Source organism: Micromonospora parathelypteridis, assembly GCF_014201145.1.
Lineage (GTDB): Bacteria > Actinomycetota > Actinomycetes > Mycobacteriales > Micromonosporaceae > Micromonospora > Micromonospora parathelypteridis.
Genome location: NZ_JACHDP010000001.1, coordinates 6,064,800 through 6,121,391, shown reverse-complemented (window position 1 = coordinate 6,121,391; position 56,592 = coordinate 6,064,800). Strand labels below are relative to the sequence as shown.

General features: G+C 69.8%; 52 protein-coding genes (2 of these 52 running past the window's edge). 17 read left to right on the top strand and 35 right to left on the bottom strand.

Annotated elements, in window-relative coordinates; genetic code table 11:
* Positions 1-851, bottom strand: partial view of an aldo/keto reductase gene (locus HNR20_RS27555; protein WP_184185633.1) — the 5' portion only. 169 nt of this gene lie to the left of the window's left edge; 851 of the gene's 1,020 nt are visible here — the first part of the coding sequence; it begins with the start codon at positions 849-851; the stop codon falls past the left edge of the window.
* A 134-nt stretch (positions 852-985) separates the two neighbouring features.
* On the opposite strand from HNR20_RS27555, the gene HNR20_RS27550 reads away from it, so the two are divergent.
* From HNR20_RS27550 to HNR20_RS27540, 3 genes are all read left to right on the top strand, one after another.
* Positions 986-1,837: a helix-turn-helix domain-containing protein gene (locus HNR20_RS27550; protein WP_184185630.1), complete on the top strand. Its 852-nt coding sequence runs from the start codon at positions 986-988 to the stop codon at positions 1,835-1,837.
* A gap of 41 nt (positions 1,838-1,878) precedes the next feature.
* Positions 1,879-2,742, top strand: coding sequence for a TIGR03620 family F420-dependent LLM class oxidoreductase (locus HNR20_RS27545; RefSeq protein ID WP_184185627.1), 864 nt, complete (start codon positions 1,879-1,881; stop codon positions 2,740-2,742).
* 85 nt (positions 2,743-2,827) lie between these two features.
* Positions 2,828-3,073, top strand: a complete 246-nt coding sequence (locus HNR20_RS27540) for a hypothetical protein (RefSeq protein WP_184185624.1) — start codon at positions 2,828-2,830, stop codon at positions 3,071-3,073.
* A 92-nt stretch (positions 3,074-3,165) separates the two neighbouring features.
* Here the strand turns inward: HNR20_RS27540 and HNR20_RS27535 are convergent, their stop codons facing one another.
* The 6 genes from HNR20_RS27535 to HNR20_RS27510 form a co-directional block, all read right to left on the bottom strand.
* Complete coding sequence (locus tag HNR20_RS27535; RefSeq protein ID WP_221309942.1) at positions 3,166-4,035, bottom strand: ABC transporter ATP-binding protein; 870 nt, start codon at positions 4,033-4,035, stop codon at positions 3,166-3,168.
* Complete coding sequence (locus HNR20_RS27530; RefSeq protein ID WP_184185620.1) at positions 4,032-5,135, bottom strand: FecCD family ABC transporter permease; 1,104 nt, start codon at positions 5,133-5,135, stop codon at positions 4,032-4,034. The genes HNR20_RS27535 and HNR20_RS27530 overlap by 4 nt, the downstream gene beginning before the upstream one ends.
* Positions 5,132-5,920, bottom strand: coding sequence for a class I SAM-dependent methyltransferase (locus HNR20_RS27525; RefSeq protein WP_184185617.1), 789 nt, complete (start codon positions 5,918-5,920; stop codon positions 5,132-5,134). Before HNR20_RS27525 ends, HNR20_RS27530 begins: the two co-directional genes overlap by 4 nt.
* Positions 5,917-6,927 (bottom strand): ABC transporter substrate-binding protein, encoded by a 1,011-nt coding sequence (locus HNR20_RS27520; RefSeq protein WP_184185614.1) that lies wholly within the window; start codon positions 6,925-6,927, stop codon positions 5,917-5,919. The genes HNR20_RS27525 and HNR20_RS27520 overlap by 4 nt, the downstream gene beginning before the upstream one ends.
* Before the next feature lie 212 nt (positions 6,928-7,139).
* Positions 7,140-7,553, bottom strand: a complete 414-nt coding sequence (locus tag HNR20_RS27515; RefSeq protein ID WP_184185611.1) for a VOC family protein — start codon at positions 7,551-7,553, stop codon at positions 7,140-7,142.
* A 160-nt stretch (positions 7,554-7,713) separates the two neighbouring features.
* Positions 7,714-8,016, bottom strand: coding sequence for a hypothetical protein (locus HNR20_RS27510; RefSeq protein WP_184185608.1), 303 nt, complete (start codon positions 8,014-8,016; stop codon positions 7,714-7,716).
* 297 nt (positions 8,017-8,313) lie between these two features.
* Between HNR20_RS27510 and HNR20_RS27505 the strand changes: the two genes are divergently transcribed.
* Positions 8,314-9,498, top strand: a complete 1,185-nt coding sequence (locus HNR20_RS27505) for an amidohydrolase family protein (RefSeq protein ID WP_184185605.1) — start codon at positions 8,314-8,316, stop codon at positions 9,496-9,498.
* Positions 9,499-9,558: 60 nt separating this feature from the next.
* Positions 9,559-9,996 (top strand): ribosomal maturation YjgA family protein, encoded by a 438-nt coding sequence (locus HNR20_RS27500; RefSeq protein WP_184185602.1) that lies wholly within the window; start codon positions 9,559-9,561, stop codon positions 9,994-9,996.
* A gap of 61 nt (positions 9,997-10,057) precedes the next feature.
* Here the strand turns inward: HNR20_RS27500 and HNR20_RS27495 are convergent, their stop codons facing one another.
* The 6 genes from HNR20_RS27495 to HNR20_RS27470 form a co-directional block, all read right to left on the bottom strand.
* Positions 10,058-10,492: a glutaredoxin domain-containing protein gene (locus HNR20_RS27495; RefSeq protein ID WP_184185600.1), complete on the bottom strand. Its 435-nt coding sequence runs from the start codon at positions 10,490-10,492 to the stop codon at positions 10,058-10,060.
* Between the two features lie 132 nt (positions 10,493-10,624).
* Positions 10,625-11,314, bottom strand: a complete 690-nt coding sequence (locus HNR20_RS27490) for a hypothetical protein (RefSeq protein WP_184185597.1) — start codon at positions 11,312-11,314, stop codon at positions 10,625-10,627.
* Complete coding sequence (locus tag HNR20_RS27485; protein WP_184185594.1) at positions 11,311-12,912, bottom strand: hypothetical protein; 1,602 nt, start codon at positions 12,910-12,912, stop codon at positions 11,311-11,313. The genes HNR20_RS27490 and HNR20_RS27485 overlap by 4 nt, the downstream gene beginning before the upstream one ends.
* Positions 12,909-13,781, bottom strand: a complete 873-nt coding sequence (locus tag HNR20_RS27480; RefSeq protein WP_184185591.1) for an ABC transporter ATP-binding protein — start codon at positions 13,779-13,781, stop codon at positions 12,909-12,911. Before HNR20_RS27480 ends, HNR20_RS27485 begins: the two co-directional genes overlap by 4 nt.
* A complete protein-coding gene (locus tag HNR20_RS27475) occupies positions 13,778-14,605 on the bottom strand; it encodes a cupin domain-containing protein (protein ID WP_184185588.1) in 828 nt (275 codons plus the stop codon). The genes HNR20_RS27480 and HNR20_RS27475 overlap by 4 nt, the downstream gene beginning before the upstream one ends.
* Positions 14,602-15,144 carry an RNA polymerase sigma factor gene (locus HNR20_RS27470; RefSeq protein WP_184185585.1) on the bottom strand — a complete coding sequence of 181 codons (543 nt, stop codon included), beginning with the start codon at positions 15,142-15,144 and terminating at the stop codon, positions 14,602-14,604. Before HNR20_RS27470 ends, HNR20_RS27475 begins: the two co-directional genes overlap by 4 nt.
* A 287-nt stretch (positions 15,145-15,431) precedes the next feature.
* On the opposite strand from HNR20_RS27470, the gene HNR20_RS27465 reads away from it, so the two are divergent.
* The 3 genes from HNR20_RS27465 (at position 15,432) to HNR20_RS27455 (ending at position 18,013) form a co-directional block, all read left to right on the top strand.
* Positions 15,432-16,571: a sensor histidine kinase gene (locus tag HNR20_RS27465; protein WP_184185582.1), complete on the top strand. Its 1,140-nt coding sequence runs from the start codon at positions 15,432-15,434 to the stop codon at positions 16,569-16,571.
* The gene (locus HNR20_RS27460) at positions 16,568-17,230 is read left to right on the top strand and encodes a response regulator (protein WP_184185579.1); all 663 of its coding nucleotides are present in this window, start codon (positions 16,568-16,570) and stop codon (positions 17,228-17,230) included. Before HNR20_RS27465 ends, HNR20_RS27460 begins: the two co-directional genes overlap by 4 nt.
* A gap of 126 nt (positions 17,231-17,356) precedes the next feature.
* Positions 17,357-18,013 (top strand): DUF2306 domain-containing protein, encoded by a 657-nt coding sequence (locus HNR20_RS27455; protein WP_184185576.1) that lies wholly within the window; start codon positions 17,357-17,359, stop codon positions 18,011-18,013.
* A 79-nt stretch (positions 18,014-18,092) separates the two neighbouring features.
* Here the strand turns inward: HNR20_RS27455 and HNR20_RS27450 are convergent, their stop codons facing one another.
* The 3 genes from HNR20_RS27450 to HNR20_RS27440 all read right to left on the bottom strand — a co-directional run bounded on the left by HNR20_RS27450 (position 18,093) and on the right by HNR20_RS27440 (position 19,555).
* Entirely contained in the window at positions 18,093-18,422 is a 330-nt protein-coding gene (locus HNR20_RS27450) for a TraR/DksA family transcriptional regulator (RefSeq protein WP_184185573.1), read from the bottom strand.
* A 322-nt stretch (positions 18,423-18,744) separates the two neighbouring features.
* Positions 18,745-19,116, bottom strand: a complete 372-nt coding sequence (locus HNR20_RS27445) for a DUF302 domain-containing protein (RefSeq protein ID WP_221309941.1) — start codon at positions 19,114-19,116, stop codon at positions 18,745-18,747.
* A gap of 166 nt (positions 19,117-19,282) precedes the next feature.
* A complete protein-coding gene (locus tag HNR20_RS27440) occupies positions 19,283-19,555 on the bottom strand; it encodes a hypothetical protein (RefSeq protein WP_184185570.1) in 273 nt (90 codons plus the stop codon).
* A 187-nt stretch (positions 19,556-19,742) separates the two neighbouring features.
* On the opposite strand from HNR20_RS27440, the gene HNR20_RS27435 reads away from it, so the two are divergent.
* Positions 19,743-21,899 carry an amylo-alpha-1,6-glucosidase gene (locus HNR20_RS27435; RefSeq protein ID WP_229687272.1) on the top strand — a complete coding sequence of 719 codons (2,157 nt, stop codon included), beginning with the start codon at positions 19,743-19,745 and terminating at the stop codon, positions 21,897-21,899.
* Between the two features lie 139 nt (positions 21,900-22,038).
* Here the strand turns inward: HNR20_RS27435 and HNR20_RS27430 are convergent, their stop codons facing one another.
* The 5 genes from HNR20_RS27430 to HNR20_RS27410 all read right to left on the bottom strand — a co-directional run bounded on the left by HNR20_RS27430 (position 22,039) and on the right by HNR20_RS27410 (position 30,807).
* Entirely contained in the window at positions 22,039-23,724 is a 1,686-nt protein-coding gene (locus HNR20_RS27430; RefSeq protein WP_184185563.1) for a glycoside hydrolase family protein, read from the bottom strand.
* A gap of 118 nt (positions 23,725-23,842) precedes the next feature.
* Positions 23,843-24,847, bottom strand: coding sequence for a substrate-binding domain-containing protein (locus tag HNR20_RS27425; protein ID WP_184185560.1), 1,005 nt, complete (start codon positions 24,845-24,847; stop codon positions 23,843-23,845).
* Positions 24,848-24,870: 23 nt separating this feature from the next.
* Positions 24,871-25,935 (bottom strand): ABC transporter permease, encoded by a 1,065-nt coding sequence (locus HNR20_RS27420; RefSeq protein WP_184185557.1) that lies wholly within the window; start codon positions 25,933-25,935, stop codon positions 24,871-24,873.
* The gene (locus HNR20_RS27415; protein ID WP_184185554.1) at positions 25,932-27,470 is read right to left on the bottom strand and encodes a sugar ABC transporter ATP-binding protein; all 1,539 of its coding nucleotides are present in this window, start codon (positions 27,468-27,470) and stop codon (positions 25,932-25,934) included. The genes HNR20_RS27420 and HNR20_RS27415 overlap by 4 nt, the downstream gene beginning before the upstream one ends.
* A gap of 82 nt (positions 27,471-27,552) precedes the next feature.
* Positions 27,553-30,807, bottom strand: a complete 3,255-nt coding sequence (locus HNR20_RS27410; protein ID WP_184185552.1) for a DUF2961 domain-containing protein — start codon at positions 30,805-30,807, stop codon at positions 27,553-27,555.
* A gap of 584 nt (positions 30,808-31,391) precedes the next feature.
* Between HNR20_RS27410 and HNR20_RS27405 the strand changes: the two genes are divergently transcribed.
* Entirely contained in the window at positions 31,392-32,390 is a 999-nt protein-coding gene (locus HNR20_RS27405; protein WP_184185549.1) for a LacI family DNA-binding transcriptional regulator, read from the top strand.
* A 197-nt stretch (positions 32,391-32,587) separates the two neighbouring features.
* Here HNR20_RS27405 and HNR20_RS27400 read toward each other — a convergent pair whose 3' ends face one another.
* From HNR20_RS27400 to HNR20_RS27390, 3 genes are all read right to left on the bottom strand, one after another.
* The gene (locus tag HNR20_RS27400) at positions 32,588-34,222 is read right to left on the bottom strand and encodes a fucose isomerase (protein ID WP_184185546.1); all 1,635 of its coding nucleotides are present in this window, start codon (positions 34,220-34,222) and stop codon (positions 32,588-32,590) included.
* Positions 34,219-35,757, bottom strand: coding sequence for an FGGY-family carbohydrate kinase (locus HNR20_RS27395; protein ID WP_184185543.1), 1,539 nt, complete (start codon positions 35,755-35,757; stop codon positions 34,219-34,221). The genes HNR20_RS27400 and HNR20_RS27395 overlap by 4 nt, the downstream gene beginning before the upstream one ends.
* 165 nt (positions 35,758-35,922) lie before the next feature.
* Positions 35,923-36,891, bottom strand: coding sequence for a helix-turn-helix transcriptional regulator (locus tag HNR20_RS27390; protein WP_184185540.1), 969 nt, complete (start codon positions 36,889-36,891; stop codon positions 35,923-35,925).
* A 30-nt stretch (positions 36,892-36,921) separates the two neighbouring features.
* On the opposite strand from HNR20_RS27390, the gene HNR20_RS27385 reads away from it, so the two are divergent.
* Positions 36,922-37,476, top strand: coding sequence for a VOC family protein (locus HNR20_RS27385; RefSeq protein WP_229687274.1), 555 nt, complete (start codon positions 36,922-36,924; stop codon positions 37,474-37,476).
* Positions 37,477-37,540: 64 nt separating this feature from the next.
* On the opposite strand, the gene HNR20_RS27380 is transcribed toward HNR20_RS27385, so the two are convergent.
* Genes HNR20_RS27380 through HNR20_RS27370 form a run of 3 tightly spaced genes read right to left on the bottom strand, consistent with a single transcriptional unit; the run spans position 37,541 to position 39,839 of the window.
* Positions 37,541-38,194, bottom strand: coding sequence for an RraA family protein (locus tag HNR20_RS27380; RefSeq protein ID WP_221309940.1), 654 nt, complete (start codon positions 38,192-38,194; stop codon positions 37,541-37,543).
* Positions 38,191-38,907: a PIG-L deacetylase family protein gene (locus tag HNR20_RS27375; RefSeq protein WP_184185537.1), complete on the bottom strand. Its 717-nt coding sequence runs from the start codon at positions 38,905-38,907 to the stop codon at positions 38,191-38,193. Before HNR20_RS27375 ends, HNR20_RS27380 begins: the two co-directional genes overlap by 4 nt.
* On the bottom strand, positions 38,904-39,839 hold the full coding sequence (locus tag HNR20_RS27370; protein ID WP_184185534.1) for a DUF6282 family protein: 936 nt from the start codon (positions 39,837-39,839) through the stop codon (positions 38,904-38,906). Before HNR20_RS27370 ends, HNR20_RS27375 begins: the two co-directional genes overlap by 4 nt.
* A gap of 250 nt (positions 39,840-40,089) precedes the next feature.
* Between HNR20_RS27370 and HNR20_RS27365 the strand changes: the two genes are divergently transcribed.
* From HNR20_RS27365 to HNR20_RS27355, 3 genes are all read left to right on the top strand, one after another.
* Positions 40,090-41,106, top strand: a complete 1,017-nt coding sequence (locus HNR20_RS27365) for an ABC transporter substrate-binding protein (RefSeq protein ID WP_184185531.1) — start codon at positions 40,090-40,092, stop codon at positions 41,104-41,106.
* Between the two features lie 50 nt (positions 41,107-41,156).
* On the top strand, positions 41,157-41,936 hold the full coding sequence (locus tag HNR20_RS27360) for an ABC transporter permease (protein ID WP_184185529.1): 780 nt from the start codon (positions 41,157-41,159) through the stop codon (positions 41,934-41,936).
* Between the two features lie 105 nt (positions 41,937-42,041).
* On the top strand, positions 42,042-42,998 hold the full coding sequence (locus HNR20_RS27355; RefSeq protein WP_184185526.1) for a cyclase family protein: 957 nt from the start codon (positions 42,042-42,044) through the stop codon (positions 42,996-42,998).
* Positions 42,999-43,026: 28 nt separating this feature from the next.
* Here the strand turns inward: HNR20_RS27355 and HNR20_RS27350 are convergent, their stop codons facing one another.
* From HNR20_RS27350 to HNR20_RS27330, 5 genes are all read right to left on the bottom strand, one after another.
* Positions 43,027-44,397, bottom strand: a complete 1,371-nt coding sequence (locus HNR20_RS27350) for a serine hydrolase domain-containing protein (RefSeq protein WP_184185523.1) — start codon at positions 44,395-44,397, stop codon at positions 43,027-43,029.
* A gap of 122 nt (positions 44,398-44,519) precedes the next feature.
* Complete coding sequence (locus tag HNR20_RS27345) at positions 44,520-46,844, bottom strand: beta-xylosidase/alpha-l-arabinosidase (protein ID WP_184185520.1); 2,325 nt, start codon at positions 46,842-46,844, stop codon at positions 44,520-44,522.
* 39 nt (positions 46,845-46,883) lie between these two features.
* The gene (locus HNR20_RS27340; protein ID WP_229687275.1) at positions 46,884-47,750 is read right to left on the bottom strand and encodes a carbohydrate ABC transporter permease; all 867 of its coding nucleotides are present in this window, start codon (positions 47,748-47,750) and stop codon (positions 46,884-46,886) included.
* Positions 47,747-48,745, bottom strand: a complete 999-nt coding sequence (locus HNR20_RS27335) for a carbohydrate ABC transporter permease (protein ID WP_184185514.1) — start codon at positions 48,743-48,745, stop codon at positions 47,747-47,749. The genes HNR20_RS27340 and HNR20_RS27335 overlap by 4 nt, the downstream gene beginning before the upstream one ends.
* On the bottom strand, positions 48,742-50,049 hold the full coding sequence (locus HNR20_RS27330) for an ABC transporter substrate-binding protein (RefSeq protein WP_184185511.1): 1,308 nt from the start codon (positions 50,047-50,049) through the stop codon (positions 48,742-48,744). Before HNR20_RS27330 ends, HNR20_RS27335 begins: the two co-directional genes overlap by 4 nt.
* 140 nt (positions 50,050-50,189) lie before the next feature.
* Between HNR20_RS27330 and HNR20_RS27325 the strand changes: the two genes are divergently transcribed.
* Complete coding sequence (locus HNR20_RS27325; RefSeq protein WP_229687276.1) at positions 50,190-51,194, top strand: LacI family DNA-binding transcriptional regulator; 1,005 nt, start codon at positions 50,190-50,192, stop codon at positions 51,192-51,194.
* Between the two features lie 91 nt (positions 51,195-51,285).
* On the opposite strand, the gene HNR20_RS27320 is transcribed toward HNR20_RS27325, so the two are convergent.
* The gene (locus tag HNR20_RS27320) at positions 51,286-52,569 is read right to left on the bottom strand and encodes a serine hydrolase domain-containing protein (protein WP_221309939.1); all 1,284 of its coding nucleotides are present in this window, start codon (positions 52,567-52,569) and stop codon (positions 51,286-51,288) included.
* Between the two features lie 190 nt (positions 52,570-52,759).
* On the bottom strand, positions 52,760-53,869 hold the full coding sequence (locus HNR20_RS27315) for a pyridoxal phosphate-dependent aminotransferase (protein ID WP_184185509.1): 1,110 nt from the start codon (positions 53,867-53,869) through the stop codon (positions 52,760-52,762).
* Positions 53,870-53,934: 65 nt separating this feature from the next.
* Between HNR20_RS27315 and HNR20_RS27310 the strand changes: the two genes are divergently transcribed.
* The gene (locus HNR20_RS27310) at positions 53,935-55,359 is read left to right on the top strand and encodes an aminotransferase-like domain-containing protein (RefSeq protein ID WP_184185506.1); all 1,425 of its coding nucleotides are present in this window, start codon (positions 53,935-53,937) and stop codon (positions 55,357-55,359) included.
* Here HNR20_RS27310 and HNR20_RS27305 read toward each other — a convergent pair.
* A complete protein-coding gene (locus HNR20_RS27305) occupies positions 55,356-55,931 on the bottom strand; it encodes a GNAT family N-acetyltransferase (RefSeq protein ID WP_184185503.1) in 576 nt (191 codons plus the stop codon). The genes HNR20_RS27310 and HNR20_RS27305 overlap by 4 nt on opposite strands.
* 323 nt (positions 55,932-56,254) lie before the next feature.
* On the opposite strand from HNR20_RS27305, the gene HNR20_RS27300 reads away from it, so the two are divergent.
* Positions 56,255-56,592: the 5' portion of a nucleotidyltransferase domain-containing protein gene (locus tag HNR20_RS27300; RefSeq protein ID WP_221309937.1), read on the top strand. Its footprint extends 184 nt past the window's final position; the window shows 338 of its 522 coding nt (coding positions 1-338); its start codon is at positions 56,255-56,257; its stop codon lies beyond the right edge, outside the window.

Below are 56,592 nucleotides of genomic sequence, written 5' to 3'. Positions count from 1 at the left end.
GTCCGAGGACCGATGAGCACCGAGGTGATCGCCGGGTGGGTCAGCACAAAGGCGACGGCCAGATGGGACATCTTCAGGCCCGCTTCGGCCGCCAACTCGGTGAGCTTCCCGACGGCCTCCACCTTCAACTGGTTGCCCGGCTCGGTCTGGTCGAACAGCCGCGTGGCGGGTCCCGCGTTACGGTGACCCGCTGTCGGGTCGGCCCGACCGGAGAGCCAGCCGGAGCCGAGCGGGCCGAAGGTCAGTACACCCATGCCGTACCGCTTGGCGGTGGGCAGTGTCGTGGCCTCGATGCCGCGCAGCAGGATGTTGTACGGCGGCTGCTCGGACCGGAAGCGATGGTGGTTGCGCCGCTCGGCGACCCACTGCGCCTCGACGATCTGCTCCGGGTGGAACAGTGACGAGCCGATCGTGCGCACCTTGCCGGCCCGGATCAGGTCCGAGAGCGCCGAAAGTGTCTCATCGGGGTCGGTGTCCGGATCCCACCGGTGCATCTGGTAAAGGTCGATGTAGTCGGTACCGAGGCGGCGCAAACTTCCTTCCACCGCCTGCGTAATCCACCTACGGGAGCCGCCGCGGTGGTTGGTGTCCGATCCCATCGGCAGCGCGAACTTGGTAGCGAGGACGACCTCGTCACGCCGCCCCTTCAGCGCCTTGCCGACGATTTCCTCGCTCTCGCCGGCGGAGTAGACGTCCGCGGTGTCGATGAAGTTGATGCCGGCATCCAGCGCGGTATGAATCAAACCGACTGATTCGTCGTGATCGGTGTTACCCATCGCGCCGAGCATCATGGTGCCGAGCGCGAACTCGCTTACGGACATGCCCGTGCCGCCGAGGATTCTGCGTTTCATGGTGTGCTCTCCACTGCTCTCGAGGCCTCGGCCCAGTCAAGCACCGCAACGGATCCATTTCACGGAATGCGGGAGGTGCCAGTGGACCCCCTCACGACGGGTTGCGGGGACCCGGGCGGAATAGTCTGGAGGTCATGAGCGGTGGCAATGCGGAGCTTCGGGCGTTTCTGTGGGCACGGCGGGCGCGGCTCGCCCCGGAGCAGGCGGGACTGCCCGCGCGGCCGGGCACCCGGCGAGTGCCAGGGCTCCGCCGTGAGGAGGTGGCCCGCCTTGCCGGGGTGAGCACCGACTACTACATCCAGCTGGAGCGCGGTCATAACCTGAACGTCTCCGAGTCGGTGCTCAAGGCCTTGGCCCGCGCTCTGCAACTGGACGAGACCGAACGCAGCCACCTCCTCGCGCTGGCGAGATTTCGACGGTCGCCAGCGGGGCATCAACTGATGCCGGCGCAGCGTGTGCGACCCAGCCTGCGGCATACCCTCGACGCACTCGACGTGCCGGCGCTCGTGATCGGGCGCCGCTGCGACGTATTGGCCACCAACGCGCTCGGCCGTGCCCTTTTCACCGACTTCGAGGCGCTACCGCGCCGAGGTCGCAATCTCGCCCGGTTCCTCTTCCTGGACGACGCGGCGCGGCAGCTCTACCTCGACTGGCCGGAAGTCGCCCGCGGCGCCGTCGCCAGCCTGCATCTCTACGCTGGGCGCAATCCGGACGACGCCCAACTCGGCGAGCTGGTCGACGAGTTGTCGGAACGTGACCCGGATTTCCGCCGTTGGTGGGCCGACCACGATGTACATCAGTACACCTACGGGGCCCACCGCTTCCGCCACCCGGTCGTCGGTGAGCTGATTCTCAACTACGAGGCATTCGCCCACGCCGCCGATCCGGAGCAGGTCCTCGGGCTGTACACCGCCGAAGGCGGATCCCCCTCTGAGCAGGCCCTGCGCCTCCTGGTGGACCACTCGGCCATCCCGACGACAGTCTGACCTCCGGCCCGGCAGGAGCCGTCGGGTCGTAGTGTTCCCCTATGGCACAACGACTCGTCAGCGTATGGCAACCGTTCTTCCTCAGCAGCGAGAGTCAGGGCGCGGCCGTCGATGCCGCGACCGAGTTGGAGGAACTTGGCTACTCACGGCTCTGGTTCTCGGGCGGTTTCGGGGAGAACGTCGCCCCCCGCTTCCGGGAGATCCTGGACGGAACCAAGCACATCGGCGTCGCGTCGGGGATTGTGAGCATCTGGCACTCGTCGCCCCCTGAGGTGACGGCGTTCGCACAGGACGCGGAGCGGGCGCATCCCGGCCGGTTCCTGCTCGGCCTCGGCGCCAGCCACGCTGTGCTGCTGGAAGGCAGCGGCACCGACTACCGCAAGCCGTACTCGAAGATGGTGGAGTATCTGAACGGCCTCGACGCGGCCGGCCTTCCTTCCGAGCGGCGGGTCCTGGCCGCACTCGGCCCGCGGATGCTCGAGCTCTCCCGCGACCGTTCGGCCGGGGCGCACCCGTACTTCGTCCCTGCCGAGCACACCGCCGAGGCCCGTGCGGCGATCGGGCCGGACCGGCTGCTCGCGCCCGAGGTCGCGGTGGTCCTCGACGCAGACGCCGCCACCGCGCGCGCTACCGCGCGGCAGTACACGAGCGGATACCTGGCACTGCCGAACTACACCAACAACCTGCGGCGATTCGGCTGGACCGACGAGGACTTCGCCGCGGGCGGCAGCGACCGGCTCGTCGACGCCCTGATCCCCTGGGGCACGGTCGAGAAGGTCGCCGCCGGGCTGGAGGAGCACTATCAGGCCGGCGCGGACGAGGTGGCGATCCAGGTTCTCAACGGCGGCGACGCCACGACCTTCCCCGCCGACGCGTTCCGCGCTCTCGCCGCGGCCTTGATCTGACGTCCTGAAAGCCAGGCCCTCGTCGTGGCGCACCACGACGAGGGCCTGATCCCATGCCGCGTCGATTATCGGAGACACTTTCCCCGTGCGAGACGACCTTGAGCAGATCGAAGCGGCTTTCGTCGGTACACCACTGGCCGGCCTGCCGATCGGGCACGGCCCGGCGGGCACCGTCCTCGTCCAGGTGGGCCGTCGCCCGACGCCAGGTGACGAGGCGTGGACCGTGGCCGGTCAGCTCAAGGCGCTCGCCCCGAACCTCGAACTGAGCCAGTGGGAGGTCGCCGTTGCCCTGCCCGCCGGTGACGCGTGGTTCGTGCACAACCGACCCTGACAAACCTCAGCAGCATTTTTCCTCGCAGTGCCGCAACCTGATCTCATCGCTGTCGGCCACGCTCGCGTACACGTGGGGTGGTAGCCGTCTGATCACTCGTGAGCGGCGCGCCTGCGGTACCGGATCCGTGGTCGGCCGTCAGCAGCAATGTCAACGTCCGTGGGCACCTGGTAGACCTGCTCGATCCGGCTTGTGGTGAGAACCTCGACGGGCGTGCCGGCCGCGACCACCCGGCCGCCGTACAGAAGCACCAGCCGGTCGCAGTACTGCGCGGCCAGATTCAGATCGTGCAGAGTCACCACCACGGTGGTGGCCGACTCCGCGAGAAACCGCAGCAGCTCCAGTTGGTACCGGATGTCCAGATGGTTGGTCGGCTCGTCGAGCAGCAGCAGGTCCGGTTCCTGCACCATGGCGCGTGCCAGGTCGACCCGCTGCCGTTCGCCGCCGGAGAGGCTGGCCCAGCGCCGCTGCTCGAAGCCGGCCAGGCCGGCCTCGGCGAGCGCGCGCCGTGCCAGGTCCAGATCGGCGACGCCGATCCCCGCAAGGCGTGACCGGTACGGGGTCCGGCCCAGCAGGACCACCTCCAGCGCGGACATCTCCACGTCGGTGGCCGCCTGTTGCGTGACCACCGCGATCCGCTGGGCGAGCGCACGTCGGGGTATCGCGCCCAATGTGACGTCATCGAGCAGCACCCGCCCGGAATCGGGCCGCGCCAGCCCGGCAAGTAGTCGCAGCAGACTCGACTTGCCGGAGCCGTTCGGCCCGAGCAGCCCGACCGTCGCGCCCGGTTCGGCGGTCAGCGCTACCTCGGCCAGGATCCGCGCACCGGCCACGCCCCAGCCGACCCCGTCCGCATGCAGCCGCGCCGGCTGCGGGTCGGCGCCGGCTCGGTGGTTCTCGCCACCGCCGGTCGCCCGACCACCGTCACCCACGCCCCGGCCGGTGTTGTCCGGGCCGATCACGGTGTACCCGTCCGGCGTCGCATGACCAGCGCGAACACCGGCACCCCGAGCAGCGCGGTGAGCACACCCACCGGCAGTTCCTGCGGCGCGAAGACGGTCCGCGCCACCGTGTCTGCCCAGATCAGGAAGATCGCGCCGAGCACCGCGCAGGTGGGTAGCAACGTGCGGTGCCGTGCGCCAAACACGAACCGCACTGCGTGCGGCACGGTCAACCCGACGAAACCGATGGCGCCGCTCGCCGCCACCAGCGCGGCAGCCATCAGGGCGGTGACGCTGAACAGCAGCAGCCGGGTACGCCCGGGAGAGAAGCCGAGCGACCGCGCGGTATCGGTGCCGAACGCGAACGCGTCCAGCGCCGTCGCACTGGCCCAGCAGACCAGCAGGCCGACGCCGACGACCGAGGCGCTGAGCGCCACCGCCGGCCAGGAGGCCGCCGTCAGCGAACCGAGCAGCCAGAACGTCACGCTACGGGTGTCCTGGGTATGCGCGTCGGAGATCACGATCAGGCTGGTCACCGCGCTGAACAGCTGCGAGACGGCCACCCCGGCGAGCACGATCCGGGTGGGTTCGCCGGCCCGTCGGCCGGCCAGCAGCAGTACCGCGCCGAACGCGGCCATGCTGCCGACGAACGCGCCGGTGGTCAGGTCGACCGGGCCGGTGCCGATCCGGATTCCGAGTACCAGCACCGCCACCGCGCCGGTGGAGGCCCCGGACGAGACGCCGAGCAGGAACGGGTCGGCCAGTGGGTTACGCGTGAGCGCCTGGAGCACCGCCCCGCACACCGCCAGACCGGCACCGACCAACGCGGCCAACAGCACCCGGGGCAGCCGAAGGTCCCACACGATGCTGTCCGGCAACGCTGGTAGCGGGTGGACCGGCAGGCCCAGGTGACTACCCACCGCGCGCAGCACGCTGTCGAGGGGCAGATCGGCCGAGCCGACGCTGACCGCCACGGCAATGGTGACCAGCAGCAAGAGCACGGCCGCCGGCAGGACGTACCGGCCGATTCTCGGGATGCCGGCAGGGGAAAGCGGGGACTGTCGCGTGTGCACGGCCAGGCCGGGTGCCGGAACGAGAGATGGTGCGGCTCGCGTGTTCATCGGCGGGCGAACACCACGTAGTCGTCGAGGTACTGCCAGACCGTGCCGACCTCGGCGAAGCCGGCCGTGCGGAGGGCGGCGAGGTGAAAGTCCAGCGAAGCGAGGGCCTGCGGCGGTCGGTCGGCGAACCGTTGTTCCCGCTGCACGACCAGCTCAGCCAGTTCCGGGTGACGGGCCGCCTCGGCGTACCAGGCGGAGTAGGTGAGCGCGCCGGCGGCGAACGTCTCCTGCTGCACCTGGGCGTCGTGCCGTCGCGCGATGTCGCGCAGGGTGGGCGTCGACTCGTCGTAACGGAGGTGATCGGCGTTGAGCAACACGCCACCGAGCGGCAGCATCCGCGCCACGGTGGTGTAGACGCGCAGCAGTTGCTCCGGTGCGAGCCAGTGCAGTGCCGTCGAGGTGAGCACCGCGTCGACACTTCGGCCGGCCAGCGCCTTCTCCCAGCCATCGGCCACCAGGTCCACGTCATGAACCTCGGCCCGCGGCTCGTACCGTTCGAGCGCGCCGCGCGCCACCCGCAGCAGAATCGGGTCGTAGTCGACCGCGACGGCGGTGGCCCGCGGAAACTCGGCCAGCACCCGGTCGCTGATGGCACCGGGACCGCAGGCCAGATCCAGGAGTGTCAGGTCTTCAGGAGAGTGCAGCCGGACCACGTCGAGCATCGCCTCGAACCGCAGATCGTGGTGGGCCACGTAGGCGGATTGCTGGTCGTTCCAGAGCGTGAGCAGTCGCCGCGCGGCCGCCTGATCGAGCGCTCCGACGTCGGTGCCGTCCGGCGGGGTCATCGGGCAGCTCCGCGCAGGTTCGCGCCGACGAGTTCCGCGGCCTCGACGCTACGGATCGACGGGTCCATCGCCGAGCCGGGCACGGTGATGAATCGCCCGGCGACCACCGCGTCCAGCTTCGACGTCACCGGGTTCCGGCGCAGGAAGTCGATCTTCGATTGGGCGCTGTCGCCGTCGCCACCCCTGGTCAGGTCGGCCAGCACGATCACGTCGGGATTCCGTTTGGCGATCTCCTCCCAGTTGCCGGCGGGCCACTTCTGGCTGGCATCGGTGAACGTGTTTCGGACGCCCAGCAGCGAGCTGATCGCGTCCGGAACCCCGCCGTGCCCAGCCAGGTACGGGGTGCTGGTACCGGAGTAGTACCAGAGCAGGGACTGTCCTGTGCTCGGTTGCCCGGCACCGCTCGGCGCCGCACCCCGGGCACCGTCCAGCCGGCTCTGCTGTTCGCGGATCAGTTGCTCGGCCCGCTCAGGGACGCCGAAGACACGGGCGATGTCGCGGATCTCCTTGAAGAGCCCGTCGAAGGTGACCGTCTGGTTCGCGTCCGCCGGGTCTTCACAGGCGAACTCGGAGAGGTACGCCGGTACACCGAGCTTGGCCAGGTCGGCGCGCGAGCCGGCGGCGTCCGGCGCGTACGCCGAGGTGTATGTCGAGTAGACGAAGTCCGGGTTCGCCGCGCGGACCGCCTCCCGCGACGGGTAGAGCTTGGCCAGCACCGGCACCTTCTCGTACGCCGGGCGCAGCTCCGGCAGCACCGGGTCGGTCTGGTAGCTGGTGCCGGCCATCCGGTCGGCGAGACCAAGGCTGAGCATGATCTCGGTGGCGTTCTGTTCCAGTGCGATCGCTCGCTGTGGTGGCGCGGTGATGCCGACGGGCAGTCCGCAGTTGGTCAGTTGGACAGGGCTGGCCAGGTGGCCCTGCGCGTCAGAGGTGGCAGGCCCACCGCCGGAGCATCCTGCGGCGGCCAGCACCACGCACATGCCAGCCGTAATGAAAACGGTTTTCATGAGCGGGACGATAGCAACGGCTCTCATCGGGCGGGGCAGGCGGGGGTGCGCAGCTGCCCCGGCCTGCGGCGGACGGCAGCCCGCCGGCGAGGCGCACGCTGGCCGGACCGGTCACGGCCAGCGCCCGGCACGGCCGGTGCGTCGCGTTGGCTTGCCGGGAGCGTGCTCCAGAGGACGGCGTCGCCGCAGCGCGCGAAGAACCGCCCGAGAAATCAGAGTCCCTGCCCAATTTCGACCAGATAGCCGTCGGGGTCGCGCAGGTAGCACCGAATCTCCGTCCCGTGGTCCTTCGGCTCGGTGAGAAATTCCGCGCCACGAGACTTCCACTCCTCATAGAGGGACCGAATATCGGTGACCCGCACATTCATCGCGCAGCTCAACGTGTTGGAGTCGGCCGGCGCCTTGGCCAGCACAGTCGGCTTGTCGTCAGTGGGCCCACCCTCGACGTTGATGATGATGTAACTGTTGTGGAACCGAAGGATCAACGGGTCACTGTCGTGCACGCAGGTCGCGCCGAAGACCCGCTCGTAGTATTCGCGTGACCTGTCGATGTCACGGACGATCAACAGGGTGGCGAGAAAGATTCCACCCTCGGGATTGAAATAATCCGGTGCCCTGTCGGTCACGTCTACCTCCCGCGCGGATTCCCCGATTCAATTCGCGTCAGGTTTCCCCGCGGGCGAGGCCGAAGAACGAAGACGAGGGCGATTCGGAGGCACGTGACGAAACCAGACCCAGCTTGCTACCCGAACCCCGGAGCCGGAAACACACCAATGCACCAGAGGACTAACTGGCTGGCCCCGGCGTGGCTGTCATGACCAGGTACTCGAACTCCAGCCGAAAGAGGTCCCCGTCGGTCACACCACGTTCGCCGACGAACGAGCGCAGATCCGCGCGCATCGCCTCCCAGCGGCCCTGCGCTACAAGCCGGTCCCGTTCCGCGGCGTTGCCCGTGCCGGTGGCCACATCGAGCACCCGATCATTCGGCCCTACCTCGGCCGCCGCCACCACGGCTTCGGCGGCCGGCATCAACAGCCGGGCCATCGCGGGGTAGTCGCCGAGGCCCCAGGTGGTTGCGAATGTAGGCACTACGCCTTCCTCGTCGAAGGAGGCGCCCTTGGGTCGGATGCTCCGGGTGAGCGTGGCGGACTCGGTCCGTCGCAGCGCCTCTCACCCCAGCGCCAACCATAGATTCACCTGGGATGCCCCGGCCTCCCCTCGCTGGGGGAGATTGCCAGCGCTGGCGTCTTGCCCCGGATCGGTCCCTCATCCCTCGATCCGGGGAGGTGTTCTCGGCAGCCATGTTGTCATCCTGGTGCATCAGCTCGTGACGGAACGCCGTCGGCTGGATTCTGGCCGAGGCCGTCGAACCAACTTGGAGCGCCGATGACGAGACATGCTGTTCGGGCGGCGCGGATGTTCGACGGCGAGCGACTCGTGGACGGTGGGGTGCTGGTCCTGCTGGACGACGGGTGGATCGCCGACGTACACCGGGGTTGGGCCGAGGCACCGGAAGGCTGGCCGGTACGCGAAGAGCCGGACGGCACCCTGCTGCCCGGCTTGGTCGACGCGCACGTACACCTGTGCGCCGACGCCGGGCCCGACGCGCTCGGCCGGCTCGCCGAGCGCCCCGAGACGGACCTCGACGCGGTCATCGAAGCGTCACTGCGCGCGCACCTGGCGGCCGGTGTCACGACCGTCCGGGACCTGGGCGACCGCCGCGACGCCGTACTCCGATGGCGAGACCGGGCGGTGCGCGACGACCTACCAACGGTGGTGGGCTCCGGCGCACCGGTCACCAGCGTCGGCGGACACTGCTGGTCGATGGGGGGCGAGGCGAGCGGCGTCGACGGGATCCGCGAGGCCGTGCGCCTGCGGGCGGCGGCCGGCGCCGACCTGGTGAAGCTCATGGCCAGCGGCGGCGTGTTCACCCCCGGCACCGACACCACCCGACCGCAGTTCAGCGACCAGGAGTTGATCGCCGCGCTGGCCCAGGCGCACGATCTCGACCTGCCGGTGACCGCGCACGCCCACGCGCTCAGCGCGGTCGAGCAGGCATTGCGCCTTGGCTTCGACGGCATAGAGCACTGCACGTGCGTGACGGCGACCGGCGCCCACGTACCCGACGAGCTCGCGGACCGCCTGGCCGCGGCCGGGGTGGCGGTCTGTGCCACGCTCGGCACCGATCCGGCCGTGGTCGCGCCGCCGGAGGTGGTGGCGATGGCGGCGCGGGCCGGGCTCAGCGAGGCCACGCTGCGCGACGGTGCCGCCACCCTGCATCGGGCCGGGGTCCGCTTGGTGGCCGGTTCGGACGCGGGCCTCGGCCCCGCGAAGCCGCACGGGATCCTGCCGGAATCGCTCGTCGAGTACGTCGCGTGCGGCATCCCCGCCACCGCCGCCCTCACCGCAGCCACCTCGGTCGGCGCGGAGGTGTGTGGCCTCGGGCGGCGCAAGGGCCGTGTCCGCCCCGGATTCGAAGCCGACCTACTGGTCGTGGACGGCGACCCGACGAGCGACATCACGGCACTGCGCCGCCCGCTCGCCGTGTACCGCGCCGGCAGACCCTCCTGAGCCTCTCCCCCGCCCACCGGACGGTGCCCGTACGTTGGTGCGGTGGCTACCATCGCGAGAATGCCGATCACGGCCCGTACGGTGCGGTTGCTCATGCCGGTCGCGGCGCTGCTGTTCGTGGGCCTAGCGCTGCTGATCCGCGCCGTCGACGACGGTGCGCTGCGGCAACACTCCGGCACCGCGTTGTACGCGTCGATGGTCTGGGCCGCGGTGCTGTTCCTGTGGCCGCGAATGGCACCGCTGCCCGCCGGGGTCGTCGCCACCGCCTTCTGCTGGGTGGTCGAGCTGGCGCAGTTGACCGGGGTGCCGGCCGAACTGTCGGCGCGGAGCATGGCCGCGAGGCTGGCGCTGGGTGTGCAGTTCGACCCCGTCGACCTGGCCTGGTACCCGGTCGGGGTGGCTCCCCTGCTGGCGCTGCACCTTTTGGTACGCGCCCGCCACCGCCGCGCGTCGTCGTCCCCCCAGCGGCCCTCCGAGTTGACCCACGCTAATGGCTGACCGCGCTGCGGACGGTCCCGCACAAGCCGGCAGTAGCGTGATTGGGCCGCGACGGGCGCGCTCAGGACGAGCGGAGCTGCTCGCGGAGCCAGGCCCGATCGGGGTTCACGACAGCCTGACCGGCGAGCACGACGGTGGGCACGGTCTCGTTGCCGCTTGCGACCGCCCTCACGGCGGCAGCACCTGCCGGGTCTAACCAGATGTCCACCCAGTGCGCCCGCCGGGCGAGCCGGCCAAGGGAGAACCGGAGCTGGAGGCAGTAGCGACAGCCGGGACGCCAGTACACGATCGGCCGGCCGTCCGCCGCGCTGGCCCGTTGCGCTTCGGCGGCTTCGACCGAGCGGGGGAAGGCCCAGGGCGAGAGCAGCAGTGCCAGCGCCAAGAAGATCAGCAGCTCGACGCCACCGACGACGGGCAGACCGTCGGTCAGTTGCGTCACCGCCACCAGCGCGCCGCACACCGCCATCAGGATCGCCAAAGTCCACCGCCGCAGCACGCCGCGACTCTACCGCCAGGTACGTGGAGGGCTGTCTTCGCTAGCTGTCATGTGTGATCTCGCCAGCGGCGGCGTACCCCATGCCGGATCTAGCAGAAGGGCGAAGCGCCGCCGCGATGCCAGCGGCGCACGCTAGCGGCGGACGGTGAGCACCCCGACGGTCGCGAGTAGTGCCGCCGCCAACAGGTACGTCCAGCGGTCGTGGGCTGCGTTCCAGCCGTCGCCGATGCCGACGAGCAGACCCACGGACGCCGGCAGCAGCGCTACCACCGTCATCCCGAGCAGGAGCGTCGGAGCGGCAAGTGGACTGCCGATCCCGCGCGGTGAGCGTCGCCAGCCGACTGCCGACGCGAGAAACGCGACCGCCGCGACGGCCGCGGCCTCACGGGTCAGGTCCGCATACGGCAGCGACGCTGTCTCCGGCCCGGAGCGTGTCACCGCCAATGCTGCCGCCCAGCAGGCGCCGCCGACGACCGCGACGGCGACCCCTCGTACCAGCGCGCCGAGCCAGGCCGGGACCGGCAGAGTCTCCGCGATCGGCTTCGCGGGGTCGTCGAGCGCGAACGTGACGCCGAGGCCGACGCAGGCCATCACCAGCCGCAGCAACGTGATGTGGTCGTCGGGTGGCAGGATCGACTCGGTCACCGTCGGTGGGATCACGATCGCCACACCGACGAGGCCGGCCGCCAGCAGCGGCGGGATCCGCGTCGACCTCAGCGTCGGCCAGACCAGCGCCGCCACCGTCCGCAGTCGCCCACCCCGCCTCGGCACAGGCCCGCCGGCCGCCTGCCCCGACGCGCCGACGGCGGACACGTCACTCACGGGACGCACGGCAGCGTGTCGTCGTCCGGCGCGAGCGGCTGGATCGGCACCCCGAAGATGGCGCCGAAACGCTCCAACGGTGTGTCGGGCGCCGTCAGCTCGGCCCAGTGCCGCTCGACGAGTGGTGCCACCTCGGCGGCCCGTTCCAGCAACTCCAACGCCGGTGCCGCCGCCCGGTCGGATGCCGCGATGCCGTACATGAAGGACATGTCGCTGAGGGAGAGCCCGCCGGTGCTGCTCTCGTCCAGCGAACGCAACCCGGCCAGGGTGGTCGGCGACGCCCGCCCGACCAGCCATACCAGGAGCGCCGCCCGCGCCCCGCACAGGAGGCTCCCCCCGTCGTACGCCTTCGCGGCCATCAGCCGGTAGGCGACCCCGGCGGCCAGGGCGGCGGCTGCCCGGTCGTCGCCCCACGCGGTGCCGACCTGGACCGCCTCCGGGGTTCCCGCCGCCACGTCCTCGACCTTCCAAGCGGCTACCCTCCGCCGGTCTTCGGCGGTCGACCCGGTCCAGCCCCCCGCGGTGATTGCGTCGAGGGAGGTCCGCTGCCGCACCGCGAGCGGCGGCCCGGACGAGGCGGCGCTGGCCGGCACGACCGCGCGTACCGAGGTCACCACCGCGTCCCACCCGGGAACGAACCCGTCGAACCCCTCGAAGAAGCAGTAGGTGACGTCGCCGCGGATCTCGCACGACTGGATGCTCGCCGGCCGGTCCTCCACCGTCGCGCGGGCCGCCGCCAGGCCCGGGTCGGGCCGCGACTGGGTCAGCCCGCCGCCGACGGCGAGGATCAGCCCGACGACGAGCCCGCCCGCGACGACCTGCCGCCGCGCGTTGGCTCGGGCCAGGACGGCGGCGGCGAGCAGCACGGTGATCCCGACCAGGTAAACCAGGTGCCGGGCCGCGGGCCGGTCGGAGACACCAGCGGGCACCGGGACCGTGAAATCGCTGATGTAGACCGGCAGCAGGAACCGCCAGCCGGTCTCGATGAGCATCGGGGTGATCGCCAGGAACTCCAGCACGAGGACGAGCAGGACGACCAACGGGGCGATCAGCACGGAGCGAATCAGAACCCCGGAGAGCACCCCGGTTGCGCCGAGGAGCAGCGTCAGCGCCGACGGGGTCAGCATCGCGGCGACGTCGACCGACCTGGCAGCGCCCGGCAGCGCCGCGGAGACCCCGACCCGGACGGCGACGAGCAGCAGGGTGAGGGCGGCCAGCGACAGCAGGGCCAGGAGGAACCCGCCGACCCGCCACGCTGGCGGCAGCACCAGCACGTCGTAGGACGGGTCGACCTTGTGCCGGTGCGCTCGTAGCGTGACAAGGTTCGCCACGATCAGCGCCGACCCGCCAAGGATCGGCAGCGCCAGCAGGTTGATGGTGATCAGCTCGTCGGGGAGCACCGGATATCGGTTGGCGGAGCCGGCCAGCCAGTCCCACAGCCACGGGGCGAGGAACAGCAGCGCGGCCGCGATCGTGAGCGGATGTCGCAGCATCCGGACCGACTCGAACCGGGCGAGCGCGAGGAGCGCCTGCCTACGCCCGTTTCTGGACGGCGGCATCGGCCGGGCCGGCGCGGCTACCGTCGACGTCGCGGTCATCGCGCGCCTCCCGCGCTCGCCGACGCCTCGGCGCCAGCGTCGACGAGCGTCAGGTAGCCGTCCTCAATCGACGGCTCGACCAGCGTGGCACCAGGTGGCGGGTCGCCGACGTGGCGGTGGAGGCCCGTGCCCGTCCGCCACGACGCCAACGCCCCGGCCTGCCGCTCCGCGCTCGTCCACACCCTGCCGGCAGCCAACCCGGCCAGCTTCGCCGGGGTGCCCTCGAACCGTACTCGGCCCCGGTCGAGGACGATGACCTCCTGGCACAGCGACATGACGTCCTCGGTCTGATGCGTGGAGAGCAGCACCGTCTTGCGCTCGCCGAGGTCGGCGATCAGCTCCCGGAACCGCAGCCGCTGCTCCGGGTCGAGACCGACCGTCGGTTCGTCGAGGATGACGAGGTCCGGGTCGCCGACCAGTGCGGCCGCCAGCGCGAGCCGTTGCTTCATGCCGCCGGACAGGGTCCGGATCCGGGATCGCCGGCGGTCGTCGAGGCCGACGGCGGAGAGCACCCGGGCGACCTCGGCATGCCGCGCCGACCGGTGCGTGAGCTCCTTGAGGATCGCGACGTAGTCGACGAACTCGAACGCGGTGAACGACGGGTGGAACCCTGGATCCTGGGGCAGGTACCCGAGCCGGCGCCGGACCGCGAGCCGCCCAGGTGGCGTGCTCGGATCGTGGCCGAAGACCCGCAGCGTTCCGCCGTCGGCGGGCAGGGCGGTCGCGACGATCCGCAGCAGTGTCGTCTTGCCCGCGCCGTTTGGGCCGAGCAGCCCGGTCACCCCGGTGCGCAGCGTGAACGAGACGTCCCCGAGGGCGGTGGTGCGCCCGTATCGCAGCGCCAGACCCGTTGCCTGAACGACGGTCATGAAGCCCTCCTGATGGGGTTGGGGACGTGGTAACGGTCGTAGGCACCGCGCTGACGAGACAGCGCGACTGCGGCAATCCCGCCGACGACCGCGACGCCGGCCTGCCCGGCGAGGGTGAAGACGAGCCGGTCGCCCAAGGTTGCGGCGACCACCGTCGCCCAACCCACGCCGACGACAACCGCTGCCGGCCCCGCGCCGAGCCGGGTCGAGAGCAGCAGCGACAGCACGGTCAGGGCGAGCGACGGGAGGAACCAGCCGGTCGCACGCAGCCCGTACTCGTAGATGAAGAGGCTGGCCACCGCGGACAGCGCGGTGGTCGCGGAAAGTACCGCGAGGCAACGCAACAGCAGTAACCGGAACGAGCGGATCGGGGCGACCACCGCGATCTCGTAGGTGGGGTCGATGCCGGGCGCGAATGACATCGCGACCGCGACGAGCGGCAGCAGCGGGGCTACGACGAGAAAGACGACCGGGTCGGTGAACACGGCCACCGTTGCCGTCAACGTGGCCGTGACCGCGATCGCGACGAGCCACGACAGCCGCAGCGCCGGCGTCGCCGCGAGCAGCCGCGCGGTGTGGTCGGGGACGCCGGCCATGATCATCAGCCGTTCGACGGGCCCGGGCCGTGGTGCGTCCAGGGCGGCGTCGAGGCGGGCCCAGCCACCGTCGACCACCCATCCCATGTCGAGGGCCGCGGTGGCGGCGAGGCGTTCGCGGCACTCACCGCAGGCGGCCAGGTGCGCCTCCGTGGACCACAGAGCAGGGGCGACGAGGGTACGGGTGGCGTAGGCGCGTAGGTCCTCGTCGAGCAGATGCCAGGTCATGTCAGCTCCTCTCGCAGCTGCCGGCGGGCCCGCATCGCCCGCGTCTTGACGGTGCCGGCGGGGATGCCGAGCAGGACGGCGGCCTCGGTGGTGGAGAGGCCGTCGAGGACGGTGGCGCGGATGACGGCGCGTAGCTCCGGGGAGAGGCGGATGAGGGCGCCGCCGAGGTCGCCGTGCTCGAGACCGATCAGCACCTGCTCCTCGGCGGACGGCTCGTCGCGGCCGCGCAGGCGGGCCAGGAGCCGGCTGAGCCGGTCGCGGGACGTGTGGCGGCGCAGCGCGTCGATGAGCCGGCGCGACCCGATCCGCCACAGCCAGGCGGCAGCGTCGGTGTCGCGGGGCCGGAACGAGGCGGCGGCACCGGTCCACACCGCGAGAAATGTTTCCTGCACGACGTCGTCGACGAGGGCGTCGTCGGCGCAGCGGTAGCAAAGGCGCAGGCGCAGCCACGGCGCGTGCCGGCGGTAGAACGCCTCGAACGCGTTCCGGTCGCCGCCTGCGGTCAGGGCCAGGAGGTCAGCATCATCCTGGGCGGTCATGCCTACCTATCGCAGCGGGACCAAGGTTTGGTTCACAAGACACTGGTGCCTTCCTACCAGCGCGCCCGCCAGGCACCCAAGCAGCGGCGGCGCGTGGATCGTCGCCCGGCTATACGCCATCGGTCGCGCCGGCGAGGAACTGGCGGTCAAGCTCGAAGGGTTGCCGCCGCGTCGACCGTCTTCGAGGCTTGCACGGTCGCGCGAACGGATGTCGCGCCCGAGCGGGGTAGCCGGCGGTCGTACTTTGGGACGATCTGGAGTCGCACCGCCGTTCGTACGATGGTCCTATGCACCCTCGCCTGCACGCTGTGTTGGCCGAGCCGCGTGTCTCACCTGCGCCGTCCCGGGTGTGGCGCGACTGGGCGATGATCGCGGTCCTCGCGCCAGCGATCGTGTTGGAGGGGATCCTCCGGCCCGATCTGCCGTGGCGGGTGGGCTGCGTCGTCGTGGCGCTCGCGTTGCTGCCCACGCTCCTGTGGCGGCGTGCCCATCCGCTCCACATGGTGGCGATCGCGTTCGGCTTCACGACGGTCGGCCCATTCGTGCTGCCCGGCGATGCCTGCCAGATGTTCACGGCGAGCTTCCTGGTTCTCCTGGTCAGCGCGCTGTTCCGCTGGGGCTCCGGCCGCGATGCCGTGATCGGTTCGTTCTTCGTGGTGGCCAAGGTCGCCGCCGCCGGCCTGGTCGGCTCGATCGACGGAGGCGAACTCGTCGCCGGCTTCGCGGTGATGTTCGCCGCGGCCACACTGGGTACCGCGATCCGCTTCCGCGCCGCCGCCCGGCTGCGTGAGCTCGATCAGGTGAAGCTGCTGGAGCGCGAGCGGCTCGCCCGTGACCTGCACGACACGGTGGCTCACCACGTGTCGGCGATGGCGATCCGCGCGCAGGCCGGCATCGCGACGTCGGCGAGCCAGCCGGGTTCCGCCGTCGAGGCGCTCCGCGCCATCGAGGCCGAGGCGTCCCGTGCGCTCGCCGAGATGCGCGCGATGGTCCGCGTCCTGCGCCGCGACCAGCCCGCCGACCTGGGGCCCAGCCCGCAGGTCGCCGACATCGAGCGGCTCGCCGGCCACTTCCGCACCGGGCCGGCCGTCGACGTGGATCTGCGCGGCGACCTCGGTGACATTCCGCCCACGGTCGGCTCCGCGCTCTATCGCCTGGCTCAGGAGTCGGTCACCAATGCCCGTCGCCACGCCCGCCACGCCACCCGCATCGAGGTCAGCGTCGCGGCCGACGACACCTCCGTGCGCCTGCGGGTCTGCGACGACGGAGAGGCTGGTGCCACCCGCCCGACAGGCTCGCCCGGTTTCGGCCTGGTGGGCATGATGGAGCGCGCCGACCTGCTCGGCGGCACCTGCGAGGCCGGCCCCAATCCCGGCCGTGGGTGGACCGTCACGGCGGTGCTCCCACGCGAGGGGGTCGGCACGTGACCGTCCGCGTGCTCGTGGCGGACGACCAGGAGATCGTCCGTACCGGCCTCACCATCATCTTGAACACCCAGCCCGGCATCGAGGTCGTCGGTGGGGCTGGCGACGGTCGTCAGGCGGTCGAGCTCGCCCGGCGGCTCCGCCCCGACGTGTGTCTCTTCGACATTCGGATGCCAGGCATGGACGGCATCGAGGCCACCCGGGCGCTCGCCGGGCCAGCGGTTGCGGAGCCGCTGGCGGTGGTCGTCATCACGACCTTCGACCTCGACGAGTACGTGTACGCGGCGCTGCGTGCCGGCGCCCGCGGCTTCCTGCTCAAGGAGGCTGGTCCCGACCTGCTCAGTCAGGCCGTGCACGCGGCCGCCAACGGGGACGCGCTGATCGCGCCGAGCGTCACCACGCGGCTGTTGAAGGCGTTCGCTGACGCGGGTCCAGCCGCCCCTCGGAAGCAGCCAGTCGATGCGCTCACCGACCGGGAGGAGCAGGTGCTGGTCGCCGTCGCGCGGGGACGCACCAACAAGGAGATCGCCGACGAGCTCTACATCACGTTGAGCACGGTCAAGTCGCACATCACCAGCCTGATGACGAAGCTCGGTGTGCGTAACCGGGTGGAGGTGGCGATGTGGGCGTACGAGACCAACCGCGCACGGGTGCGCTGGTGACGGAGCCGATGTCGACCGGTGACCGATCACCGACGTAAGTACGACGACGGCGTCGGACCATGGTCCGGCCCGATTGCGGCCCATGTGCCGATGAGCAGGGACGGTGCCGCGTCCACCATCGATGGCATGACACTGCGCGAGTGGCGGCTACCGGCCGCGTTGATCCTGCTGGGCCTGATACCGATGGTCGCTGGTGCGGCACGTCTCACCGAGCTGGGCACCGGACCGGAGGTCACCCCGGCGAACGCTCGCTTCATCGCCGATCCCCTGCCGGTGGTGCTGCACATCGTCGGCGCGGTGGTCTACACGATTCTCGGCGCCTTCCAGTTCGTACCCAGCCTGCGTCGCCGCCGCTGGCACCGCCTCGCCGGCCGGGTGCTTGTCCCCTGTGGACTGGCGGTCGCGCTCACCGGCCTGTGGATGGCCTTCGCGTACGACCTGCCGGCCCATGACAACGACGTGCTCGCCGTCATGCGGCTCGTCTTCGGCTCGGCCATGGCCGGCGCGATCCTGCTCGGTTTGGCCGACGCGCTACGCCGGCACTTCGCCCAGCACCGCAGGTGGATGGTGCGCGGCTACGCGATCGGCCTCGGCGCCGGCACCCAGGCGTTCACACACGCGCCGTACCTCATCGCGACCGGCGAACAGCCCGACGGCAACGTGCGGGCCGGGCTGGTGGTCGCCGGCTGGTTGATCAACCTTGCCGTGGCCGAGTGGTACCTGCGGCGTCCGGCCCCAATGGTCACCGCGGCAGCACTCCGCCGAGACGTACGTACGGGCTAGGCGGATCGGCGGTTCCTGGGCATTCTGGACTTGAGGCCGCATGGCTGCCGCGCCGCTGACACGGCAGCCACACGGGACGTCACTTGTTGTGCTTCTCCTGGCACGGCACGCAGAAGCGAGCATGTGGGAGAGCCTCAAGCCGCTCGGCCGGGATGCTCTGGCGGCACTTCTCGCAGGCACCGTAGGTGCCGTCGCTGATCCGGTTCAGCGCACCGGTGATCTGCTCGATGTTGCGGCGGGTGACCACCAGCAGCGCGGCCTGGTTGTGGGCCTCGCCGGGGTCGCCGGTGTCCGCGTTGAGCTCCGTCAATTCCCGCAACCGAGCCGTCTGTGTGGCGAAATCGTCCGCCAGGGACGCTCGCAGATCAGCCAGCCAACCCTGGTCGGCAACTCGATGATCGAGGCTCATGGCCTGCCTTTCGAAAGGGGTGTGAAAAAGAAAAGGGCCGAAGCTCGAATGGCTTCGCCCTGGCGGTCGTTCTGGGTTGCAACGACTCCGCAGGAGGGCCTCGGCCGCTCCGCGCCGGGCTCGACAGCCTGTGCGTGGGCGCGGTCCGCGGCGAACGGTCAACCGGCACCCGCATCCCCGCCAACAGGCGTGCCGCCGTCGCCACCCGGACAGCACCGGGTGCCGCCACCTCGGTGACGGCAGGCGAACAGAAAGTCACCGGCGGCATGCCCCCACCATAGAGTGGCGCTCACCGTTATGCCAACGGCCGGTTCGGGCCGTCTCAGCGGCCGTCGAGCGCAGAGGCGATCTTGGCCGGGGCGTTCAGGGGTGCGAGCTGCTCCTCGCCCAGTCCGTACCGCTGGGCGAGGTACGCGGGGTCCTGCCAGCTGACCAGCGAGCCGGGCTGGCCGTCGTCGCGCACCAGGAGTCGCATGGGCAGGTCGATGGCGATCTCGGGACGGGCCTGCATGAGCGGAGTGCCCGCCTGCGGGTTTCCGAAGATGATGACCTGCGTGTCGGGCATGCTCAGCCCGGCCTTGCGAGCGGCCGCCGCATGATCGACCACCGCCGCCACCGCAGCACCCACGCGTTCCGCCTCAGCCCGCAGCGCAGAGACGGTCTCTCCGACGTCGTGGGCGCTCCGCCTGGTCACCAATCCGTCGTTCACGGCCGACCCCCGCTCACCGTGTCGCTGGGCGAATCCATCTCATCCTGCCCGCAAAGGACGCCGGTCCGGGGAGATTTGTCGCAGAACGAGGGCCGGTTCTTCCCTTCTCACCGCGGTAGCCAGCCTGTTGGCGGTCGTCGGCACTCCGGCGTCACGGTGCGCCTGTCGAGCCGCCTTCACCGCCAAACATAGCGGCGTCGTTCGGGTGGCTGTCGAACCCGGTACCCGTGCCGCGCAAGCTGCCCCGCCTCGACTTCCTGCTCTTCGTGGCGATCTGCAGTGCAGCGCGCTTCGCCAGCCGCAACTGCTCCTCCCGGGTCAGGACCCGGGATGCTCGTCGGCGGCTGGCCAACAGCGCCACAACCACGAGGCCCACCAGTACGAGCACGACCACGATGCCCCAGACGAGGAGGTGACCATCCATGCCCGCACGGTAACGGGGGCAGGCAACAATCCGGCATCCGGCCGGGCGCCACAGCATGATCCGCGGATAGTCGGGAACCCTGGGCCGGAGGCATCCACGGCGTCCCTGAATCGGCCTCGGCGAGCGGCTTGCGATGGGACACAGCCGGACATGTGTGACCTGCTGCCGACGGCCGGGGAGGTGTGCGGTGACAGCACTACGGAGGCCGACACCGGCGGAGCCGTGGCCGGACACGCGGGCAGGGCCGGATGTGCCCAGCGGCGCCTCCCGGGATCTGCCGCCGGAACTGGGGCCGGACGCGATCGGTGTTCTCGAGGGTCGCACCTTCATGTTCTCCGACGCCCGCGGGGACGTGCCACGAGGCTCCATTGGCGGCCTGGTTCACGACGACACACGGTTTCTCAGCCAGTGGGAGCTGACGATTGACGACCAGGCGCTGTCGGTGCTCTCTTCGGGAACCGTCGACGCTTACTCGGCGGCGTTCTTCCTGGCCAACGCTGACCTGCCGCTCCTGCCTGCCAATCGGGTCGGCCTGCGGCGGCAGCGCGTGGTCGGCGACGGCCTCTACGAACGGATCGAGCTGCGTTACTTCGGCATCGAGCCGGTGACGATCCGAGTGCGCCTGGCCGTCGGAGCGGATTTCGCGGACCTGTTCGAGATCAAGGAGTCCGGCCGCGACCGCGCCCCGGACATCGAGCGGCAGCACGAGCGGGACGGCTCGGCTCTCAGGTTCGGATATCGCAACGGCAGCTTCACGGCGTCGGTCCGCGTCGAGGCCGACCCGCCGGCCGACCTGGTCGACGGCGACGCGCTCGTGTGGGATGTGCGCCTCGAGCGGGGACACCAGTGGAGCTGTGACTTGAAGGTTCCCCTGCGCAGCGGTGAGGAGGACTACCGTCCTGTGCTGCGCGGGTTGGGCGAGACGTTCGATCATGGGCCGGAGGACCCGTCCACCCGATGGGCGGCTGCCAAACCGCGTCTGCACTCCGACAGCGACTTACTCGGCGACGTCTACCACCAGTCGGCGGTTGATCTGGTCTCCATGCGGATCGAGAAGACCATCGCGGGTGAGCCGGTCGTCCTGTTCGCGGCGGGCTTGCCGTGGTTTCTCACCGTCTTTGGCCGTGACACGCTGATCACCGCGTACCAGAGCATGATCTGCGGCCCGGATGTCGCCCGCGGGGCTCTGATCGTGCTGGCCTCGCACCAGGCGAAGAAGTTCGACGACTTCACCGACCAGGAGCCGGGCAAGATCTTCCACGAGTATCGCTCGGGCGAGCTCACCCAGCTCGGGCTGAAGCCCTTCCACCCCTACTACGGGGGCGCCGACACCACCGCGCTCTGGCTCATCCTGCTGTCCGAGTATTGGCGGTGGACCGGGGACGACCACCTCGTGCGGAGTCTGCGCGACAACGCCGAGGCCGCGCTGCGGTGGATCGACCACTTCGGAGACCGCGACGGTGACGGTTACGTCGAATACGCCACCCGCTCCACCCAGGGCCTGGGCAACCAGTGCTGGCGGGACTCCCCGGACGGCATCCAGTACGCCGACGGCGGCATCCCCGTCCTGCCCATCGCCACCTGCGAGACACAGGGGTACACCTACGACGCGAAACGACGTATGGCGGAACTCGCCGCCGGGCCCTGGCACGACCCGGACCTGGCCCAACGGCTACACCGCGAAGCCGACCGGCTCCGTGAGCAGTTCAACCGGGACTACTGGATCCCCGAGCGCGGCGGCTACTACGCGGTCGGCCTCGACGGCGACAAGCGTCCCATCGACTCCATGACCTCGAACATGGGGCATCTGCTGTGGAGTGGCATCGTCCCCGACGACCGCGCCGCACAGGTCGCCCGACACCTGATGTCTCCGGAACTGTTCTCCGGCTGGGGCGTTCGCACCCTGTCCACCGCCGATGTCGGCTACAACCCCATCGGTTATCACGTCGGCACCGTCTGGCCGCACGACAACTCGATCATCGCGGCCGGGCTGGCCCGCTACGGCCACCGCGACGAGGCCAACCGGATCGCGATGGCGATGCTGGAAGCTTCCCGCCACTCCCAGCACCGGCTGCCCGAAGCGTTCTCCGGCTACGACCGGTCCTTCGGCCACGAGCCCGTGGCGTACCCCACCGCCTGCAACCCTCAGGCCTGGGCCAGTGGCGCACCGCTGCTGTTTCTGCGCACGATGCTCGGCCTCGAACCGGGCGAGGGCCGTCTCGTCGCCGACGCCCACGTCCCTGACGAACTCGGCCGGATCCGCCTACACCACACGGCGGCGCTCGGCCGACGGTGGAACATCGACGCTGCCGGGTCCGAGTGCACGGTCCTCCCCGCTGACTAGGTGTGCCGTCAGGGCCGCGGCTCCTGTTGGGCACAGGCCCGCCGCAAACCGAAGCTGGGGCGCGAGGACATTCGTCCTCGCGCCCCAGCCGGGTCCGCTGATCACTGCCAACAGCGGCAGGAAAACCGGGCCGCTACCTCTAGCCGTTGAGACCTGCCGCCAGTGCCTCGGCAAATGACGTGTCCGCGCCGGTCCCGCTCACGCCGAGCCGCCAGGTGCCTCCAGGAAGGTCACCGAGGGGCAACGACCGTCCGCCGGGCTGCCACAGCGGTTGCCATGCGACGGCTCCGTTAGGGCGGTTGAACCACCGGTTGTCCTCACTCCACGCCGAGCCGGCGCGGTAGGCGGCCACCAAGGTGGTCGTGTCGTCGGTGGCAAGGGTCCAGTTGGTGAACCCCGCGGCGTCGCCGTCCCGGTCCTGCTGGTCGGGGTCGCCGATGCGCGGCAGGGCCGAGTCCAGGTTCCAGGCGGCTTCCCAGACCGGCGCGGTCGTCGGGCCGGCCACGTGCCAGACGAGACTGAGGTCCGTGGTGGCCTTGTCGAACCGGAACCGCCAGTCGGTGGTCACCGGCTCGTCGCCGAGGGGGATGCCGTTGAGGCTCATGTCGGTGCCGTCGGCAGAGACGGTCACGTTCTTGGCGGCGCCCGCCATGTCGGTCGGTCCGAAGGCTCCGACCGCGAGGTAGGGCGTCGTGGAGCGGGACGACGAGTCCAGGACGGGTCGGTACTTGCCACGTCCGGCGGGATCGGCGTCGTAGGAGACCAGGCGTGCCTGGGGCGCTGTCTGCACGACGGCACGGTAGTAGGGAGTGGTGACGATGCGGCCCTTTGTCACCAGCGGCGTGCGCCAGCGCAGCGGTGCCAGCGAGAGTCCGCCCTGGCCCCAGCCGGCACCCGTGACGTACCAGTCGCCGGTGCCCGAGTCGTCCTTGACCACCTCGGCGGCGTGCGCGTTGATCTGCCCCGCCAACTGGTCGACGCTGAAGTGGAAGGGGTCGGAGCTGCGGTACACACGGGTGTCCTGGTATCCGCTTTCACAGCAGACGAAGAGATACCACGATCCGCCGTGACGCACCACGAACGGCGATTCGGTCGGTCCGCCGAAGGTGCCGGTGGCCGGGTGTTCGAAGGCCGTCTTCCGGGCGCCCCAGTGCACCAGGTCCTTACTGGTGCGGTAGGCGACGATGTGGTTGCCGCCCGCCGGTGTGCTGTTGGCGGTGTAGTACATCACCCACTGGTTGCCGACACGGGTGACCATCGGGTCCCGGCCGTCGAAGCCGTCGGTGAAGAGGGGGTTCGCCTTGTGCCGGGTCCAGGTCTTGAGATCCTTCGACGTGGCCAGCTGCATCTTGTAGGCCGAGTGGTCTGCGGTGCCGCCCGCGTAGTACATGTAGTAGGTACCACCGTGGTACAGCACGTACGGCGCCCAGATGTGGCTTTCGCCGGCGGCGGGGTCGGCCTCCAGCGCGAACGGCTGCTTCGTCCAGGGTCCGCGCGGCGACGGTGCCGTGGCGTGGCCGAAGAAGCGCTCGTCGAGCGGGTTGGCGGGTTCGGCGTGGGTGATCGCGAAGACGTGCCACTGGCCGGTACGGCGGTCGCGCACCATGGTGTGGTCGTTGTAGTACCAGCGCTCGTCCTCGCCGACGCTCGGGTCGTAGACGTTCACGAAGTCACCGGCGCTGACGACGGTCGACCGGTTCTCGTACGCCTGGTTCTTGATCGCGGGCGGGTCGGCCGCCCGAGCCGCGACTGGTGTCGCGATCAGACTCAGGGCGACCGCGACCAGCGCGGACAGCCGGCCAACGCGGGACGGTAGGCGGGACATCGCTTTCCTCCAGGGCTCGATGCGGGTTTGCGGTGGTGGCTTCCCGGTGGCTGATTCGCCGGTCGTCCGGTGGTGCGGACCCGCCAGCCTGCGCGGCGGGCCCGCACCTGCGGAACTGTTACTGCTTCCCGCCGAGCTCGGTGTAGACCTGAGCGGCGTTCTCCTTGGTGATCTGCGTCGTGCCGAGGGTGGTCGACTTCGGCACGTCCTTCGAGCAGTCGACCAGGATCTTCTTGGCCAGGTCGATCGCCTCGCGTCCGCCGGTCGCGTACTGGAACGTCGCCTGCAGGCGACCCTGCTCGACCGCCTTGATGCCGCCGGAGGCGACAGGCAGCGCGTCGATCCCGGTGAACTTGATCGCGCTCTCCTTACCGGCGGCCTTCGCCGCCAGGTAGGCGCCCTCGGCCATCGGGTCGTTGTGCGCGTACACGGCGTCGATGTCCGGCTGGGCCTTGAGCATCGCGTCCATCACGCTCTGTCCCTTCTCGCGCAGCCACTCGGCGGTCTGGGTGGCCACGATCTCGATCTTCGGGTTACTCGCGATGCCCTCCCGGAAGCCCTGGGCGCGCTCGGCGGCCGGGGTGGAGCCGGGCAGGCCCGAGATCTCGACGACCTTGCCGCCCTGCGGCAGCAGCGTCTTGGCGTAGTACTCCCCCGCTGCCTTGCCGATCGCCACGTTGTCGCCGCCGATGAAGGCGGTGTACGCGTCACCCTCGACCTTGCGGTCGAGCACGATGACCGGGATGCCCTTGTCGTAGGCCTTCTTCACCACGCCGGTGAGCGGCTTCGCCTCGTTCGGAGAGATGATCAGCAGGTTGATCCCCTGGGAGAGGAAGTTCTCCACGTCGGCAACCTGCTTGCTGTTGTCCTGAGCGGCGTCCGAGACGACGACCTGGAACCCGGTTACGGCCTTCGCCGCGGTGGTCACATCGTCGTTCATGACCTGCCGGTACGGCTCGGCGTTGTTGGCCTGCGACATGCCGATCAGGAACTCCTTGCCGCTGCCGCACTGGGCCGAGGCATCGGTGCCGCTGTCACCGCCGTCCTTCTCGACGCTGCATCCCGTGGTGACCGCGAGCGCGGTGAGTGTGAGGATCGTGAGGGCTGTTCTGGTGTAGCGCATGTTTCCTCCAAGGTGGTGGTGGTTCAGGCGATGCGGGGGCGAAGCCTCTGCAACGCGGCGGCAGCGACGATCACCAGTCCCTTGACGACCAGCTGCACGTTCGCGTCGATGTTGTTGAGGGCGAGGATGTTGTTCAGGATCCCGAGCAGCAGGGCGCCGGCGATCGTGCCGCCCATGGATCCACTGCCACCGGCGAGACTCGTCCCGCCGATGACCACGGCCGCGATTGCGTCCAGTTCGTAGCCGGCACCGTCGTTCGGGCTGCCCTGGTTGAGCTGACCGGCGTGGATGATCCCGGCCAGCGCGGCAAGCAGGCCGGAGATCGCGAAGACGGTGACCCGGACGCGCCGTACGGGCACGCCGGAGAGCCGGGCGGCTTTCTCGTTGCCACCGATGGCGTAGACGTGCCGCGCGAAGGCGGTGCTGCGCAGCACCAGGAGGGCGCCGATGCCGATGGCGAGGAAGATCAGGGCCGGTACCGGCAGCACTCCGTTGATCGAGCCGCTCAGCAGCGAGAACGTCTCGGGAGCCTCCTGCGGCCCGTCGCCGTAGGCGATCGGGATGCCCAGCCCTCCGGACCACATCCGGGCGATGCCCCGAGCCGCTTGCAGGCCGGCCAGGGTGACGATGAAGGACTGGATTCCTAGTCGGGCGACGATCGCGCCCTGGGTCGCCCCGAACGCGGTGCCGATGAAGAGCACGATCAGGACCGTCGGCACGATGCCCAGGCCGCTGTCGACCATCAGCGTGGCCGACCCGACCGCGGCGAGCCCGAGCACCGCCCCGACGGAGAGGTCGATGCCGCCGATCAGGATCACGAACGTCATCCCGACCGCGATGATGCCGATCTCCGAGACCGCCCGGACAATGTTGGCGAGGTTTCCGGAGCTGAGGAATACGTTCTCGCCGTTGCGGGATGGCGAGACGGCGATCGCGATCAGGAAGACGGCGACGAGCCCGAACAGGCTCTGGAACCGGAAGAAGTTGTCGACGATCGCCTGGCGGTCCTTTGGCAGGCGGATCGCCCGGCGGCGGGGCGGTGTCTCCGGCGGCGAAGCGGCGACGGTGGTGGGATTGGGCGAGTTCATCGAGGCTCCTTGACATCGTCCCCGTTGGCCGCGGCGAGGATGGCTTGTTGGGTGGCGGAGGCACGGGGCAGCGCGGCCACGGTGCGACCGCGGTGCAGGACGACCACCCGGTCACAGAGGCTCAGCAGCTCCGGCAGCTCCGACGAGGCGAGCAGGATCGCCATGCCGGAGTCGGCGAGCCGGTGCAGCAGGTGGTAGATCTCGGCCTTGGCGCCGATGTCCACCCCCCGGGTCGGTTCGTCGAGCAGGAGTAGTCGCGGTCGCATCAGCAGTTGCTTGGCGAACACGACCTTCTGCTGGTTGCCGCCGGAGAGCGTCGCCACGGGAATCGATGGTGATGCCGCCTTCACCGCCAGGGTGGTGAGTTGTTCGGCCACCGTCCGGCGTAGCAGCGGGCGGCGTAGCAGCCCGAGGGTGGTCAGCGACGACAGCGCGGAGAGCACGACGTTGTCCGCCACGGAGTGCTCCAGCATCAGCCCTGCGCCGCGCCGGTCCTCGGGGACGAAGGCCACCCCGCGCGCCAGTGCCGCCCGGGGGCCGCCCGGGCGGTACGGCCGGTCGCCGATCGTCACCTGGCCGGCGCGCCGGCCGGAGCCGCCCGCGCCGAACAGCGTCTCCAGCAGTTCGGTACGCCCGGCGCCCATCAGCCCGGCGAGGCCGACGATCTCTCCGGCGCGCACGGTGAGGTCCACGCCGGCCGGCTCGGTCCGGCCGGGCACCGGCCGGCGGGGCGTCACGGCGAGCCCGCGTACGTCGAGTAGCACGTCGCCGGGCTCGTTGCGGCCCTCGCCGAAGAGCGCGTCGACCGATCGGCCGACCATGAGTTGGATGATGTCGTCCCGGGAGGCGACCCGCGGGTCGACGCTGCCCGCGACCGTGCCGTTGCGCAGCACGGTCACCCGGTCGGCGATGAGCTCGATCTCCGCCATCCGGTGCGAGATGTAGACGATGCCGACTCCGGCCCGGCGCAGCTCGGCAATCGTCGCGAAGAGCCGTTCGACCTCGGCGTCGGCCAGTGCCGCGGTCGGTTCGTCCATGATCAGGACCCGGGCGCGCAGCGACAGGGCTCGAGCGATCTCGACGAGCTGTTGCTCGCCGACGCGCAGCGACCCCACGAGCCGGCGCGTGTCCAGGTCTGCGCCGAGCGTCCGCAGGTGCGCCTCGGCATCCCGGCGCATCCTCCGAAGGTCGACGGTGCCGAGGCGGGTGCGCGGCTCGCGCCCGAGGAACATGTTCTCCGCGATGGACAACCCGGCCACCAGGTCCAACTCCTGGTGGATGGTCGCGATACCAGCGCGTTGGGCATCGGCCGGGCCGGCGAAGCTCACCGGTTCCCCGTCCACCTCGATCGTGCCGTCGTGCTCGGTGATCACCCCGGAGAGCACGTTGATCAGCGTGGACTTGCCGGCCCCGTTTTCGCCGAGCAGCGCGTGCACCTCGCCGGCGGTCACGGTGAGGTCGATGTCGCGGCAGGCGTGCACGCCGCCGAACCGCTTGCCGATGCCGGTCATCCGGACCAGCGGCCGATCTGTCATACGGCACCTCGTAGCTTGTCTGGGGATCTGCGGGTGAGGGCGGGGTCGGAGGCCCGCGCGGGCAGGCCTCCGACCCGGGCCGTCACGAGGTGAGGCGCGCCTCGACGTAGTCGAGGCCGGCCAGGTACCCGCTCGACGCGGCGGCCTTGCCGGTCACCGTGAGGGTGAGCGTGTGCCGGCCCGCCGACAGCTCCCGCTGGCCGTAGTCCAGCGCGTCGCTGACGATCACTCCCGGCGAGTGGTACGCGTCGAACGCCTCGCCGATCTGGCTGCCGTCGATCGCCACCGTGTTGGTGCCGTAGTCACCCGCCAGCGTCTGCACCAGGTGCAGCTGGTAGGTGCCGGTCGTAGGCACCTCGAACGCCACCGTCACACTCCGGTTCGGCGCGTCCGGTCGGAACCACAGCTGCGCGCTCCGCGACCAGTGGATGCCGCAGCAGTCGCCCTGTACCTCCGCCGGTGCGTCGGTGGAGACCGCGGGCAGCAGCGATTCGCCTTCGAGTCGCAGCGTGTCGCCCGTGGTGGCCGATGCCGGCGCCGAGTAGGCGCCGAGGTTGCCCGCCGCGTCCACCGCGCGCACCCGGTAGTACCAGGTCTCACGCAGGGTCAGCCCGCTGTGCTCGAAGCTCGGCCGGGTGGTGACGCCCACCCGGTTGTCCGGTCCGGGCGTGAACCCGGCCTTGCGCGAGGCGAACACCTGGTAGCTCGGCGCGTACACGTCGTCTGCGGCCGGCCGCCAGGTCAGCGCCACCGCGTTGGTGGTGCCGCTGGTGGCGGTGAGCCCGGTGACCTGGGTGGGCCTGGTCTTGTCGACGAAGGGGGCGACCTCGCTCAGCACCGCGTACCGGGCTGCAGACCAGGCCGGGGCGCCAGCGGTCGGTTTCAACGTGACGGTCACCGTCGACTTGTTGCGGGTGAGCGCGGGCGGCAGCCGGAACTCGTCCTCCAGCCAGCGGTGCGAACCGTTGGCCAGCGGCTGCGACCAGGTGCCGGCGTCGCGCCCGTCGACCTGCACGGCCACCGACTGGTAGCCGGCGGTCTGGTCCCCCACCCGGCGCAGCACGGCGCCGGTGTTGTGTCGGTCCAGGGCCACCCGGAACCGGATCGGCGTGGCGGAGGCGCGGGTGTCGTCGGTGACCGGCCGGGGTGCGCCGTCGTCGCCTTCGAAGGTCGCGGTGAGCACCTCGCGCTTGCCGCCGGAGGAGTACGCGTGCGCCGACTCGCTGCCGGCGTCGCCGACGTCGACCGTGTCGGTCCAGCGCTGTCCGACGGTGTCCTGCCCGTACCAGTAGGCGGTCGAGCCGTACCGGGCCGGATCCTGGTCGCCCGGGCCGTGCTCGATGCCGAAGCGCAGGTCGGTCGCGAATGAGACCGCCTCGGCGAGCATCAGTCGGTACGCGCCGGTGCAGTCGTACTGGCAGCCGTAGTCACTGACCTCGTGGGCCGGGTTGCCGTTGGTGGGCGCTGAGAACGTGCCGTGGTTGAAGTACCAGCCGGCCTCGTAGAAGTCCTCGGTCCCGGTGCCGTGGATGCTCGGGGTCTGCGCGCCGTCCACATAGACCCGCTCGTCACCCTCGAGGTAGTTGCGTTGGTTGCCCGCGGGGATGTGCCCCTCCATGGTCTGCGTGACACCAACGAACTTTCCACGGCCGGCCACGTCGATGAACGGGTGGTCGGCGCCGGGGGTGGTGTCGGCGCTCGTCGCGGTGGCCCGGAAGTAACCCGCCGTGCCGGTGGAGCGCAGTGCCTGCTCCCAGCGGGCGGAACGTGCGGTGGTCACGGACGCGGTCGACGTCGTGATCGGCACGTTCGAGCCGTTGCGCAACTCGATCTTGTACCGGGACTGGTAGGGCATCGGCCACCAGGCCGACAGCGTCGCGGTCGCGGGGTCGACGCCGAACATCAGCGACCGCACCGGGTGCAGCCCGAGGCCGGTGCCGAAGAACTCGCCGAGTGGCGCGTCCACGGTGGTCTCACCGTCGAAGGTGATGCGCAGCCGGCTGTCCCGCAGCACCGCGTCGGAGGCCGCGACGGCCGCCTTGCGGTCGGCGTCCGCCGGGTAGCTCATGGTGTTGCTGCCCTGCCAGGTCTGCGTGGTGATCCGGTAGTTGTGGGCAGCCTCGGCGTCGGTGTGGGACGGGCCGAGGTCGAGGGTGTCGGTCCGCTTGGCGGTGCCGCCGACAAGGCTGTCGACCCAGTAGGTGAACTCGTTGATGTCCAGGTCCGAGGACGCGAACTGGTTCCGGATGGTGATCGTGGACTTGCCGGCCGTGGCGCTCGCCGGAAGATCGACGGTCTGGTCCAGCCAGGTGCCGAAGGGCACCAGCTGGTTGGCCGGCCACTCGGCGACCGGTACGCCGTCCACCATGACCTGCGCCCGCTGGTTCCCGATGTGCGGGTCCAGCCGGCGGGTCAGCCGTACCCCGGCGTTCGCCGGGTCGACGGCGACCTGGAATTCGCTGCCGCCGCCGGCGCCGTAGGCACGTCCGTCATCGGTGACCGGCGTCGGCGGACCGACGAGTTGCGGGATCCGCAGTTGCAGCGCGCTGATCGCGCCGGGGCCGACCCCGCTGGCGAGGGTCACCGCGCCCTTGGCCGGGACGCTGAAGTGCCGGTCGGCAGTCTTCGCGCCGGGCTCCGGGCGCTTGGGGTCGCGGGTCCCGGCGGCCTTGAGCTGCTCGATGACGTCCAACGCGCGGTCCGACGGGTCGAAGGTGCGCACCCCGTCGGCGGTGGTGAACTTGCGGTAGCCGACGTGGTAGAAGACCGGGTTCTTCTCGGTCGTCACCCGCATCGAGCTGCGGTAGGTCATGGGCGCCTTGATGTAGACGCCCCCGGAGCTCTGCGCCCCGTTGGCGACCACCGGGTAGACGAAGGGTGCGCCGAGCTTGCCGTCCACGACGTCCTGGAGCTTGGCGTCGAGCACGGTCTTTCCGTCGAGGACGACCTTGATGGTGCCGGTGGCGGAGACGTCGCCCTCGTCGCGGGTGAACCAGATCGAGTCGATCTCACCGGCGCCGGCGGCTTCGGCGAGGACGCAGCCTTCGGCGCCGGTGCGCAGGCACGAGTACTGGCCGGAGAAGCCGTCGTCGTTGCCGCCAGCGCGGTCGAAGCTGGAGAACTGGTAGGCCCGTGGTCCGTCGGGAAGTTCCGCGAGCCGGTCGAGCTTGCGGTAGACGTCCCATCCGGTGGGGCCGTTGTCGGAGGGGGTGGGCGCCGCTGCCGAGGCCGGCCCGGCTGGGCCGACCAGGGCGGTTCCGGCGAGCAGCGCCGCGGTGAACGCGGTGCGTAGCAGCCGGCGAGCGGAGGTACGTCGTGCGTGGGTGGTGGATGTCATGAGCGCCTTCCACGTCGGTGGGTGGGGCGGGGTGCGATACAGCCAAGGAATCGATTTCCCGCTGCGTCAGCGACAGGGTAGGCACGCCGCCGCGCGGCGGTCAATCCTTGATCGCCACCAACCCGTGGCGCAGTTGACAGCGAACCGGCGCGCTTTTATGGTCCTCGATCAGAGCCGAGCAACCGATTTCTCCGCTCTTGTAAGCACGCCGCGGCCGCTGCGGCGGCTGGGAGGCCCCGCCGTGCCCTTACTCGTCGTCCTGACCGGATCTTCCGGCGCGGGCAAGACTGCTCGGCGATGGTCATCCCCGGCTCCCGATCCGTGACTGGACGTACCGGGACGGGCGTACTCTCGTGACATTGAACGCCGCGGCGGTGGTCTGTCGGGGTGATGCCCGGCGGTTCTGCGTCAACGGTTGAGCGCGACAGGCCCGGTCGGCGACCGCGTCCGCGCCGGACACCGGCGGGAAACACCGGTCACGATTCCGTCACTACTCACCCGTAGGATGCCGGTTTCCGGCACCAGAGCGCGCTGGACAGCCGCGCCGAAGCACAGCACCAGAAGCGTCGAGCGAATGGAGGCGAATGGCGACGATCTATGACGTGGCGCGGCAGGCTCAGGTTTCACCCGCGACAGTGTCGCGGGTGCTGAACGGACGAACCACGGTCGATCCAGTCATGGCCGCGCGGGTGCAGCAGGCGATGCGGGAACTCGATTACCGCCCCAACGCCGTCGCCCGCAACCTGCGCCTGAGCCAGACCAGCCTCTGGGCGGTCATCATCTCCGACATCGGAAACCCCTTCTTCACCTCGATGGTTCGAGGAGTGGAGGACGTCGCGCAAGGCGCCGGCTACTCGGTGGTCCTGTGCAACAGCGACGAGGATCCGGAAAAGGAGTCCCGGTACATCGCCGCAGCCCTGGCCGAGCGGATGGCGGGTGTCATCATCTCCACGTCGGGCCGACCGACCGTCATCAACCGGCTCGTCGAGGCACGCATCCCAGTCGTGGCGATCGACCGCCAACTGCGCGGCGTCAACATCGACACCGTGCTCGTCGACAACGTGCAGGGGGCCGAGCTGGCGACCACCCACCTGCTCAACAACGGCTACGCGCGGGTCGCCTGCATCACCGGCCCGCGCCGGATCTCCACCGCCGCCCAGCGGCTCCGCGGCTACCAGCGCGCGTTGCGGTCGCACTCTCGGGAGGCGACCGACAACCTTGTGCGGTACGCGGACTTCCGCGAGGAGGGTGGCTACCGGGCCATGGCCTCGCTGCTCGACAGTGACAACCCGCCCGACAGCGTCTTCGCGACGAACAACCTGATGACCGTCGGCGCCCTCGAGTGTCTCGTCGACCGCGGGCTCAAGGTGCCGGCCGAGTTCGGAGTGATCGGGTTCGACGACATACCCTGGGCCCACCTCGTCAGGCCATCGCTGAGCACCGTCTCCCAGCCGACGTACGACCTGGGGCGGGCGGCCGCGGTCCTGCTCACCGAACGGATCGCCAACCCGGCGCGACCGCCGTCGACCGTCACCCTCAGCACCGGCCTGCAGGTACGCGAGAGCTCCAGCCGCCCAAGCTGAACCTCGTGGTCGGCGAGCCCACTGCCGCTGTTGTCGGAGCCGGTGGCCGGGCAGCCGACGGTGGAGGACGGGGAGCCTGCCCCCGGTACACCGTCAGGCTCCCCGTCCGTTCCACCCGCTCCGATCCGCAGCGCCGCGATCTCGCCGTTACTCGGGTGGATCACCCGCACCCGTGCGGGATCGACCAGCCTGAGCCGTCAGAGGTTGACCTCACCGCACAGGTGCACCTGGACGCCGAGTTCGGCGAACAGTGCCGCCTTGACCCGCAGCGCCTTGTCGGCGGTCTCCGCATCGGGCGCGTAGACGACGTTGGCGTGGTTGGCCTTGTGCCGCGCCATCAACTGGTCCCGGCCGACCCCGTGCAGGACGGCGTGCATGATCGGCCACTGCGGGTTGGTGGCGTTCAACCGGCGCTGGGTCTCCTCGGCCGGCAGCTCGACGACGGTGCCGCGGCCCAGGTCCACGTGCAGCGCGCCGTCCATGATGAACACCCGGGACCAGACGATCTCCCCTGGCTTCGAGACCCCGCTCAGGGTGCCGCCGCCCAGCGGGAAGAACATCGGCGGCTGACGCATGCTGTACGACTTGTCGTAGCCACCGTTGTGTGATGCCGGCACCGAGCCGGAGATCTCGAACACCCAGACGAAGTCGTCGCCGTACCGCTCGCCCCACCGGATGTCGTGCAACGTCGTCGCCGGGTCGAGGCCCATCGCCGTCCAGATCCGGTTGGTGACGAGCGAGTCGACCGCCACCCCCTCGTCGACCTCGTTGAAGTGCGGCAGCGGCGCCCCCGGGTACAGCTCGCGGCTCCCGTCGCGGCTCAGCACCGGCGGCCGCTGGACGTTGTTCAGCAGACCCTCGGCGAGGTCGCTGGCCGGAACGGTGTCCTTCAGGCCCTGCTGGTACTGGATGCCGACGGCGTCCAGGCCGTAGTCGTCGGAGATGCGCAGGGCGGCGACGTACATCTTGAACTGGCTGAGCAACTGCGCTTCGGTCAGCTCGCTGGCCTCGTCGGTGCCCACGTGAAAGGTCATCCCGGCGTCGTCCAACCACCGGCGGACCGCCTGGGCCTCCTCGTCGGAGACGTGCGCCATCTCGGCGACCAACGCGCTCTGCGAGAGCCGCTCCTTGTAGATGCCCAGCGGATTGATCAACTCGTCGTCGAAGATCGCGTTGTACATCCCCATGCATCCCTCGTCGAAGACGCCGATGATGGCCTTCTCCGAGGCGAGCTGGCCGGCCAGCGCCCGACCCAACGCGACCTCCGGGTCGTCGGGCAGGGCGGGCAGGTCACGTACGTGGCTGGTGTCGTGGCGCAGCTGGCCGGTCTCGAGCCAGGTCCGCAGCCCGCCGATCGCCCACTCGTCGGTGAAGTCCCGGCTCCACAGCGCGGAGTGCGGGATGCCGGCCTTGGTGAGGCTCGCGGTGAGGTTGAGCAGGCCGACCAGGCCGGGGAACTCGCCACTCCAGTTCGCCACGATGAGGATCGGCCCCCGGTGGCTGCGCAACCCGGCCAGGACGTGGTGGCTGTACTGCCAGACGGCCTCGACCACGATCAGTGGCGCGTCGACGGGGATCTGCTTGAAGACCTCGATGCCCGCGCGCTGGCTGTCGATGAAGCCGTGTCCCTTGGCCGGGTCGACGCCGTGCCCGCGCTCGATCTTCCAGCCGAGCGCGTTGACCGCCGCGGTGAGGTCGGCTTCGAGTTGCTGTTGGGTGGGCCAGCACGTGACGTTCGCGCTGAGCCGGAGATCGCCGCTGGCAACCGTGTAGACGGTACCGGGTGCCAGCGCCGGCGGATCGGCGAGCACGGGCAGCGTGTAACTGGTCATGAGGCGACTCCTTCGTTGCGTTGCTCTTTACTGGCGTCCGTCCGAGCAGCGCCCAGGAAACGGACCTGACGTGCGGCGAGCGCGTGCGCGACCCGCTTGGAACTCGTGTACAGCTCGCGATACAGCCCGTAGAGCTCGTCGTAGTCGGCGGCGAACTCGGCCCGTGGCTCGCAGACCTCGGTGACGGGGTTCCACGCCTCGATCGAGACGGTCCACCCGGTCTGCGCGGCCAGGAACGCCGCGCCGTAGCTGGCGCCGATGGTCTGCGCGGGGATCACCTGGGCGCGCCCGGTGACGTCGGAGACGATCTGGGTCCAGAGCCCGCCCTGGGTGCCCCCGCCGACCGCGACGACGCGCCGGATGTCACCGCCGCTCGCCTCGATGGTCTCGATGTTGTGGCGTACGCCGAGGCCGGTCGCCTCGAGCGCGGCGCGGTAGAGGTCACCGCGGTCGTGCGAGACGGTCAGGCCGGCGAGGATGCCGCGGGCCTGCGGATCCAGGATCGGCGTACGTTCGCCGGCGAAGTACGGCAGCATGAGCAGCCCTCGGGCCCCCGGACCCGAGGCCTCGGCGAGGCGGAGCAGGTCGGGATAGTCCGGCGAGCCGAACAGCTCGCGCAGCCACGCGGTGATCGCTCCGGAGGTCGCCAGGCCACCTGCGAGATTGCGAGTCCCGGGCAGGGCGCCAACGGTCCCCCACAGCGACGGGTCGGTGACCCGGGCCGCGACCGTGTGAACCAGGAACATCGTCGTGCCGTACATCAACATGAGGTCGCCGACGCCCTGAGCGCCGACGCTGATCGCCTCCGACCAGGCGTCGATGGTCCCGGTGATCACGGGGACACCCGCCGGCAGTCCGGTCACCGCCGCCGCCTCCGCCGTCACCCGGCCGGCGACGTCGCCGGGCCAGCGCAGCGGAGGCAGGACCACCCCGGGGGCGATCTCGGCGGCCCACGGGTGGTACCAGTCATGGTCGTCGGTGTCGTACAGCGGCGTGCACTGGCTCGCCGAGTGGTGGTCGAGCACGTACTCGTCGGTGAGTTTGACCGCGAGCCACGAACTGGGCATGAAGAGCCTGCGGGCGCGCTGGTAGAGGTCCGGCTCGTTCTCGGCGACCCAGGCCACCTTCGCGCCCGCCGCCTGACTGGACAGGGCCGAGCCGCACCGACGCAGGATCTCGTCCGCGCCGAACCGCTCGTTGAGCTGGGCGATCTGATCGGTTGAGCGGGTGTCGACGCCGTAGAGGATGGCCGGGCGGAGCGGGACGTTCGCGGCGTCGGTGAGCAGGACGCACGGGCCCATGCCGCTCACCCCGACCGCGACGACCTCGACGTCGCCGGGTGCCAGCAGGTCGCGGGTGAGCGAGACGAACTCCTGCCACCAGACGTCCGCGTCCATCTCGACCCAGCCAGGCCGTGGCCGGCTCACCTCGTGCGCCCGGGTGGACGACCGCAGCACGCGGCCGTCGACGTCGACGAGCACGCCCTTGCTGCTCGATGTGCCGATGTCCACGCCGAGGACAGCCGAGACCTTCATGGGCGCCACTGTTCCAGCAATCGATTTCCGAATCAAGGCCGAGGATCACGTTTTCTCTCGGTCACCGACGCCCGGGCCGAACCTTCGCCGACAGACGCCCGCACGCCGGCCCGGCCGGAGCGAGAAATCGTTAACCGATCAGTCCGGGTCAGGGGGTGCGGCCACCTACGAGGTTCCGGGAGCCACGGCGCGGGTGATGCGGCGGCCGAGCCGACGCAGGTGCTCGACCAGCTCCGGTGGCTCGTGCACGGTGAAGTCGCACCCGAGCAGCGCGAGCCGGAAGGCGAGCCAGTCGATGGTGTCTTCCGGGCTGCGCCACCGGCACGACGTGTCGTCGAGCGGCTCCAACTCCCCCGCATGATCGCCCAACCGGACAGCCGCCTGCTCAGCCGGCAACGCCAGCGTCGCCACCGCTCGGAAGACCGGCGCCAGGCTGTAGAGCTGGTTGGTCACGAACGCGGAGGCGTCGTCCGCCGGCAGCTCGCGGGGCGGCACCCGTACCCCGATTGTCCTGGCGTTCTCGATCCGTTCGACACGGAACATGCGCCAGTCCGTGCGCTCGTTGTCGTAGGCGACGACGTACCAGCGACGGCCCACCACGACGAGCCGGTGCGGTTCGACGAGCCGCTGGCTGACGGCGCCGTCGCCGTCGCGGTAGTCGAAGCGGACCCGCTCGTGTGCCGAGGCCGCTGCCGCGAGGACGACGAGCTGCATCGGGTCGACCAGCGACACCGCCGGCGCGGGCGATGACACGGTGGCCGCGCCGAGGGTGCCGACGTGGCGGCCCAGCCGCGGCGGCAGCACCTGCTGCAGCTTGGCGAGGGCCCGCAGCGAGGCCTCGGCGATGCCGGCGACCGGTTGCCGGGCCGCGCTTTGCAGGCCGACCGCGATTGCCACCGCCTCCTCGTCGTCGAGCAGAAGCGGCGGCATCGCCTTACCGGCGACGAGCCGGTAGCCGCCCTGCGCGCCCAGGCTGGCGTGGACCGGGTAGCCGAGTTCACGCAGCCGGTCGACGTCGCGGCGCACGGTCCGCGGGGTCACCCCAAGACGCTCGGCGAGTTCGCTGCCGGGCCACTCGCGAGGCGTCTGCAGGAGGGAGAGCAGTCGCAACAGGCGGGCCGGTGTGTTGCTCATACTCCCATGATGGCTCGGCATCTAGGACAGATGCTGGCCTATATGGGGTCTAACGTCGTTCATCTGAGTGCACAGACGCCTGCACCAGAACGAGGAGACGGACCGATGAAGGTTGTTCCCGACGGCTACCACACCGTGACCCCCTGGATCATCTCGCCGAGAAACACCGCGGCATTGATCGACTTCATCGTCGGCGTTTTCGACGCCACCGAACTGGCCCGGATGGAAGTGGACGGGGTGATTGGCCACGCCGAGGTTCGTATCGGGGACTCGGTCGTGATGATGTTCGACAAGCCTCAGTGGCCAGCCACACCCGCCTTCCTGCGTCTCTACGTCGCCGACGACGCCGAGGTACTCCACCGGGCCGTGGAACGCGGCGCGAGCGTCGTCACCGAGCCGACCGAGCTTTTCTGGGGCGACCGGGTCAGCCGTTTCCGCGATCCGATCGGCAATCTGTGGTGGATCCACCAGCGCGTGGCGGAGCCCACCGAGGAGGAGATGGGTCAACGGCTCAACGACCCCGAGTTCATAAAGGCAATGGAGTACGTCCAGGGTGCCGAGTTCACTCCCGGCAGCGTCAATTAGGACGTGGATGAAGCGACCGTCACACGGAAACCGCACCCACCCGCGCCGAATCGGCGGCTCCTGCTCACCCGGTGGACTCGTCCTGCGCCCGCAACCCGTGCAGGTCGTAGCTGAACTCACCGGCATCCAGCCGGGCCCTCAGCCGGGTCTCCTTCTCGATCCGACTCCGGGTCGCGGCGGCCACCTCGGCCGCACTCCCCCGCGCGACGACCACAGCACCGTCGGCGTCGAGCACCACGACGTCCCCCGGGTTGACGGTCGCCCCACCCACTCGGACCGCGACGTCGAGCGAGCCCCGCTCGCGCTTGGTCGCGCCCCGTACCCGACGCCACCGGGCCCAGATCGGTAGGCCGAGTTCTCGGAGCTCGTCCACGTCGCGTACCGCCGCGTCCACCAGCAGGCCGGCAGCGCCAGCGACCTTGGCCTGGGTGGCCAGCAACTCGCCGATCAGGGCGACCGGGGCAGGCTCGGGCATGGTGAGCACGAGCACGTCACCGGGGCGCACCAACGTCATCGCCTCGTGCACGGCCCGGTTGTCGTCCTGACCGCAGCGGACGGTCCGGGCCACACCCGCGACCCGGGTGCCCGGCACGACCTGAACAAGATCGACGTCGATCAGGCCACGCCGGCCAGCGGCCTCGAAGACGGTCGCCACTCCGCCGGCAGTCAACGTCTCGATCACGCCCGGCCCGACCGCCACGTCGCGAAGCTCGCTCACAGTGCACCCACCACGTTCGGAATCAATCGCTGGAACGCCTCGGCCTGCCGAATGCCGGCGTCGCCGGTCACCCGGCGGGCGTGGTTGCCACGCTGATCGGCTCGCTGCGTGTAGTACTCACGCAGGTAGCCCTGGGCGCCCATCGACGCCATCGCCTCCTGCTTGGCCGGCATCACATCGGTGATGTCGACGAAGACGGTGGGGACGAACCCGCACAGCTCCGGCTGGTGCGGTTCGAAGACCAGGAACTCCGAGGGCGGGGCGGTCCGGAAGCCGCTGGCGACCCCGGCTCCCGCGGTGAGCTGCCGGGCGGTCGCGACCGCGGTGTGCGCCACCGGATGATCCGGGTTGAACGGGTCGCGGTCCGGGTGGGTGAGCACCACGTGCGGGGCGTACTCCCGCATCAGCGCGGCCAGCCGGTCGATGTCCGCGTCCCGGATGCGCAATGGGTAGTCGCCCAGATCGAACGTCTCCAGGCGGGCGCCGACCGCGGCGGCGGCGCGCTCCGCCTCCGCGTGCCGCAGCCGCTTGACGTTCTCCACCGTCTGGTTCGGGTCCTTCCAGAGCTCGCCGGACTCGCCCCGCTCCCCGTAGGAGAGCGCCAGCACGACAGCCTCACCACCCGCCGCGGTGTGCTTGGCGATCGCCCCCGCGGCCCGCCAGACGAAGTCGGCCGAGTGGGCACCCACCACAAGCATTCGTCGCGCGCTCATGCCGGCACCGTCGCCCTGGGCGTCGCCAGACGACGCGAGTTGACCACCGCCATGACGTGGATCTCCTCATCGGTGAAGCCGGCGCCGAGCAAGCGGTCGGCGAAGAGCGCCAGACCGTCCTCGACCGGCGGGTTGAAGGGTTGCCCGAGGTCGCTGGAGAGGATGGAGTGCGCCACGCCGACCGCCCGGATGGTGGCGAACAACTCCACCCAGGCGACCTTGCCCGAGTGCGGAGTGGTGAAGCAGCGTTCCAACAGGGCACCCGCGTCGGCCAGCTCGCGCTGCTGCTCAACCGGCAGCCGCTGGGAGGTGAACTCGGGATGGGTGACCACGATTCGGCGTACCCCCTCCTCGCGGGCGGCCCGGACCATGCTGACGATCTCGGCGCCGCTCAGGTGGCCGGTGGCGAGTGCGATGTCGTGCCGGGCGATCACCCGCAGCACCTGGCGTACCCGCTCGAGGACGCGCCCGTCGCCGTCGACGACCTCGACCGGCTCCGGCACGATGCCCTGGCTGTGCAGGTCGGCTTGGAACGCCCCCCACATCGCCGGCGTGGCACCCGGCAGGTCGGTGGCGGTGTTGCGCCGCTGGTTTCCGGAGTCCACCGTGGGCATCCAGACGATCCGTGCGCCCTGCCGTGCGGCGACCTCGACGGCGACGGGGTTGATGCCGCCCATGGCGCCGTTGAGAGTGATCGCGCCGAGCGCGTCGACGTCGGGGACCACCTTGCGGACGACCGCTGCCCGCTCGGCCGTGGCCACGTAGTGGGACTTGAGGACGAAGCCGGCGAGCCCGACCTCGGCGCACCGGTGCGCCAGATCGACGTCGTCGATCCGCCGCGCCATCACGTCGGGTGCTACGTGTACGTGCGTGTCGTAGGCGCCGCGGACCAGGGCACGGGCACGGGCGGACGGGACAGGGTGTTCAGACATCGTGCTCCTTCGAGGGGCCCGGCAGCAGCGTGGCTCGACCGTCCATTGTCAGCCTGTCGCGAGCTGCGAGGACGCCTCCTTCAAAATATTAATAGAGGCAAGTCCGTGGATTGATTCGGTGACAGTCACGACTACCATCATCTACGTTCATTGATTGGTGAGAGCTGAATGTGAACAGCCCCGACTCATGCGATCAGCGTCGGCATGGCGCGCCGGCGCCTTCCCGAGACTTTCAAGCTGGAGGCATCACATGGTCAAGCGCTCTCGCGCGCTGGTCGCGACGCTGCTGGCCGCAGCCCTTGCCGTGACCGGTTGCAACGGTTCCGACGACAAGAGCGGCGACCCGACCGGCAAGCAGACCGACAAGGTCGCTTACATCACCGCCTTCGGCGCTGTTGGTCGGGACGCGTTCGCCTGGGTGGCGAAGGAGAAGGGCTACTTCGCCGAGGTCGGCATCGAGGTCGACATCAAAGAGGGCGCTGGCAACCAGCAGAACCTGACGGCCCTCAAGTCCGGGCAGGTCCAGTTCGCCGCGCTCGACTTCACCGGTGCCGTGATTCAGGCGGGTAAGGGTGAGTTCACCGACTGGCGCGCCATCGCCGCCGTACACCAGCAGACGCTGATCTCGGTGATGACCACCGCGGACACCAACATCACCAAGCCGACGGACCTGCAGGGCAAGACGATGGCGACCGGCTCCGGGTCGGTGACCGAGCTGCTCTTCCCGGCCTACGCCCGGTTGGCCGGGTTCGACCCGACGACGGTGAAGATCGAGGGCGTCCAAGCCACGGCACTCAACGGACTCATGGCGAGCCGCAAGGTCGACGCCCTGGGTACGTTCCTGCTCAGCCGCGCCGCGTTGCAGACCGCCTCCAAGAAGGAAGTCGTGGTGCTGCCCTACAGCGACTATCTGCGGGACCTCTTCGGCAACGCGATCATCACCACTCCCTCGCTCATCGAGAAGGACCCCGACCTGGTGCAGCGATTCACCGACGCGGTGCTCAAGGGGCTCCAGTACAGCATCGAGCACCCGGAGGAGGCCGCGTCGATCCTCAACAAGGTGAAGCCCACCTATGCCGTGGCAGCCGGCAAGGGTGAGATCGATGCGATGTCCCCACACGTTCGCCCGGCGAGCGGCGCCCCGATCGGCTTCATGGATGAGAAGCAGGTGGCGCAGACCATCACCATCCTGCAGGGCGCCAACCTGATTCCGCCCGGCCTGACCCCGGAGAAGGTCGTCGACCTGAGGTTCGTGAAGAAGTCCTGACGCGCGGTCGTGACCTGTGCGGCCCACTCCCGAACCTCAGGAAGATCACCGTGACTGACAGTCCCACGCCGTCACAACGATGGCCGCACGTCGGGCTGCCCACCCTCGGGGCGGTGCTGGCGATCGCGCTCTGGTGGCTGGCCACCTGGGCGTTCGACATCGAGCCGTTCTTCCTGCCCGCACCCCCGGACGTGGTCGACGCGTTCGTCCGGCTCCCCGGCTACCTCGCCGAGCAAACCTTGATCACCTTCCTGGAGACGGTCATCGGGTTCGGGATCGCGACCGTAGGTGGCCTCCTGCTCGCCGTCCTGCTCGCCGCGTCCCGGACGGTCGAGCGGATGGCCCTCCCCATGATCGCCGGAATCAACGCGGTACCGAAGGTGGCGCTCGCGCCACTGCTCCTGGTCTGGATCGGGTTCGGCTACGAAACCAAAGTCGTGATGGTCGTGCTGCTCTGCTTCTTTCCGATCCTGGTCTCGACCATGGCCGGGCTGACCTCGACCCCGAACGAACTCGCCGAACTCGCCCGCTCCCTGTCCGCCTCGTGGTGGCAGACCTTCGTGAAGGTGCGACTCCCGTGGGCCCTGCCGCAGGTCTTCGTCGGACTGAAGGTCGCGACCTCGCTGGCTATCATCGGCGCGACCATCGGCGAGGTGATCAACCCGGAGGCCGGGCTCGGTTCGGTGATCGCCAGCTCCGGCCAGTCGGCCGACACTCCACTCGCGTTCGCAGCGCTGACCCTGCTCGCGCTCATGGGCGCGCTGCTCTTCTACCTGATGGCCGGCCTCGAACGCCTCCTCGCCCCGTGGGCACGGGCGATCTCGTCGTAGTGATCTAGGGTGATCGCGGCGCCGGAGGTACGGGGATCGTCGGGTACGGCGGGATACCCTGCCTGCGGTGCCTCGAACCGCGTGACCGAAGGAGTCGATGCTGGGATGACGGCTGGACGGGCGGTGCCCACGCAGGACGACGTGCTCGGATACTTCGACTCGCTGTCGAACTGGGGACGGTGGGGCGACGACGACGAGCTCGGCACTCTGAACCACATCAGCGACGACGTCCGGCTGGCGGCGGCACGGGCCGTGCGCCACGGCAGGAGCGTGTCCTGCGCGTGGGAGGTTGCCGTACCGGGAGATATGGAGCGGTCGACGACGACGTGCCCGTGCGCCGCCGACATGCCGGGTGCCGAGAACATGCCGGTGCCCGCCTTCCACGCTGACCGGCGCTGGGGCTTTTCGTCCGAGCGGCTCGGCATGACGTTCCACGGCAACACCTTCACCCACGTCGACTCGCCGTGCCACATCTTCTGGGACGGCATGATGTACAACGGGCGGTCGCACTCGTTGGTCGACGCCGCGACGGGGTCGGCGTGGGCGGCCGTCACGGCGGCGGCGAACGGGATCGTCACGCGTGGCGTCCTGCTGGACGTTGCGAGGACCCGTGATGTGCCGTGGTTGGAATCGGGGCAGGGTGTGTTCCCCGACGATCTCGAGGAGGCCGAGCGTCGCCAGGGTGTACGGGTGCGACCCGGCGATGCGGTGCTCCTGCGGACCGGTTATGGCCGCTTCCGGCACGAGGCCGGTGAGGCCAGCGGTTTCACGCAGGCCGGCTGGCATGCGTCCTGCCTGCCGTGGCTGCACGAACGGGAGGTCGCGCTGATCGGCGCCGACACCCCCCAGGACGTTCAGCCGTCGGGGTACGACGACGTGCTGATGCCGGTGCACGCTGTGAGTCTCGTCGCGATGGGTCTGTGGATGCTCGACAACTGCGACCTGGAGGCGTGCGCGGCAACGGCTGCCGAGCTCGGCCAGTGGGACTTCCAGCTCGCAGTCGCGCCGGTCCGCCTCGCCGGAACGTCCGGCAGCCCGGTCAACCCGATCGCCACATTCTGACCGCGGTTCGCGAACACCGTGCCCTCGGCTAGTCGGGTTGCCTGGTTGCTGGTGTCGCGATTTGCGTGACTCCTTCCTGCCGTAGTTCCAGGGTGCGGGGCTGGTCGTTGGCCTGCGGGAACCAGACTTCCAGATCGAGTCCTGGGTGTTGGTAGTGACCGTCCGGGCCTGCCAGCAGTGCGACCGGTTGCTGGGCAGGGGCGGAGAAGGTCAGTTGGCCGTTGGTGACCGCGATGTCGATCGGGTAGTCGTCGTGTAAGAGGTAGCGGCCCGTCACGTCACCGAGCGGCGCGGCCGTGATGGTGGTGGCGTACCGACGGTCCGCTGCGGCGCGGATGCTGACCAGCAGCTCCCATCCATCCTCGGAGTTGGTCATCGCCGCGACCGCGAAGCCGCTGTCGGGCCACACGTAGGAGAAGCAGGTATAGCCGACGTTCAACCCGGTGTGTCCGAAACGCCGGCGCCCGACGCGCTCGACGACCTCGGTGCCGAGCCCGTAGGTGCCACCGGGAATCTGCGGTGTCCACATCTCGGTGGCCAGGTCGCGGTCGAGCAGCTTCGAGTTTGCCGAGGCCGCTCGGGCGATCTCAAGGTCGAGCCGGAGCAGGTCGGTCGGGGTGCTCCACATACCAGCCGCAGCCGTCTCCGGCTGCGCTCGCCAACCGCCGGGAACCCCGGTGCCGCCACCGTGATGGCCGCGAGCCACCAGATCTGGTCGCCGGTGCGGAAACCCCTGGTCGAAGCTGCTGTCGGTCATGGCCATCGGTTCCAGCACCAGGGTCTGCATGAGGTCGTCGAACGGGGCTCCGGTCGCGTCCACCATCAGCTGCTGGAGCACGGAGTAGTGGCTGCCCGAGTACCGGAAGCGGCTACCCGGCAACAGGGTCGACCGAACCGGTGGAGTGGTCGTCGGGCCGCTGCCTTCCAGGACCTGCAACAGCGACGGGGCGTTGTCTGCGGCATAGCCGCGGTACCAGGTGTCGGACAATCCCGCCGTGTGCGCCAGGAGCTGTCGTACCGTAACTCCCGGTTGCCGACCCTCGAGGTCGAGTAGATGCCACGACGTGAGGTACTCGCCGACGTCGGTGTCGAGGTCCAGCACACCGTCCTGGACCAGCCGCAAGGCGCCGAACGCGGCGACATGCTTACTGATCGAACAGGCCGCGAACGCGGTGCCCGCGGTCACCGGCGTCGACGTCCCACCAGCTGCGACGCCATACCCCGCCGTCCACACCTGCCCGCTCACGTGCCCGACGGCGATGCTGACCCCGGGCACCTGGTAGATGCTCATCAGATCGGACAACGTCGCCGTGTCCGGCGAGAGCCGCCCGGAAGATACCTGCCGGTCAAGGTGATCCAGCAGTGGCAACCAGCCCTGGGATAAGTCCGTGTCTTCCACGGCATCGATTCTCGACCGCGCGTACCCGGTGGATCAACCTCGCGGTGTAGCAGCGCCGCAGGAATCCGGCCCGCAGCCGGGGCCGGTCCGCCGACGTCCACGGGGACGCCGGCGGACCGGATTCAGCGGACGTCGGCGGTGGTCCAGCGCGGGGAAGCGTTGGTGACCGCGACGGTGTCGCCGACGAGCGTGGTCGTCGCCTGTGTGTCCCGCCGCACGCTGGTGCCGACCCAGAGTTCGACGTCGCCGGGCTCCACGACGCGGGTGAACGTGCGGTCGGAGAAGGCCAGGCGGGTGGTGGGGACCGTCAGCTCGACCGTGACGGACTCGCCCGGCTCCAGGTGGACTCGTCGGTAGCCGAGCAGCTGCGCCACCGGCCGGGTCACCGAGGCCACCAGGTCGCGACCGTAGAGCTGGACCACGTCGTCGCCCGCGACCGCGCCGGTGTTCGTCACCCGCACCGTCACGCGTACCGCACCATCGGTGGGCACCGTGGTGGGCACGGTGAGATCGCTGTACGCGAACGTCGTGTAGGACAGACCGTGGCCGAACGGCGCCACGGGTGTCGCCGGCAGGTTGGTCACCTCGTTGCCCGCACCGAGGGTGGGGTGCAGGTAGGAGTACGGCTGCGCGCCGGCCGACCCGGGCAGGGTGACCGGCAGCCTGCCCGACGGGTTGACCCGCCCGGAGAGCACCCCCGCGATCGCCCCCGCGCCCTCCTCGCCCGGGAAGAACGCCTGCACCACCGCCGCGCAGCCCGACAGCGCCCAGCCGACCGTGTACGGCCGGCCGGTGACCAGCACGAGGACAACCGGTGTGCCGGTCGCCATCACCGCCTCGACCAGTTCGCGTTGGACGCCGGGCAGCTCCAGGTCGTCCCGGTCGCAGCCTTCGCCGACCGTGCCGCGTCCGAAGAGGCCGGCGTGGTCGCCAACGACCAGGACGGCGACATCCGCCGCGGCGGCCGTGGCGACAGCCTCCTCGAAGCCGGATCGGTCGTCGGTGTCCACGTCGCAGCCGTGTGCCCAGGTGACGAGATCGCCGCCGAACTCGGCCCGCATGGCGTCGAGCACGGTCGGCACCTCGATGCCCGTCTCCACGCCGGGATGCTGGACGAGGACGTGGTTGAGGAACGAGTAGCACCCGAAGAGGGCACCCTGCCGGTCGGCGTTCGGGCCGATGAGCGCCACCCGTCGTCCGGCCGGCAGCGGCAGCACGTCCCGGTTGGCGACCAGCACGATCGATTCCTCGGCGAGCCGGCGGGCGATCGACCGGTGTTCGGGCGAGTCGAGGTCGATCGTCTGGGGCGGCTCGTCGGTGAAGGTCGCGTCGAGCAGACCCAGGTCCTGCTTCTGGCGCAGCACCCGCAGCACCGCGCGGTCGATGAGCGCCTCGTCGATCTTGCCCGCCCGCACCGACTCCCGCAGGGTCAGATAGGCGTCGCCGGTCGGCAGTTCGACGTCGACACCCGCGCTCAGCGCCTGTCCGGCCGCCTCCGCGTGATCGCTGGCCACGTGGTGCAGCAGGTTCAGGAACGCGACCCCGTAGTAGTCGGCCACTACCGTGCCGTCGAAGCCCCACTTGTCCCGCAGAACGCCGGTCAGCATCGTCGGGTCGGCGGCGACGGGCACCCCGTCGATCTCGGCGTACGAGTGCATGACGCTGCGTGCGTCGCCGTCGATGATCGCCATCTCGAACGGGAGGAGCAGCACGTCGGCCAGTTCCCGGCGGCCGACGTGCACCGGGCCGAAGTTGCGCCCGGCGCGCGAGGCGGAGTAGCCGGCGAAGTGCTTGAGGGTGGCGTGCACCCCCTGCGACTGCAGGCCGCGCACGTACGACGTGCCGATGGTGCCGACCAGGTACGGGTCTTCGGAGATGCACTCGTCCACCCGACCCCAGCGGGGGTCACGGATCACGTCGAGCACCGGAGACAGCCCCTGGTGGATGCCCAGGGCCCGCATCGAGGCGCCGATCGCCGCGGCCATCTCCGTGACCAGTTCGGGGTTGAACGCGGCGCCCCAGGCCAGCGGGGTGGGGAAGGTTGCCGCCTTCCACGCCGACAGCCCGGTGAGGCACTCCTCGTGGACGATCGCCGGGATGCCGAGCCGGGTCCCCGTGACCAGATCCCGCTGGAACTTCCACAGCCAGGACGCGCGTTCCGCCGCGTCCAGGGGGCGGGTGCCATAGGCGCGGGTGAGGTGGCCGAGCCCGTGCCGGGAGAAGTCTTCGAGCTTGAAGACGTCGCCGAACTCCCCCTGCAGCGGTGCGACCGCCTCGCCGTCCTCCTTCTCCCAGAAGCCGACGAGCTGGGCGATTTTCTCCTCGATCGTCATCCGGCCGAGCAGATCGCGTACGCGTGCCCCGCCGTCGTGCCCGTCCGGTCGGCCGTGAACCCGACCTGTCTGAGCCGGCGTCGGCCCGTCCACCAGTGTGTGGACCTCAGTCATGCTGTGCCTTTCTCTGGTCGTGCCCCGTACCGCTGCCGCTCAGCCCTTGACCGCACCCTGCAGGCCACCGACGATCTGCTTCTCCGCGAGCGTGAAGAAGAGCAGCGCCGGCAGCATTGCCAGCGAGGTGAAGGCGAGGACGCCTGCCGTGTCGGTGGTGTATTGGCTGGAGAAGTTCTGCACGCCCAGCGGCAGGGTGTGCAGGTTGACGTCGCTGAGGACGAGCAGCGGCAGTAGGAACGAGTTCCAACTCGCCACGAACGCCAGGACGCCAACGGTGACGAGCGCGGGCCGCGACAGCGGCATCGCGACGCGCCAGAGAAAACCGAGCCGACTCGCGCCGTCGATGGCGGCGGCGTCCTCCAACTCTCTCGGGATGGCCGACAGGAAGGGACGCAGGATCACGATCGTCAGTGGCAGTGAGAAGGCGACCTGCGGGAGGATCACCGCGTAGTAGGAGTTGATCAGGTCCAGGTCACGCAGCATGAGATAGAGCGGCAGGATCGCCGCCCCGGCCGGGAACAGCAGGCCGAGCGTGAAGAAGGTGTAGAGCCCCTCCCGCCCGCGGAAGGAGTAGCGGGCGAGCACGAACGCGGCGGCCAGCCCGAGCACGACGACGGCGAGCGTGGTGCCGAGGGCGATGACCGCGCTGTTGAACGCCTGCTGCCAGAAGTTGCTCTGGGTCAGCACCCTGGCGTAGTTGTCGAAGACGAACGGGTCGGGCAGGCCGGCCGGGTTCGCGACGATCTGCGGGGTGGTGCGGAAACCGCCGATGACCACGTAGATGACCGGGGCGATCGACACGGCCGCGACCGCGAGCGCGAGCGCGTAGGTGAGCGGCGTGCCCCAGGAGGCCTGACGGCGCCCGGTGGACGGGGAGCGAACGGAGTTCACGGCCATCGTCACTTCGCCCTTCCGGTGATGGCGCCCTCGATGTCGCGGCGGAGCAGGAACCGCTGGAACAGCAGCGCCGCCACGAAGGAGATGGCGAACAGGATTACCGCCACGGCGTTGCCGTAGCCCCACAACCGGGCGAAGAACCCGTTGTCCACCATGTACGTCGCCATGGTGGCCGAGGCGCCGAGCGATCGCACCGCGGGCACCGAGGTCACCCAGATCATGTCGAAGATCTGCAGTGAGCCGATCATGGACAGGAACATCCAGATCCGGATCGTCGGGCCGAGGAGCGGGATCGTGACGTGCCGTTGGATCTGCCACCAGCTCGCGCCGTCGATGGCCGCCGCCTCGGTCAGCTCGTCGGGCACGTTGGACAGCCCGGCGAGGAGCAGGATGATGGCGAAGCCGACGTACTTCCAGGTGAGGACGGCCAGCAAGGTCCAGATGACCAGGTCCAGGTCAGCGAGCCAGGGGCGTACCAGACCGCCCAGTCCCAGTGACCGCAGCAGCGCGTCGACCGTGCCGTCGCCGGTCAGGAGCAGCTTCCACATGATGCCGACGGTGACTTCGGCGAGCACGTACGGCACGAACACCAGCAGGCGAAACACGGCGCGCCCACGGAAGCGACGGTTGAGCAGCAGGGCGACGCCCAGGGCGATCGGGCCCTGGATCAGCAGCGACCCGAACACGATGATGGCGTTGTTGCGCAGCGCGTCGAGGAAGATCGGATCCTGGAAGGCGAGGGTGTAGTTCCTCAGGCCGACGAACTCGGTGGGCGGCCCGACTCCGCGCCACCGGAACAGGCTGTAGTAGACCGCGAAGCCCATCGGGACCAGCACGAACATCACGTAGATGATCACGGCTGGCGTGGTGAGCCCGATGATCTCGTACCACTTGCGGCGGGTCTCGGCTCGGCGGGCGGACGCACGCCCGGCCCCGCCGGGGCCCGCCGGCGACGCGGAAGCGCCGCCGGCGGGCATACGGATCTGGTTGGTGGAGGTCACTTGCTTGCGGCCGCCTTCATCCCTGAGACGACCTTCTCAGGCGTCCCGTTGCCGGCGAAGATGGCGACGATCCCGTCGTTCATCGCGTTGCCGACGGTGCTGCCGTAAGCCGTGTCCAGCCAGAGCTGGACGTAGCTCGCTGCGGCGGTGGCGTCCGAGATGGACTTCAGTGCGGGGTCCTTCACGCCGGCCTCGGCGCCCTTGACGACAGGCAGGCCCGTGCCGGTCTCGGCGTAGCCCTTCTGCACCTCGGGGCTCAGGATGTACTTGAGGAACTCGACGCACTCGGCCGGGGCGTTCTTGGAGCAGGAGAACCCGTCGCCACCGCCGAGGGCCGCCTTCGGGTCACCCGGGGAACCGGAAATCGCCGGCACCGGGAACCAGCCGAGGAACGTCGCGAGCTTCGCGGGGTCCGTGGCGACGGTGTCCAGCGTGCCGCGGTTCCAGTCACCCATGAGCTCCATCGCGGCCTTGCCGTTGGCGAGCATGCCGTTGGCGCTGGTCGGGTCGTTCTGGCCCGGCGTGGCGATGAAGTTGGGCTGGAACGGCTTGGTGTCGATGAAGGCCTTCAGGTCCTGGCCGGCCTTCAGGAAGCACGGATCGTCGAAGGTCTTGTCCTTCGCCGCCTTCTTCAGGGTGTCGACAGAGCAGGCGCGCAGCGCCATGTTGTACCACCAGTGCGCGGCCGGCCACTTGTCACCGGCGCCCACGGCGATCGGGATGACGTTGATCGCCTTGAGCTTGGTGACCGCGGTGTTGAGCTCCTCGAAGGTGGTCGGCGGCGCCGCGATGCCCGCCCTGGCGAACAACTCCTTGTTGTACCAGATGCCCTCGATGCCCATCCGGAACGGCAGACCGTACTGCTTGCCGTTCACCTGCCAGATCTCCGCGGGGCTGCCGATGCTGGCGACCTCGGTCTTGACCTGGTCGGTGACCTCCTTGAGGTAGTCGGCCTCCACCTGCTCGCTCATCTCGCCGCCGCCCCAGGTCATGAAGATGTCCGGCGGGTCACTGCTCAGCAGCGCGGCGGGGATCCGGGTGCGCTGGAGCTGGTTGGTCTCGATCGCCTCGATCTCGATCTTGACGGTGGAGTGGAGCGCGGAGAAGTCCTTGGCGACCTTCTCCCAGTAGGTCTTGCCAGGCCCGTCCTGTGAGGCGTTGTGCCACCAGGTCAGGGTCACCGGGTTCTTGTACAGCTCGCTCTGAGGGGATTCCTCGTCGCCGCCGCCGCTACACCCGGCGACAACGAGAACACTTGTCATTAGCAGTGCCAGGACGGCACCCGCACGTCGCTTCGTTGCCATCGATGTCTCCTCGACTACTCAGTCGCGGTACTCGGCTTTCCGGCGAAGTTTTACAGTCATGTAACTTGATGTCAATCGGTATCGATAACGTTTTCGAGTCGCTCGTGACGTGGTCGAGACGGGGCCCTATCATCATCGGCGTGGTGTTTCAGGAGCGCGTCAAGATGTCGGATGTCGCACGCACAGCCGGCGTCTCGGTCGCGACCGTGTCGAAGGTCGTCAACGGCCGATACGGCGTGGCCCAGGCAACCGTGCTGCGCGTTCAGCAGGTCATCCACGAGCTCGGCTACGAGGCGAGCCTGGGGGCGCAGAGCCTGCGCAGCCACCGCACCAACGTGCTCGGCATCCTGGTCGCCGAGTTCGAGCCGTTCTCGACCGAGTTGCTCAAGGGGGCGTCCCAGGAGGTCGCGGGCAGCGGATACCAGTTGCTGGCCTACTCCAGCGGCGACGGCGAGGGTGCCGCCGTGGGGTGGGAGCGGCGCTCGCTCGCCCGCCTCTCCGGCACTCTCATCGACGGGGCCGTGATCGTCACGCCGACCGTGGTCGAGACCAAGCACGGCTTCCACGTCGTGGCCGTCGACCCGCACACCGGGCCGTCCGACCTACCCACCGTCGATTCGGACAACTTCGCCGGCGCCGTGCTGGCGACCAACTACCTGCTGTCCCTCGGCCACCGACGGATCGGGCACATCAGTGGACGCGCCGACCTGAAGTCGGCGCGGCTGCGCGAGGCCGGCTTCCGCCAGGCGATGGCCGACGCGGGCGTGCCGGTGGACGAGCGGCTCGTCCGCGTCGGCGGGTTCCGGATCGAGAGCGCCGCCGGCACGGCCGCAGAGCTGCTCAGCCTCCCCGACCGGCCGAGTGCGATCTTCGCCGGTAACGACCTCTCGGCGATATCCACGATGGACGTCGCCCGTGGCATGGGCCTCTCGGTGCCCGATGACCTGTCGGTTATCGGCTTCGACAACGTACCGGAGTCGGCGCTGGTGAACCCGCCGCTGACGACCATCATGCAACCGCTGCAGCGGATGGGCGCCGAGGCGTTACGCCTGCTCATCGACCTGATCGCCGGCGTCGAACGCAACACCCACATCCGGCTCCCCACCGAGCTGGTCATCCGTTCCTCCTGCCGCCCGCATCACTGACGTCCGAAACCGGTCCGCTCGCCCTGGGCCAGGCGTAGGACCGTGCGCGCGGCGAGCGTGGTCAGAGCCGACGCCCGCCGCACGACCGGCGTCACGCGAAGTACGTCGACCAGAGGTTGTGGGTCGGCCAACTGGTCACCGCTCGGGAGGCGGCCCAGAGCGCGGGGTCGATGTCGCCGTAGGTCAGCCCGGACTCGTCGTCGCGCCGGTTGAACACCGCCGCCCAGCTCAGTCCGTGGTAGGTGCGGACCACGATGCTGTACGTGCCCGGCAGGCTGCCGGTGTGCCAGGTGTTACGCCCGGTGCCGCCGGTCGTCACCGGACGCACCTGCCAACCGAGGCCGTAATACCAGCCGTTGGCGTTCACGCCGGTAGGGTTCGGCACCGCCCAGGCCCGGCCCAGCGAGGTGCTGTTGAGGATCGGGCTGCCGGCGTCGAAAGCCGACGCCCAACGCACCAGGTCCACGGCCGAGGCGATCCACCCGCCGTTGGCGTCGTGCAGTCGCATGTTGAACGTGCCGTACGGGGAGTCCACGATGGTGCCGGAGTTGTCCAGCACGGTAGTGCCGGTGTACTGCGACTCGTACAGAACCTCATTGCTGTGCCGGTTGATCGACTCGCCGTTCACCATCCGGGTGATGCCCAGCGGCGCCAGCAGTTTCTGCCGCACGTACGTCTCGTAGGGCTGGCCGGTCACCGCCTCGACCACCCGTCCGGCCAACAGGTAGCCATAGTTGCTGTAGGACACGTACGAGCCGGGGTCGTGCAGGAGTGGCTGGCCGGACATGAACCGGACCACGTCGGCGTGGGTCAGCCCCAGCGGCACGCCGAGCGACCGGGCGATGACCAGGTCCTTGAACAGGGGGTCGAAGTTGGTCACGTCCCGATCCCAGCCGCCGGTGTGCTGGAGGATTCGCCACAGGCTGACGTTGGCCAGCCGTGGATCCACCGCCTGGCCGGCCGGCGGGGTCAGGTCGACATACCTGCCGACCGGGTCGCCGAGGCTGAGCTTGCCGTCCTGAACGAGCCGGAGCAGCGCCGCCGCGGTCAGGGACTTCGACAGACTGGCCACCCGGAACAGCGACGTCGGCTGGACCAACTGCACGGATTGGTTGCTGTAGCCGTGGGCCAGCACCAACCGACCCTTGTAGGTCACGGCGAGCTGCCCAGCGGCGATGTGCCGGGCCTGCATGAACGTCTTCATGGCGTTGTCGAAGGCCGACAGCGCGGCCACCGTCGTTCCGGTCGTCACCCAGATGGGCGGCGGTGCCGCCTGGCCTGGCGACCCGCCCAGCGTGGCGGCGGCAAGGGTCCCGGCGCTCGCCGCGCCCACCAGCTTGCCGAAGGCGCGCCTGCTGACATTCATCCCGTTCATGCCCTGCCCTCCCAAAGATCACGATCAGCGGCAGGCTACGCGATGTGATCTTCCAATGCTGCCCCGTCGCAGGCGACGCCAGTCGGCGCGTGATCATCGGTGGCACATCCGAATCCGTCTGCGCCGCCTGCAGATGCGTCGATCGAGCTGTCGCCGTCTCTCCTGCTGCGGGATAGAGGTGGACAGATGGTCAGCCGCATGCGGCGAGGGCGTCACCGAGGCATGCGAGGGCCGCGCTGAAATCGGCGGCTGGGAGGTGACCGAAGCCGAGCCGGAAGACCCGGTCCTGTTCGCCGAACCAGGATCCCGGCGCGACCCGGGTGTCACGCTCGGCGAGGTGGGCATAGAAGGTCCGGACCGCGTCGTCGGAGAACCGGTCTGTGGGCAGGCGTAGGCAGCACAGGGCGCCGCCATCGGGGACGACGATGTCGATCGGCCGGTCCCGCGCCCAGTGCAGTAGCTCGTCGAGGGCCTCCTGGAGTCGCTTGGCACGAGGCGCGAGGATCTCGGTCCGCTTCCGGAGCACCTGTGCGGCGAGGAATTCGTCGACTGTGGAGCATGCGATCGTGGTCAGGAACTTGGCCTCACGCAGTTGGTCGTAGAGCGCGGCGTCTGTCGTGGTCAACCAGCCGAGGCGTAGGCCGGGTGCGCCGTGCGCCTTGGACACCGACGAGCAGGTGACGAGCCGCGGCGACAGCGCCGCCGCCGAGCGCGGCATCGCCGCGTCGCCGTAGGTGGACTCCCGGTACGTCTCGTCGACCAGGACGACCGCGTCCGGAGCGCGCTCCTGCACGATCGCGAGCAGCGAGCGCAACTCCCGGTCGGTGAACCGGACGCCGGACGGATTCTGCGGCGAGGCCAGGGACACCAGACGTGTACGCGGGTCAAGCTGCTCGGAAATCCGGTCCAGCGGCAACCGGTAGCCGTCGTCGAACGACAGCGGCACCACGTCCACCCGCGCCCCGAGCCCTTCCGGGACCGACCGGGCCGGTGGAAAGCACGGTGTCGCCAGCAGGACCCGGTCACCTGGGGAACAGGTCGTCTGGGCCACGAGGAACATGGCCTCGATCGCGCCGACCGTGACCAGCACCTGCTCGGCGTCCACGCCGCCGTCGGCCGCGATCAGTGCACGCAGGCCGGCAGCCCCGCGTGAGGTGCCGTAGGCCAGCGGGACGGTGGCCAGCGTCGCCCCGTCGGCGAGGTCGCCCAGGTTCAGCGGCGGGCTGGTGCTCTCGGCCAGGTCGTAGCGGACCGGGAGGTCGATCAGAGCGCTCATGGGGCTCGGCGCGAAGGCGGTCATGACACACATCGTCGAGGTGCACGCCGGGCCAGGGCAGAGCCAATAGCGAGTAGATTGGTTTGCCGATGGAGCCAATGGGGTTGGTGGAGCGCCTGGGCCGGTGGTCCTCCGGCCGAGGATCCCTGTACCTGTTGCTGGCGGCGCGGATACGCACCCTGATCGACGAGGGCGAACTCCCGCCCGGGACGCGGCTGCCGCCGGAGCGTGCGCTGGCGTCCGCCCTGGTGGTGGGCCGAAGCACCGTGGTCGCGGCGTACGACCTGCTGACCGGGGAGGGCCGTGTCGTGCGCCGACAGGGCAGCGGCACCAGGGTCGCCGGGAGCGCACCGGCGCCGGTACGGCCCACTACGGACGCGCCGGCCTTCCTGCATCTGCTCGAGCCTCAGGACGGCGTGATCATGTTGGGGTGCGCCGCGCCGGACACGCCACCTCCGGAACTGGTCGCGGCGTACCGGCGCACCCTTCCGCAGTTGGCCGACACCGTGGGCGACATCGGCTATCACCCCATGGGGCACATCGCGCTCCGGCGTGCGATCGCCACCCGATACCAGTCCCGGGGACTGTCCACCACGCCGGATCAGATCCTCGTCACCAACGGCGGACAGCAGGCACTGACGCTGCTGGCCAGGGCGTTGATCCGGCCGGGCGATCGAGTACTGGTGCAGGCGCCCACATATCCGGGCGCCTTGGAGGCGTTCCGGGAGGAGACAGCCGTGCTGCGGGCGATACCGGTCGACCTCACCGGGTTCGCGGCCGCACTCGCCGAACATCACCCGGCGCTCGCCTACGTGATCGCCACCTTCCACAATCCCACCGGCTTGGTACTGCCCGAGCAGTCGCGACGAAGGCTCGTCGAGACCGCTGCTGCGGCGGGTGTCGTGCTGGTCGACGATGAGGTCCTCTGCGACCTCGGCTTCCCCGGCGAGCGGGCACCGCTGCCGTTGGCTGCGTATCACGACCAGGTGATCACGATCGGATCGTTGAGCAAAGTCATCTGGGGTGGTCTCCGGATCGGCTGGCTGCGTGCGCCGGCACCGGTCGTCGCTCGACTGGCACGGCTGCGCGCCGTTCACGACCTCGGCGGCAACATTCCGGCACAACTCGCCGCCGCGGACCTCCTGCCCCGCCTGGACGCACCACAACGCCGAGGAGCCGAGCAACGCCTCGCCCGCCACGACCACCTGCGTGCCGAATTGGCCCGCCACCTCCCGGACTGGCAGGTACCCGCCGTCCCCGGCGGCCAGACCCTGTGGGTCCGCCTGCCGCACGGTGACGGCAGCTCCTTCGCACAGCAGGCACTCCGCCACGGCGTGGCCGTACTGCCGGGTCCCGGACTGGACGCGGAGGGCCGCAGCGCCGACTATCTGCGCCTGCACTTCCTCGCCCCGCTCGACCAACTCAGCGAGGCCGTTCATCGCCTGGCTACCGCGTGGCGCAGCTACGAAGCTGGTCCAGGCCGTAAGGCTGGCTTGCCAACGATGGCGATCTAGACACTGGCCGGCACGGAGGTGGTGAAGGTGAGGAAGGTATCGGGGGGCCGGGTTTCGGGAGTGGGGCCGTCGTGGATCCCCCACGAGTCCCCGACGACCTGGGTCGCCACCTGCGACCAGAACGCTTCCACACCAGAGTTGTAGCGCTGAAACGCGATGCTCCACCGGCCTGGGAACAGAGAGATGATCTGACCGGCTGCGGCACGACCAACGCCCGTGCGGCGAAGCGCGCGGACGACGAAGAAACCAGCGATGGACATACCGCCGTCCTCGGCCGGGGTCGTCATCACAAAGCCCGCTGTCCGGCCGGCTGCCGTGATCAACCAGGCGCGGCGTTGCGGGTCGACACCGGCGAGAAACCGGTCGAGCGGTCGGTCGTTGAATGTGCCGTCGTCATTCGGGAGGTGACCGTAAGCCTCCGACAGGTCATGCCGATACAACTGACCCAGATTGCCAAGCACCGCCCGGTGCGAACGGTCGACCGGTATCAGGGCGACGGGACTCGACGGCGGTCGAGATGGAACCGCGGCTTCCCAGGGCATCCCGGCACTCTTCCATGCCGGGATGCGCATCTTGAGAGGCTGCAGCCGCTGTCCGTCCTTTGCCGTCGCGCAGCAGATGCCCGATGCGGTGAACGGTCGGCGTGATGCCCGTGACGGCAATGTCATCTGTCGCCTAGCCAGGCTGGGGCGGGCCATCCAGGAAGAGCGAGGTCTGGTCGAACACCGACCAGGTGTCATACATCGTCCGCTGGTCGCCAGCTCCGCAACCATGACACGCGATCCTGGAGAGCCCTCATGGCCAGCCGGTTGAGCCTGTCTTCATCGACCGCGAATCCCACGAGTGCACCTCGGTCGCCACGTTCGTCTTCACCAGTTGCGCGAGCAGAACAGCTATGATCAACACTATTGATATGAATGCCGATGAGGTCCACACGGTTCTGGACACTCTCGCTGCCGCCGGCTGCAACGCATGGATCAGCGGCGGGTGGGGCGTTGATGCGCTGGTTGGGATTCAGACCCGTACACATCGCGACCTGGACCTGGCCATCGCCTCAGAGCATGAAGCAGCGGCGTTGCGGGCTCTCGGCCGGCTCGGCTACATCATCGAGACTGACTGGCGCCCGGTACGCGTGGAAGTCGTCGCCGAAGAACGAGGCCGAGTAGACCTTCACCCGCTCAAGTTCGACAAGGCCGGCCACGGCCATCAGGCCGGCCTCGACGGCGGTAGCTT

Excerpts from the sequence above, each read along its gene's own strand:
- HNR20_RS27390 (WP_184185540.1), bottom strand. The coding sequence starts at position 36,891 with ATGAGCAACACACCGGCCCGCCTGTTGCGACTGCTCTCCCTCCTGCAG.
- HNR20_RS27405 (WP_184185549.1), top strand. The coding sequence starts at position 31,392 with ATGGCGACGATCTATGACGTGGCGCGGCAGGCTCAGGTTTCACCCGCG.
- HNR20_RS27450 (WP_184185573.1), bottom strand. The coding sequence starts at position 18,422 with ATGAGCCTCGATCATCGAGTTGCCGACCAGGGTTGGCTGGCTGATCTG.
- HNR20_RS27345 (WP_184185520.1), bottom strand. The coding sequence starts at position 46,844 with ATGACTGAGGTCCACACACTGGTGGACGGGCCGACGCCGGCTCAGACA.
- HNR20_RS27465 (WP_184185582.1), top strand. The coding sequence starts at position 15,432 with ATGCACCCTCGCCTGCACGCTGTGTTGGCCGAGCCGCGTGTCTCACCT.
- HNR20_RS27525 (WP_184185617.1), bottom strand. The coding sequence starts at position 5,920 with ATGACCCCGCCGGACGGCACCGACGTCGGAGCGCTCGATCAGGCGGCC.
- HNR20_RS27370 (WP_184185534.1), bottom strand. The coding sequence starts at position 39,839 with ATGTCTGAACACCCTGTCCCGTCCGCCCGTGCCCGTGCCCTGGTCCGC.
- HNR20_RS27520 (WP_184185614.1), bottom strand. The coding sequence starts at position 6,927 with ATGAAAACCGTTTTCATTACGGCTGGCATGTGCGTGGTGCTGGCCGCC.
- HNR20_RS27305 (WP_184185503.1), bottom strand. The coding sequence starts at position 55,931 with ATGCGCATCCCGGCATGGAAGAGTGCCGGGATGCCCTGGGAAGCCGCG.
- HNR20_RS27440 (WP_184185570.1), bottom strand. The coding sequence starts at position 19,555 with ATGGATGGTCACCTCCTCGTCTGGGGCATCGTGGTCGTGCTCGTACTG.
- HNR20_RS27475 (WP_184185588.1), bottom strand. The coding sequence starts at position 14,605 with ATGACCTGGCATCTGCTCGACGAGGACCTACGCGCCTACGCCACCCGT.
- HNR20_RS27320 (WP_221309939.1), bottom strand. The coding sequence starts at position 52,569 with ATGAACGGGATGAATGTCAGCAGGCGCGCCTTCGGCAAGCTGGTGGGC.
- HNR20_RS27480 (WP_184185591.1), bottom strand. The coding sequence starts at position 13,781 with ATGACCGTCGTTCAGGCAACGGGTCTGGCGCTGCGATACGGGCGCACC.
- HNR20_RS27365 (WP_184185531.1), top strand. The coding sequence starts at position 40,090 with ATGGTCAAGCGCTCTCGCGCGCTGGTCGCGACGCTGCTGGCCGCAGCC.
- HNR20_RS27470 (WP_184185585.1), bottom strand. The coding sequence starts at position 15,144 with ATGACCGCCCAGGATGATGCTGACCTCCTGGCCCTGACCGCAGGCGGC.
- HNR20_RS27485 (WP_184185594.1), bottom strand. The coding sequence starts at position 12,912 with ATGACCGCGACGTCGACGGTAGCCGCGCCGGCCCGGCCGATGCCGCCG.
- HNR20_RS27420 (WP_184185557.1), bottom strand. The coding sequence starts at position 25,935 with ATGAACTCGCCCAATCCCACCACCGTCGCCGCTTCGCCGCCGGAGACA.
- HNR20_RS27330 (WP_184185511.1), bottom strand. The coding sequence starts at position 50,049 with ATGGCAACGAAGCGACGTGCGGGTGCCGTCCTGGCACTGCTAATGACA.
- HNR20_RS27385 (WP_229687274.1), top strand. The coding sequence starts at position 36,922 with ATGCTGGCCTATATGGGGTCTAACGTCGTTCATCTGAGTGCACAGACG.
- HNR20_RS27425 (WP_184185560.1), bottom strand. The coding sequence starts at position 24,847 with ATGCGCTACACCAGAACAGCCCTCACGATCCTCACACTCACCGCGCTC.
- HNR20_RS27355 (WP_184185526.1), top strand. The coding sequence starts at position 42,042 with ATGACGGCTGGACGGGCGGTGCCCACGCAGGACGACGTGCTCGGATAC.
- HNR20_RS27530 (WP_184185620.1), bottom strand. The coding sequence starts at position 5,135 with ATGAACACGCGAGCCGCACCATCTCTCGTTCCGGCACCCGGCCTGGCC.
- HNR20_RS27410 (WP_184185552.1), bottom strand. The coding sequence starts at position 30,807 with ATGACATCCACCACCCACGCACGACGTACCTCCGCTCGCCGGCTGCTA.
- HNR20_RS27395 (WP_184185543.1), bottom strand. The coding sequence starts at position 35,757 with ATGAAGGTCTCGGCTGTCCTCGGCGTGGACATCGGCACATCGAGCAGC.
- HNR20_RS27505 (WP_184185605.1), top strand. The coding sequence starts at position 8,314 with ATGACGAGACATGCTGTTCGGGCGGCGCGGATGTTCGACGGCGAGCGA.
- HNR20_RS27415 (WP_184185554.1), bottom strand. The coding sequence starts at position 27,470 with ATGACAGATCGGCCGCTGGTCCGGATGACCGGCATCGGCAAGCGGTTC.
- HNR20_RS27545 (WP_184185627.1), top strand. The coding sequence starts at position 1,879 with ATGGCACAACGACTCGTCAGCGTATGGCAACCGTTCTTCCTCAGCAGC.
- HNR20_RS27310 (WP_184185506.1), top strand. The coding sequence starts at position 53,935 with ATGGAGCCAATGGGGTTGGTGGAGCGCCTGGGCCGGTGGTCCTCCGGC.
- HNR20_RS27315 (WP_184185509.1), bottom strand. The coding sequence starts at position 53,869 with ATGACCGCCTTCGCGCCGAGCCCCATGAGCGCTCTGATCGACCTCCCG.
- HNR20_RS27375 (WP_184185537.1), bottom strand. The coding sequence starts at position 38,907 with ATGAGCGCGCGACGAATGCTTGTGGTGGGTGCCCACTCGGCCGACTTC.
- HNR20_RS27400 (WP_184185546.1), bottom strand. The coding sequence starts at position 34,222 with ATGACCAGTTACACGCTGCCCGTGCTCGCCGATCCGCCGGCGCTGGCA.
- HNR20_RS27500 (WP_184185602.1), top strand. The coding sequence starts at position 9,559 with ATGCCGATCACGGCCCGTACGGTGCGGTTGCTCATGCCGGTCGCGGCG.
- HNR20_RS27455 (WP_184185576.1), top strand. The coding sequence starts at position 17,357 with ATGACACTGCGCGAGTGGCGGCTACCGGCCGCGTTGATCCTGCTGGGC.
- HNR20_RS27550 (WP_184185630.1), top strand. The coding sequence starts at position 986 with ATGAGCGGTGGCAATGCGGAGCTTCGGGCGTTTCTGTGGGCACGGCGG.
- HNR20_RS27430 (WP_184185563.1), bottom strand. The coding sequence starts at position 23,724 with ATGTCCCGCCTACCGTCCCGCGTTGGCCGGCTGTCCGCGCTGGTCGCG.